Here is a 55,625-nt window from a genome sequence, read left to right on the forward strand (position 1 = left end):
GCGCGCCAGCCGCGGCCACAGCCACACCGTGAGAGCGAACAGCACCACGGCCAGCAGGGCGGCCAGCGCCAGGACTTTGTTGCTGGTGAGACCCATGAGGAGTTCAAGCCTTCTTCGTCGGGATTTTCCGGGCGTCGAGATTTTCCGGGGAGGGAATGAACCCGCCCCCCGCGGGCCCCGTCCTAGAGAGCGCAAATCGTCCGGGCCGGATCGTTCCGGCCGAAGGGACACCACGAATCTTTGCGGAGCCTTGGGAAGCGATGTCTGTCACGGTAGATGGGGATAAGTCGGGATCGGTTCCGAGCCGGATACGCCGCGTCCTGCGCGGTCCACGCGCCGAGAAGGTGCCCGCCCTGGTCGGCACGGCGTGCACGGCCATCGGCCTGATCGACATCGCCGCGGGGGTCTTCCCGCGCTTCCGCACCAGCCGGATGCACGCCATCGCCGAGGTGCTGCCGGGCACCCTGGGCCCGCTGTCCGCCGCGCTCTCCCTGAGCGCCGGCGTCCTGCTGCTGCTCCTCGCCCACGGGCTCAAGCGCCACAAGCGCCGCGCCTGGCGGGCCGCCGTGGTCCTCCTGCCGGCCGGTGCCGTGGCGCAGTTCGTCTACCGCCACTCCGTGATCGGCGTGCTGTTCTCGCTGCTGCTGCTCGCGCTGCTGCTGCGCCACCGCAGCGAGTTCGCGGCCCTGCCCGACCCGCGCAGCCGCTGGAAGGCGCTGACGAACTTCGTCCTCATGGGCGCCGGTTCCATCGCGCTCGGCCTGCTCGTCGTCAGCGCCCACCCCGGCAAGGTCGTCGGCAGCCCGAGCCTGAGCGACCGCCTGGAGCACGTGCTGTACGGCCTGTTCGGCGTGGAGGGCCCCGTCGCCTACCACGGCGGCGTCGACTGGACCGTCGGCTACTCGCTCGGCGCCCTCGGCCTGCTGACCGCCATCACCACCATCTACCTGGCCTTCCGCCCCGAACACCCGGTCGCCCGGCTCACCGAGGACGACGAGGCCAAGCTGCGCGCCCTCCTGGACAAGCACGGCGGCCGCGACTCGCTCGGCCACTTCGCGCTCCGCCGCGACAAGGGCGTCGTCTTCTCCCCCAGCGGCAAGGCGGCCGTCTGCTACCGGGTCGTCTCCGGCGTGATGCTGGCCAGCGGCGACCCCATCGGCGACGTCGAGGCATGGCCCGGCGCCATCGAACGGTTCATGGACGAGGCCAAGGCCCACTCCTGGACGCCCGCCGTGATGGGCTGCTCCGAGACCGGCGGCGAGGTCTGGACCCGCGAGACCGGCCTGGACGCCCTGGAGCTGGGCGACGAGGCGGTGGTGGACGTCGCGGATTTCTCGCTGACCGGGCGCGCCATGCGCAACGTGCGCCAGATGGTCAAGCGCATCGAGCGCAATGGGTACACGACCCGCGTCCGGCGCGCCCGTGACCTGTCGGACGGCGAGCTGGAGCGCATCCGGCGCGCCGCCGCCGACTGGCGCGGCACCGACACCGAGCGCGGCTTCTCCATGGCGCTGGGCCGGATCGGTGACCCGGCCGACGGGGACGCGGTGATCGCCACCGCCCACAAAGAGGACCCCGACTCCCCGTACGGCGACCTGAAGGCGATCATCCACTTCGTGCCCTGGGGCACGGACGGGATGTCGCTGGAACTGATGCGCCGCGACCGCTCCGCCGACCCGGGCATGAACGAACTGCTGATCGTCGCCGCCCTCCAGGCCTCGCCCAGGCTCGGCATCGCACGGGTCTCGCTGAACTTCGCGATGTTCCGCTCCGCCCTGGCCCGCGGCGAGAAGCTCGGCGCCGGCCCGGTCCTGCGGGTCTGGCGCGGCCTGCTGGTGTTCCTCTCCCGCTGGTTCCAGATCGAGTCGCTGTACAAGTTCAACGCCAAGTTCCAGCCGCGCTGGGAACCCCGCTTCGTGGTCTACCGCAACGCCCGCGACCTGCCGCGCATCGGCTTCGCCGCCATGCAGGCGGAGGGCTTCGTGAACATGGAGCTGCCCCGGCCGCTGCGCCGCCGCCGTACGGCCGCCACGGCCCGCCCCTGCGCGCACATCACCCCGGCCCGCGGCGAGCACGAGGTCCGCGCCGCCTGAACGGGCCCCCACTAGGCTGGACGCATGAGTACCTTGCGCGGACGGGGCACGGCCCGGGGCCTGCCCACGTTCGACCGCTGCGCGGTCATGGGGGTCGTCAATGTGACGCCCGACTCCTTCTCCGACGGCGGCCGCTGGTTCGACACCACGGCCGCCATCAAGCACGGCCTGGACCTGGTGGCCCGGGGCGCCGACCTGGTGGACGTCGGCGGCGAGTCGACCCGTCCGGGCGCCACCCGGGTGGACGAGGACGAGGAGCTGCGCCGTGTCGTCCCCGTCGTACGGGGCCTGACGGCCGAAGGGGTCACCGTCTCGGTCGACACCATGCGCGCCTCGGTCGCCCGCCGGGCCGTCGAGGCCGGCGCGGTCCTGGTCAACGACGTGAGCGGCGGCCTCGCCGACCCGCAGATGGTCCCCTCCGTCGCCGCCGCCGAGGTGCCGTTCGTGGTCATGCACTGGCGCGGCTTCAGCAAGGACATGAACAGCCTGGCCGTCTACGACGACGTGGTCGGCGAGGTCGTGGCCGAGCTCCGCGCCCGGATGGAGGCCGTCGTCGAGGGCGGCGTCGACCCGGAGCGGATCGTCCTCGACCCGGGCCTGGGCTTCGCCAAGATGGCCCCGCACGACCTGGCCCTGGTGGCGCACCTGGCCGACCTGCGGGAGCTGGGCCGCCCGCTGCTGGTCGCCGCCTCCCGCAAGCGGTTCCTGGGCCACGTCCTGGCCGGGGAGGGCGCCGCCCCGCCGCCCGCGCGGGAGCGGGACGCGGCCACGGCCGCCGTCTCGGCCATCGCGGCCCACGAGGGCGCCTGGGCCGTACGGGTCCACGAGGTGCGCGCGACGGCGGACGCGGTCCGCGTGGCCCGCGCCGTCGAGGGAGCCCGGTGAACGACGCCACGCGTGCCGACGCCGAGGCGGTCGAGCTCGCCAACACCGCCTTCTACGAGGCCATGGAGCGCGGTGACTTCGAGGAGATCTCCGAGCTGTGGCTGGACGACTCGCACGGCGAGATCTCCTGCGTCCACCCCGGCTGGCCGGTGCTCACCGGGCGCGGCGAGGTGCTCCGCTCGTACGCGCTGATCATGGCGAACACCGACTACATCCAGTTCTTCCTGACCGACGTGAAGGTCTCCGTGGCCGGCGACACGGCCCTGGTGACCTGCACGGAGAACATCCTCAGCGGCGGCCCGGCCGAGGACGGCGCCGACCTGGGGCCGCTCGTGGGGCAGCTCGTCGTCGCCACGAATGTGTTCCGCCGCACACCCGACGGATGGCGGATCTGGTCCCACCACGGTTCACCCGTTCTGGCCGAAACCGGCGAGGAGGACGGCGACGAGAACCCCTCCTGAGGGGGTAGGCGAGCCGTAGGAGGAGCCCGTGGGCAGGGCCTGTCAGTGCTCGCAGGTAGATTCGACTGGTGGCATCGCGCCGTCCGCACCCGGTCGCATGCCCGCCAGACCAACGACAGCAGGAGTGATTCGCGTGGATCGTGTCGCGCTGCGCGGCCTGAAGGCCCGCGGGCACCATGGCGTCTTCCCCCGGGAGCGCGAGGAGGGCCAGACCTTCATCGTGGACCTGGTGCTGGGCCTCGACACCCGCCCCGCGGCGGCCGACGACGACCTGGCGAAGACCGTGCACTACGGCGTCGTGGCGGAAGAGGTCGTGGACGTGGTGCAGGGCGAGCCGGTCGACCTGATCGAGACGCTCGCCGAGCGCATCGCCGAGCAGTGCCTCAAGCACGCAGGCGTCCAGGAGGTGGAGGTGGTCGTCCACAAGCCGGACGCCCCGATCACCGTTCCCTTCGACGACGTGACCATCACCATCACCCGGAGCCGCGCATGAACAAGACGCACAGCGACCCGACGGTACAGCCGGTGCCCGCCTCCGTGACGGAGCAGGTCGACGCCGCCGACATCACCCTGTCCAACCCCAAACGGGCCGTGATCTCCCTCGGGTCGAACCTGGGCAACCGCCTGGAGACCCTCCAGGGCGCCATCGACGCGCTGGAGGACACCCCCGGCGTCCGGGTCAAGGCCGTCTCCCCCGTGTACGAGACGGAGCCCTGGGGCGTGGAGCCCGGCTCCCAGCCGTCGTACTTCAACGCGGTCGTCCTCCTGAAGACCACCCTGCCCCCGGCGTCCCTGCTGGAGCGGGCGCACGCCGTGGAGGAGGCCTTCCACCGGGTCCGCGACGAGCGCTGGGGCGCACGGACGATCGACGTCGACATCGTGGCGTACGCGGACGTCGTCTCCGACGACCCCGTCCTCACCCTGCCGCACCCCCGCGCCCACCAGCGGGCCTTCGTGCTGGCGCCGTGGCACGACGTGGAGCCGGAGGCACAGCTCCCCGGCGTGGGCGCGATCGCCGACCTGCTCGGCGGCGTCGGCCGGGACGGCGTCCTGCCCCGGGCGGACCTGGAACTGCGCCTGCCCGAGTAGCGTTGACTGATCGGTGACGCACCGACCGCACGGCGACGAGATGAAAGGCCCCCGGTGAAGCAACTGCGGCTCAAGGTACTGGCCGGACTGTTCGCCGTCGCCGGCGTCCTCTCCTGGGGCGGCGCCCGGCTGTGGGAGGCGTTCGGCACCCTGCCGAGCGTGCCCCTGGCCGCGCCCATCGTCCTGGCGGTCATCGCGGTGGTCCTCACGGCCACGGCGCTGTCGCTCCGCTCCCGCCTGCGCGCCCAGCGCGAGCGCCGCCCCGACGCCAAGGGTGTCGAGCCGCTGATGGCCGCCCGCGCGGTCGTCTTCGGTCAGGCGAGCGCCCTGGTCGCGGCGCTGGTCAGCGGCATGTACGGCGGCACCGGCGTCTTCCTGCTCGGCTCCCTGGACATCCCGGCCCGCCGCGACCAGGCGATCTACGCGGGCTTCTCAGTCCTGGCGGGCTTCGCGGTCATCGCCGCGGCGATCTTCCTGGAGCGGGTCTGCAAGCTCCCCGAGGACGACGACGAGGCCCCGACCCGGGCGTGAGCCCGACAGGGCCGGGCGGGGCCGCGCCGCCGGTTCCGGCTACAGCAGTGTGCCGCCCGCGACCTCCGTCTCGGCGAGCACGGCCGCCAGACGGTCGCGGACGTCGCCGGAGAGCCGTACCCGCGCGGCGGCCAGGTTCTCCCGGATGTGGGCGGGCGTGCGGCTGCCCGGGATGGGGACGACGTGGTCGTCCTGGTCCAGCAGCCAGGCCAGGGCGAGCTGCGCCGGGGTGATGCCGAGCTCCTCGGCGATCCCCCGCACGGGTGCGAAGCGGTCGTTGTTGGCCCGGTGGTTCGCGGCGTCGAACCGGGGCATGTGCTGCCGGAAGTCCCCGTCCTCCACCCCGGCGACCTTGCCGGTCAGGAAGCCGGCGCCCAGCGGTGACCAGGCGACGACACCCACGCCCAGCTCGCGCGCGACGGCCAGCAGCTCCTCGTCGACGTGCCGCCACATGGACCACTCGGTCTGGACCGCCGCCACCGGGTGCACGGCGTGCGCGGCGCGGAGCTGCGCGGCGGTGACGTTGGACAGCCCGAGATGGCGGACGAGGCCCGCCTCGATCAGTTCGGCGACCGCCCCCACCGTGTCCTCCAGCGGGACCTGGGGGTCGGGGAAGTGCGGGTAGTACAGGTCGATCCGGTCGGTGCCCAGCTCCCGCAGGCTGGCCTCGGCGTACCCGCGCACATGCTTGGGGTCGGCGTTGACGGCCAGCTCGCCGAAGGCGTACCCGACCGGGAAGGAGTGCGGCTCGACGCCCTCGGGGAGCCGGAAGCCGAACTTGGTGGCGATGACCACCTCGTCCCGCCGCCCGCCGAGCGCGGTGCCGATCAGCCGCTCGTTGTGGCCGTCGGCGCCGTAGCCGTCCGAGGTGTCGATGAGCGTGGCCCCGGCGTCCACCGCTGCGAGCAGCGCCCGCTCGGCGCGCGCGTCGTCGATCTCTCCGTACACCCCGGGCGACAGCACCATCGCGCCGAAGCCGAGAGCCGACACCTCGAGGTCACCGAGCAGGCGGGTGGGCAGGGCATTGTCGCTCATGCGCGGCATCTCCATCCTCGGGTCCAGCGGGACCGTTGAGACTTCCTGACGTACGGGCACGAGTCTTCACCCCGAGCGCCCGCACGTCCAATGCCGAGAGCGACAACTCCCTTACCGGGGAGGGATTTTCAGTCGGCCATGATGAGGCTCATCGCCTCGGCGCGGGTCGCGGGGTCCCTGAGCTGGCCACGGACCGCCGAGGTGATCGTCTTCGCGCCGGGCTTGCGGATGCCGCGCATCGACATGCACATGTGTTCGCACTCGATGACCACGATGACCCCGCGCGGCTCCAGGATCTTCATCAGCGAGTCGGCGACCTGGGTGGTCAGACGCTCCTGGACCTGGGGGCGGCGCGCGTACACGTCCACCAGCCGCGCCAGCTTCGACAGGCCGGTGATCTTGCCGGTGGTGGAGGGAATGTAACCAACGTGAGCAACCCCCCTGAATGGGACAAGATGGTGTTCACAGGTACTAAATACTTCGATGTCCTTGACCAGGACCATCTCGTCGTGTCCCAGGTCGAACGTCGTCGTCAGGACGTCCTCGGGCTCCTGCCACAGACCCGCGAATATCTCCTTGTAGGCCCGCGCCACACGGGCCGGGGTCTCCCGCAGCCCCTCGCGGTCAGGGTCCTCACCGACCGCGAGCAGCAGTTCCCGTACGGCGTTCTCGGCTCGCTTCTCGTCGAACTCGCCGATCCTGCCCTCGACGTCCAGCGTCACCGGGTCGGTCATGTGTGCCTCGTTCCGTGTTGCCTTGAGTGCGCGCCCAACCGCGCGCGCGAAAGCCGCGCCCCCCAGGCTAGAACCTGGGGGGCGCGGCTTTCATTCCGGGGCTTTCGGCCGGGGCCTCAGCTCTCGGGGCGCTCCTCGGGGACCGCCTCCGCCGAGGGGGAGGCCGGCGTGCCCGGGGTCGCCTTGGTGACGTCCGTCGGCGTGGCGCCATTGGTACCCGCCGCGCCGTTGGTCAGCGCCAGCTCCTTGGGCGAGAGCACCGGCGGCCGCGTCGACGGCGTACGCCGCGAGGAGCCGGTCCACGCCGGGCGGGCCGGGCGCTTGACGATCGGGGCGAAGATCTCGGCGATCTCCTCCTTGTTGAGCGTCTCCTTCTCCAGAAGCTGGAGGACCAGGTTGTCGAGGACGTCGCGGTTCTCGACGAGGATCTCCCAGGCCTCGTTGTGCGCGGCCTCGATGAGCTTCTTGACCTCTTCGTCGACGAGCGCCGCGACCTCTTCCGAGTAGTCGCGCTGGTGCGCCATCTCCCGGCCCAGGAAGGGCTCGGTGTTGTCGCCGCCGAACTTGATCGCGCCGAGCCGCTCGGTCATGCCGTACTGGGTGACCATGGCCCGCGCGGTCGCGGTCGCCTTCTCGATGTCGTTGGCCGCGCCCGTGGTCGGGTCGTGGAAGACCAGCTCCTCGGCCGCGCGCCCGCCCAGCATGTAAGCGAGCTGGTCGAGCATCTCGTTGCGCGTGGTGGAGTACTTGTCCTCGTCCGGCAGGACCATGGTGTAGCCGAGGGCCCGGCCACGGGACAGGATGGTGATCTTGTGGACCGGGTCGGAGTTCGGCGAGGCCGCCGCGACCAGGGCGTGACCGCCCTCGTGGTACGCGGTGATCTTCTTCTCCTTGTCCGACATGATCCGGGTCCGCTTCTGCGGGCCCGCGACCACCCGGTCGATCGCCTCGTCCAGCATCTGGTTGTCGATGAGCTTCTTGTCGCTGCGCGCGGTGAGCAGCGCGGCTTCGTTGAGCACGTTCGACAGGTCGGCGCCGGTGAAGCCGGGCGTACGGCGCGCCACGGCGGACAGGTCGACGTCCGGGGCGACCGGCTTGCCCTTCTGGTGGACCTTGAGGATCTCCAGGCGGCCCTGCATGTCGGGGCGGTCGACCGCGATCTGCCGGTCGAAGCGGCCCGGGCGCAGCAGCGCCGGGTCGAGGATGTCCGGCCGGTTGGTGGCGGCGATCAGGATGACGCCGCCCTTCACGTCGAAGCCGTCCATCTCGACGAGGAGCTGGTTCAGGGTCTGCTCGCGCTCGTCGTGGCCGCCGCCGAGGCCCGCACCGCGGTGCCGGCCGACGGCGTCGATCTCGTCGACGAAGACGATCGCCGGGGCGTTCGCCTTGGCCTGCTCGAACAGGTCACGGACACGGGAGGCACCGACACCGACGAACATCTCGACGAAGTCGGAGCCGGAGATCGAGTAGAACGGCACGCCCGCCTCGCCGGCGACGGCGCGCGCGAGCAGCGTCTTGCCCGTGCCGGGCGGGCCGTAGAGCAGCACACCCTTGGGGATCTTGGCGCCGACGGCCTGGAACTTCGCCGGCTCCTGGAGGAACTCCTTGATCTCCTGGAGCTCCTCGACGGCCTCGTCGGACCCCGCCACGTCGGCGAAGGTCGTCTTCGGGGTGTCCTTGGTGATCAGCTTGGCCTTGGACTTCCCGAAGTTCATCACCCGGGAGCCGCCGCCCTGCATCTGATTCATCAGGAACAGGAAGACCACGACGATCAGCACGAAGGGAAGGAGCGAGAGCAGCACCGAGACGATGGCGCTCTGCTTCGTCGGCGAGACCGTGTAGCTCTTGTCGATGTCGCCGGCTTCGTACTTCTTCTGCAGCGTGGTGGCCAGGTCGGAGCCCTGCGTGCCGATGTAGCTCGCCTGGACCTTGTCGGCACCGTCGACCTTGAAGCCGTCCTTCAGGTCGATTTTGATCATCTGTTCGTCGCCGGTGGTCAGCTTGGCCTGCTCGACCTGGTTCTTGTCGATCGCCTGGACCACCTTGCCGGTGTCCACCGTCTTGTAGCCGCCCGACGAGCCGACGACCTGCATCAACACGACCACGGCGAGGACGGCCAGCACGATCCACATGACCGGCCCACGGAAGTATCGCTTCACGTCCATCCATACGGAGCGATGACGCCCCGTCCCTCCTGCCCGTAGGTAAATGCTGCTATTTGAAAAAGCTGTTCTTCGGACGGTACCCCAGCATTGTCACCCGCGACCGCCTTCCCATGCTCCAACGGCGGGAGGGCGGTCTGGGTTCCCGGGGCCCGGCGGGTGCCGCGGGGCGGTTCAGCCGCCGTAGACGTGCGGGGCGAGCGTGCCGACGAACGGGAGGTTGCGGTACTTCTCCGCGTAGTCCAGGCCGTAGCCGACGACGAACTCGTTGGGAATGTCGAAACCGATCCACTTCACGTCGATCGCGACCTTCGCCGCCTCGGGCTTGCGCAGCAGCGTGCAGACCTCCAGGGAGGCCGGCTCGCGCGAGCCGAGGTTCGACAGCAGCCACGACAGCGTCAGGCCGGAGTCGATGATGTCCTCGACGATCAGGACGTGCTTGCCCTTGATGTCGGTGTCCAGGTCCTTGAGGATGCGGACCACGCCGGAGGACTGGGTGCCCGCGCCGTACGACGAGACGGCCATCCAGTCCATGGTGACGGGGGTGGACAGCGCACGCGCCAGGTCCGCCATCACCATGACGGCGCCCTTGAGGACACCCACGATGAGGAGGTCCTTGCCCGCGTACTCAGCGTCGATCTTCGCGGCGAGCTCCGCCAGCTTCGCGTCGATCTCTTCCTTGGTGATGAGCACCGACTTGAGGTCGGTGCCCATGTCTTTCTCGTTCACCCGGGTCACTTTCGTTGCAGCCTGCGTCAGCCTTGCCGAATGACCAGTCTGCCACCCTGGCGGCGTGCGACGACGCGGCCGGGCAGATTGATGGCTCCCTGGCCGCGCCAGGCGGTGATCAGGCGGTCCAGTTCTTCCACGTGCCGGGCGAAGAGGGAGCCGGCGGGGGCGCCCTCGGCGATGGCCGCGCGGCGCAGCACGCGGCGGCGGACGGCGGGCGGCAGTGCGTACAGCTTGGCGCACTCCAGCAGGCCCGCCTCGTCCCGGACGGCCGGGTCGGCGTCGGCGGCCCATGCGTCGAGGGCGTCGGCGTCGTCGCGGCACAGCCGGGCGGTCCGGGCGAGGGCCTCCACGACGCCCTTGCCGAGCGACTTCTCCAGGGCGGGCAGGCCCTCGTGGCGCAGCCGGGAGCGGGTGTAGGCGGGGTCGGCGTTCATCGGGTCGTCCCAGACGGGCAGGGACTGGACCATGCAGGCCTTGCGGGCGGTCTGCCGGTCGAGCTGGAGGAACGGGCGCCGGTAGCGGTCGCCGGCGCCGGAGACGGCGGCCATGCCGGACAGCGAGCGGATGCCGGAGCCGCGGGCGAGGCCGAGGAGCACGGTCTCGGCCTGGTCGTCGCGGGTGTGGCCGAGCAGGACGGCGGCGGCGCCGAGGCGCTCGGCGGCCTCGTCCAGCGCGGCGTACCGGGCGTCGCGGGCGGCGGCTTCCGGGCCGCCGTCGCGGCCGACGGTCACGGCGATGGCCTCCACGGGGTCGAGGCGCATCGCGGTGAGGCGGGCCGCGACCTCGGCGGCGCGGAGGTCGGAGCCGGGCTGGAGGCCGTGGTCGACGGTGATGCCGCCGGCGCGGACGGCGAGCTTGCGGGCCTCGAAGGCGAGGGCGGAGGCGAGCGCCATGGAGTCGGCGCCTCCGGAGCAGGCCACCAGGACGAGCGGGGGCTGCGGGACCCGGTCGGCGGCGGCGTCTTCGGTTGTTCCGGCAGGGGGCTGCGCGGGGGTGTGCTCGGTGAGTACGTCGTGGAGTACGCGGCGGACCGCCAGGCGTATCGCCGCGACCGCAGGATGGGGACCCATGTCCGGTGCCCTTCGTGTGAAGTTGGGGGGTGCCTCGGTCGGAGTCTTAACGGCCGGACCGGGGGGTTCGGTCACTCAGAGTGCGTCGATGGTGACAGAACTCGGCCGTTACCCGAGCATCGCACGCCTACCCACCGCCCACGGTCCCTCGGATGGGTGATTGGAGGGGCGTTCTTCTGCCGTCGGCCGGAATGGGCTCCTCAGTCTGCTTTACGGTGCACCCTCGCGACCCAGTCCGCCGGTTTGGCGATCTCCGCCTTGGTGGGCAGCGTGTTCGGAGAGGTCCACACCCGGTTGAAGCCGGCCATGCCGACCTCGTCGACCACCGCGCGCACGAACCGCTCGCCGTCCCGGTACTGGCGCAGTTTGGCGTCCAGGCCCAGGAGCTTGCGCAGCGCCTGGTCCAGGCGGGAGGCGCCGCGGGCCCTGCGCTGCTGGAACTTCTCCCGGATCTCCGCCACCGAGGGCACGACCTGCGGGCCGACGCCGTCCATGACGTAGTCCGCGTGCCCCTCGAGCAGGGACATCACGGCGGTGAGGCGGCCGAGGACCTCCCGCTGCTCGGGGGTCTGCACCAGCTCGACCAGTGAGCGGCCGCCCTCCTCGTCCTCGCCCTCGGGGCGGGCCCCCGTCAGGGCCTGGGCGGCTTCGCGCAGCCGCTCCAGGACGGTCATGGGGTCCATGTCGGTCGCGGCGAGGAATGACTGGATCTCGCCCTGGAGGTGGTCGCGCAGCCACGGTACGGCCGTGAACTGGGTGCGGTGGGTCTCCTCGTGGAGGCTGACCCAGAGGCGGAAGTCGTGCGGGGCGACGTCCAGCTCCCGCTCGACGTGCACGATGTTCGGCGCGACCAGCAGGAGCCGGCCGCCGCCGTTCTCACCGGCGGGGAGGTCGCGGCTGGCGGGGGCGAACGTCTCGTACTGCCCGAGGACCCGGGAGGCCAGGAACGACAGCAGCATGCCCAGCTCCACGCCGGTCACCTTGCCGCCGACCGCGCCGAGGACGGCGCCGCCCGGGGAGCCGGAGCGGCGCTCCTGCATCTTCTCCAGCAGCGGCTTGAGCAGCTCCCGGAAGCCGGCGACGTTCGCCTTGATCCAGCCGGCCCGGTCGACGACCAGGACGGGGGTGTCCTCCGGTTCGTGGCCTTCGGGGATCATCCGGGTGAAGGCCCGGACGTGCTCCTCGGACGCCTTGGCGTGCCGCCGCAGCTCCGCGACGACCGCGCGGGCCTCGTCACGGGTCACCTCGGGCCCGGGGCGTACCAGTCGGGTCGCGGTCGCGACCGCGAGGTTCCAGTCGACCATCTCGGCACCACCGATGCTCGTCATGCGTCAACGGTACGTGCTCGGCGCCGGATGGGGTCAGGGTGCGGCTCCGGTCGGCTCAGCGCAGCAGGGCGGTGGCGAGGCGGTCCAGGGCGGGCTGGGCGGCGTACGGGGAGGGGGTCCGGCCGGCCAGGAAGGCGAAGGCGAGCAGCCGGCCGTCCCGGGTGACCACGGTGCCGGCCAGGGCGTTGACGCCGCTGAGGGTGCCGGTCTTGGCCCGGACCAGTCCGGCGCCGGCCGCGCCCGGGGAGCCGTCGCCGAAGCGGTCCTCCAGGGTGCCGCTGAAGCCGCCGACGGGCAGGCCGGTGAGGACGGGGCGCAGTTCGGGGCGGGCGGGATCGGCCGCGCGGGCGAGGAGCGCGGTGAGCACGGCGGCGGTGACCCGGTCGGCGCGGTCCAGGCCGCTGCCGTCGGCGAACCGGGTCCCGGCGAGCGGTACGCCCAGTGTGCGGAGCTGCTCGCGGACGGCCCGCTCGGCTCCGGCGAAGCTCGCGGGGTGGCCGGTGGCGATGGCGGTCTGGCGGGCGAGCGCCTCGGCCAGGTCGTTGTCGCTGTGGGTCAGGGTGCGCTCGACGAGGGCGGACAGCGGTTCGGACCACGTCCTGGCGAGGGTGGTGGCCCGCTGCGGGGCACGCGCGCGTGCGGGGGGTTTTCCGGCGGTGACCCCGTGCTCGGCGAGCAGGGAGGCGAAGGCGCGGGCGGTGTCGCCGGCCGGGTCGGCGGAGCGCGGGGCGGGGCCGCTGGTGGGGCCGCCGAGCCGGCCCTCGTCGGTCATCAGGGCGGTGACGGGGGCGATGTTGTCGTTGACGCCGATCGGGTGGCGCTCGGGGCCGGCGTACCGGGAGGTGTCGTAGGTGAGCGTGACGGTGGTGACGCGGCGGGTCCGCAGGGCGCGGGCGGTGTCGGCCGCCAGGGCGCGCAGCCGGGCGGGGTCGAGGGTGGGGTCGCCGCCGCCGACGAGCGTGACGCGGCGGGCGTCGGGGGTGGCGACGGCCGTGGTGGGGATGCGGTGGTCGGGGCCGAGGGCCGCGAGGGCGGCGGCCGTGGTGGCGATCTTGATGGTGGAGGCGGGGGTCATGGGTACGCCGGCCCCGTTCCCGTACAGCGGTTTGCCCGTGGTCAGGTCGACGACGGACGCGGTGCGCAGCGGGCCCAGCCCGGGGTCGGCGAGCAGCGGCCCCAGCGTGGGCGCGAGGGGTGCGGGCGGCGGGGCGGCGGGCGCGGTTCCGGGGGCGGCCTGCGGGCGGGGGGCGGCGAGCGCGGTGAGGACGCCGGGGGCGCTGGGGGCGGGGGCGGGCGGGCGGGGGGCGGCGCGCCCGGGGCCCGTGGCACCGTGATGTGCGCCACCTGTGGGGCCCTGGGCGGCGGCTCTGGCCCGCTCGGCCGTACGCTGACCCGAGTCCCAGGGCCCGGCCAGGGTCACCACCCCGGCCGCCAGGACGAGGCCGAGTACGGCGGAGCCCGCGGTGAGCTGCACCACCTTCGGCTCCAGCACGGCTGACCAGCCCCTTTCGCGAGCACACAGTTGCGTGAGGGACACTTAACCACTGAGCTGTGCCGTGAGCACGGCACCCCCGGTGAGCACGGCGGTCCGGTCCTGCCGGGGGGGCAGTTTCACCTGACGTTATGTGTTGATCTTGGAGGAGCCACCCGTGGAGTTCGACGTCACCATCGAGATCCCGAAGGGGTCGCGGAACAAGTACGAGGTGGACCACGAGACCGGTCGTATCCGACTGGACCGCCACCTCTTCACGTCGACCGTCTACCCGGCCGACTACGGGTTCGTCGAGGGCACCCTGGGCGAGGACGGCGACCCGCTGGACGCGCTGGTCATCCTGGACGAGCCGACCTTCCCGGGCGTCCTGGTCAAGTGCCGCGCCATCGGCATGTTCCGGATGACGGACGAGGCGGGCGGCGACGACAAGCTGCTGTGCGTCCCGGCCTCGGACCCGCGCATGGAGCACCTGCGCGACATCCACCACGTGTCGGAGTTCGACCGCCTGGAGATCCAGCACTTCTTCGAGGTGTACAAGGACCTGGAGCCCGGCAAGTCCGTCGAGGGCGCCAACTGGGTCGGCCGCGCCGAGGCCGAGGCCGAGATCGAGGCCTCCATCAAGCGTCTGGAGGCGCAGGGCGGCGCTCACTGAGCCCCCTTCCTTCCCCACGACGGGCGGTGCACCCCTGGGTGTGCCGCCCGTCGTCGTGTCCGGGCCCTTGGCCGTGTTCATACTGGGCAGGCGGATCGGATGGGTCGGACGGGAGCGAGGACGAGCACAGTGGCGCCGGAGACGGACGGTCCCGAGGACCGTAAGCCTCAGTCGGACGAGGCACACAGCGCCTTCGCGCCGCCGCCGGGCGTGGAGCAGCCCTCCGGTACCGAGGAGGACCAGCAGACGACGTCGGAGTTCGCCCTTCCGCGGGGACTGGCTCCGGAGCCGCCCGCCGAGCCGGAGGGGTCGGCGTTCGCCCCGCCCTCGACGTACTCGGCGAAGGAGTCCCCGCCGGCCTTCACGCCCGCCCAGGGGTTCCCGGCGATACGGCTCTCCAAGGACGCCCCGTGGCAGGACCGGATGCGCACCATGCTCCGGATGCCGGTGAGCGAGCGGCCGGTGCCGGAACCGGTGCAGAGGCAGGGCGATTCCGGCCCCGCCGTGCCGCGCGTGCTGGACCTGACGCTGCGTATCGGGGAGCTGCTGCTGGCGGGCGGCGAGGGCGCGGAGGACGTCGAGGCGGCGATGTTCGCGATCTGCCGCTCGTACGGGCTCGACCGCTGCGAGCCGACCGTCACCTTCACGCTGCTGTCGATCACGTACCAGCCGTCGCTGGTGGACGACCCGGTGACGGCGAACCGGACCGTGCGGCGGCGGGGCACCGACTACACCCGGCTGTCGGCGGTCTACGTGCTGGTCGCCGACATCAACGCCGAGGACTACGACGTCTCGCTGGAGGAGGCGTACCGGCGCCTCGCGGAGATCCGGCGCAACCGGCACCCCTACCCCGGCTGGGTCCTGACGGTGGCGGCCGGCGGGCTCGCGGGCGCCGCGTCGATGCTGCTCGGCGGCGACATGGCGGTGTTCCTGGTGGCGGCGGCGGGCGCGATGCTCGGCGACCGGCTGGCGTGGTTCTGCGCGGGGCGCGGGCTGCCGGAGTTCTACCAGTTCGCGGTGGCGGCGGTGCCGCCGGCGGCGCTGGGGGTGCTGGTGAGCCTGCTGCACGCGGGGCTCCAGCCGAACGCGGTGATCACCGGTGGGCTGTTCGCGCTGATCCCGGGGCGGGCGCTGGTGGCCGCCGTACAGGACGGGCTGACCGGCTTCTACATCACCGCGTCGGCCCGGCTGCTGGAGGTCGCGTACTTCTTCGTCGCCATCGTGGTGGGCGTGCTCTCCGTGCTGTACGGGGGTGTGCAACTGGGCGCCAAGCTCAACCCGGAGGGCGTCCTGAACACGGTGGAACGGCCGGTGATCCAGATCCTGGCCGCGGTGCTGCTGTCGGTGACGTTCGCGGTGCTGCTCCAGCAGGACCGTTCCACGGTGCTGTTCGTGGCGCTCAACGGCGCGGCGGCGTGGGTGATCTACGCCTCGATAGCGGTGACGGCGGACGGCTCGACCGTGATGGCGACGGCGGTGGCGGCCGGGCTGGTGGGCCTGTTCGGGCAGTTGCGCGCGCGGTACGAGCACACCTCGTCGCTGCCGTACGTGACGGCGGCGATCGGGCCGCTGCTGCCCGGTAGCGCCACGTATCTCGGGGTGCTGAACATCGCCCAGAACAACATGGACGCGGGCTTCACGTCGCTGGCACGGGCGGCGGCGCTGGCGCTGGCGATCGCGATCGGCGTGAACCTCGGCGGTGAGATGGCGCGCATGTTCATCCGCGCGCCCGGCTCGGCCGCGGCACGCCGGGCGGCCAAGCGCACCCGGGGCTTCTGACGCGGCGCTTTGTCCGGCGGGGCGCCGTGGGGCGTCCTCGGGGCGCCCGGGGCGTCCTGGGCGGGTGCCCGGCGTCCTCGGCCGGGCGCCGGACGGGGGCGTCCGGCGCGTCGGAGGTCAGGCGGTGGCGGTGGCGCGGGGGCGGGCACCGGACATGACGCCACCGCGGCGGAGTACCGCGTAGCCCACGCCGATGCCGATGGCGACCGGCCACTCGATGACGTCCGCGACGCCCAGGGCCCCCAGGCCGAGGTACAGCGGCAGGCCGCCCTTCGCGGGCAGCACCTGGCGGGCCGCCGCCACGGGCAGCAGCGCCGCGTTGGCCGCGCCGCTCGCGACCCGGTCCAGGGAGGGGACGGTGAAGCTGACCGTGTGCTGCCCGGGCGCGGAGGTGGTCCGGACCGGCTCGCCGGCGGACTCCTTGGCCGGCGGGGCCGACGCCCTGCTGGTACGGGACGGCTGCTTGGTGCTCGGCGCCCTGGTACCGGATGCCTTGGTGCTGGAGGCCTTGGTGGCGGACGCCTTCGTGCTCGACGCCTTGGTACCGGATGCCTTGCCGGCGGACGCCTTGGTGCTCGACGCCTGCTTCGTGGTCCTGGTCGTGCGCTTGCGCGGGGTTGAGGAGGTGGCCACAGTTCTCACATCCAAGGATGTGGTTACGGGCGGTTTGTCTACATTTCAGGGTATCCATTCCGGGACGGCTGAAGCGGACCTTCCGACGGACCGGAGGCACCCACTCATGTCACCGCTGCATCTGATCGGGCCGATGGCGTCCGGTGTGACGTACGGAGTCGCGGCCGGCGTACGCGGGGCCGCCGACGTGGCCGCGACCCTCATGGGACTGCCGCGACGCGGCGTGTGGTGGCGCCCGGGGCGCTGCTACATCGAGGTGCACGGCGTGCACGGCGCGGGCGCCGAGCGGGTCGTCCGGCGCATCGAGCGCACCCTGGAGAGCCACCCCGGCGTGCTCTGGGCCCGGGTGAACGCGCCGTCCGAGCGTGTCGTCGTGGCCGTGGCCGCGCCCGCGCCCTCCGACCGCGAGCTGGTCGCCCTGGTGGACCGCGCGGAGGGGCGGCTCGGCCCGCACGCCGACGAGTTCGACGAGTGGCTCCCCGAACCGCACCACCCCAGCGAGGGCCCCAGGACCCGCCAGGCCGTGCCCGCGCTCGCCGCCGACACGGTGGGGCTCACCCTCGCCTCCGTACGGCAGCTCGCCCCCTGGTTCCGCCTGCCGCCCGAGGTGGCGGCGCTCGCCGGCGCGCTCCAGGCGCATCCGCGCCTGCGCCACCTGGTCGCCGAGCTGAGCAGCACCGAGCAGGCCGAGTCCGTGCTGCCGGTGGTCAGCGCCCTCGCCCAGGGCGTCGCCACCCGTGGCGGGGGCATCGCCCTGGACGTCCTCGAACGGCTCTCCCAGTGGCGCGAGGCCACCGCGGAACGCGCCGCCTGGGACGCGGCCGAGCCCCGGCTCGTCACCGGCCCCGACGACGCCTCCGCCGAGCCCGTCGTCGTCGGCCGGGCCGGTCCGCCGCCCAAGGACGCCACCGACCGCTACGCCGAGCGCGCCATGGCGGCGGGCGCGGCCCTCGGCGCCCTCACCGTCCCGTTCGCGGGCCCGCGCAAGGGTCTGGCCGTCGCCATCTCCGCCGTACCGAAGGCCCCCGACGCCGGCCGGGAGGGCTTCGCCACCCGCCTGGGCCGGGCCCTGGCGCTGCGGGGCGTCGTCACCATGGACCGGGGCGCGCTGCGGCGGCTCGGGCAGGTGGACACCGTGGTGCTGGAGGAGGACGCGCTGCGCAGCGACCGCTACGAGCCCGTGGACCTGGAGCTGCTCGCCGGCGCGGACCCGGAACGGACCGCGGAGCGGCTCTTCACGCTGTTCGACGCGGACACGCCCCTGCGGACCGCCCATGACGACGACGGCTGGGTCCTCGGGCCGCTGGACGAGCTGGAACTCACCGGCCGCACCGGGCGGCAGGCCGAGGGGCGGCTGCGGCGCCGGGGCGCCGAGCGGACACTCGGGCTGGCGCGCGGACGGAGGCTGCAGGCCGTGGCCGGGCTCGCCACGCAGACCGCGCCGGGTGCCGAGGCCGTCGCGGCGGCGGCCCGCCGGGCGGGGGCGCGGGTGGTGCTGGCCACCGACCGGGAGACCCCGGCGTTCACGTTCGCCGACGCGGTCGTGCCGGCGGGCGGGCGCCTGGTCGCCTCCGTACGCGGGCTCCAGGCCGAGGGCGCGGTGATCCTGCTGGTGTCCGGCAACCGGCGGGCGCTGGGCGTGGCCGACTGCGGCGTCGGCGTGCACCGCGAGGGCGAGCCGCCGGCCTGGGGCGCCCACCTGATCGTCGGGGCGGACCTGGAGTCGGCCGGCATCGTCGTGGACGCCGTCGGCATGGCCGCGCGCGTGGACCGGGACAGCGCCGTGCTCGCGGCCGCCGGCAGCGGCATCGGGGCGGTCGCCGCCCTGCGGGCCCGCTCCCCGCAGGCCACGGCACGGGGCTTGGCGGCCGGGACCACCGCCGGGGCGTTCGCCTTCTGCCTCGGCACCTGGCGCGCCCGCCAGCTCCTGGCCCGCCCCCTCGCCCCGCCCGTGACGACCGTGCCCTGGCACCTGATGCCCACCGACCGGGTCCTGGAGCGGCTGCGCACCACCGCCGACGGCCTGACCGGCGACGAGGCGACCGCCCGCGGCGGCGGCCGCGGGGGCGGCAACGAACCCGCCCGCCTCACCCTGCCCGCCGCCTTCGTGGAGGAGCTGGCCAACCCCCTGACCCCCGTGCTCGCCGGCGGCGCGGCCCTCGCCACCGCCGTGGGGTCGCGCACCGACGCCGGTCTGGTGGCCGCCATCACCGGCACGTCCGCCCTGATCGGCGGCTTCCAGCGGGTGCGCACCGAGCGTGCCCTGGAGGAGCTGTTCCGCCGCTCCGCCATCGGCGCGCGGGTCCGCCGGGGCGGTCGGGAGCGGCTGGTCACGGCCGGTGACCTGGTGGAGGGCGACATCGTGCTGCTACGGCCGGAGGACGTCGTACCGGCGGACTGCCGGCTGCTGGAGGCCGAGGGGCTGGAGGTCGACGAGTCGTCGCTGACCGGCGAGTCCCTCGCGGTCCACAAGGACCCGGCGCCGGTGGTCGCGACCGGCATCACCGGCCGCCGCTCGATGCTGTACGAGGGAACCACCGTCTCCGCGGGCCGGGCCGTGGCCGTCGTCGTCGCCACCGGTTCGAGCACCGAGGTCGGGCGGAGCCTCGCCACCGCCCGGCAGGCCGCGCCGGAGACCGGCGTCGAGGCGCGCCTGGCCTCGCTCACCCGCTCCAGCCTGCCCATCGCGATCGGCTCGGCCAGTGCGGTCGCCGCCTCCGGCCTGCTGCACGGGCGTCCCCTGGCGGACAACCTCGCCTCGGCCGTGAACCTCGCCGTCGCCTCCGTACCGGAAGGGCTGCCCTTCCTGGTCAACGCCGCCCAGCTCGCCGCCGCCCGGCGGCTGGCCGACGTGGGCGCGCTGGTCCGCAACCCGCGCACCATCGAGGCACTCGGCCGCGCCGACGTGCTGTGCTTCGACAAGACGGGAACCCTCACGGAGGGCAGGCTCCAGCTCGCGGCGGTCAGCGACGGGGAGCAGGCGCTGCCCCTGGACCGACTGGACGGCGTACGCAAGGACGTCCTCGCCGCCGCGCTGCGGGCCACGCCGCCCGCCCGGCAGGCCGAGCCGATGGCCCACCAGACCGACCGCGCGGTGACGTCCGGGGCACGGGGCGCGAAGGTGTCCGTCCGGCACGGGGCGGCGCGCTGGCGGCGGCAGGACACGCTGCCGTTCGAGCCGTCCCGCGCCTACCACGCCACGTCCGGGCAGACCTCGTACGGCGTGCTGCTCAGCGTGAAGGGCGCGCCGGAGAACGTCCTGGACCGCTGCACCCGGCGCCGCGCGCCGGACGGCAGGCCCGCCGCGCTCGACGAGGCGGGGCTCGCACGGCTCAACGCCGAGGCGGAGGAGCTCGCGGGCGCCGGGCGGCGGGTGCTGGCGGTGGCGGAACGGCGGATGGACCCCGGCGAGGAGCTCACCGACGACAGCGTGCGGGAGCTGGCCTTCCTCGGGTTCATCACGCTGGCCGACCCGGTGCGGGCGGGTGCCGCGCCCGCGACGGCGCGGCTGCGGGAGGCGGGCGTGCACACCGTGATGCTGACCGGCGACCATCCGGCCACCGCCGACGCCATCGCGTCCACCATCAGCGACGTCACCGACCCGAAGGTCCGCACGGGCGCCGAGCTGGACGAACTGGACGACGACGCGCTGGACGAGCTGCTGCCGACCGTGGACGTCATCGCCCGGTGCAGCCCGCACCACAAGGTCCGCATCGTCCAGGCGTACCAGCGCATCGGCCGGGTCGTCGCGATGACCGGCGACGGCGCCAACGACGCTCCCGCCATCCGGCTGGCCGACATCGGCATCGCCCTCGGGCGGCGCGGCACCCCGTCGGCGACGGCCGCCGCGGACCTGGTGGTGGGTGACGACCGGCTGGAGACGATCGTCTCCGCGCTGATGGAGGGCCGCTCCATGTGGGCCTCGGTGCGGGCCGCGCTGGGCATCCTCATCGGCGGCAACCTCGGCGAGGTCACCTTCAGCGTGCTGGTCTCCACGCTCACCGGCGCCACACCGCTGAACGCCCGCCAGATCATGCTGGTCAACCTGCTCACCGACCTGGCGCCGTCGCTCGCCATCGCGGTGCGCGAGCCCGCCGGCCACGCCGCGAAGCGGCTCCTCGCGGAGGGGCCGAGCCGCTCGCTCGGCAGCGCGCTCACCCACGAGATGCTGCTGCGCGGCGCCATCACGGCGACCGGTGCCGGGCTGGCGTGGACCGGGGCGCGCCTGACCGGGCGCGGGAGGCGGGCGAGCACGGTGGCGCTCGCCGCCGTCGTCGGTACGCAGCTCGCGCAGACCCTGGCGACCGGGGGCCTGGACCGCAACGTGCTGGCGGCGAGCCTGGGCTCGGCGGCGGTGCTGGCGGCCGTGATCCAGACCCCGGGCGTGAGCCAGTTCTTCGGGTGTACGCCCCTGGGGCCGGTCGGCTGGGGCATCGCGCTGGGCTCGATCGCCACGGCCACTGTGGTGGGTACGGCCCTGTCCCCGCTGGTCCGCTCGGTGACGGCCGGGGCGGCGGAGGAGGAGCCGGAGCCGGATGGGGCGGCGGAGGAGGAGCCGGAGCCGGATGGGGCGCCGGAAGCGGCGCCGCGGGGCCCGGGGGCGGGGCGGGGCCGGGCGGGGCGTCAGGAGCGGACGGCTCCCTGACCGCCCGCGCCGGCCCCGGACGTACTCAGCGCTTGGCGTGCCGCCCGCGCTGGGCCGGCGGCAGTCCTTCCTCGGTGGCCGCCGCCGCCTTCTTGCTCTGCGAGCGGGCCCGGAGGTACTCGATCACGATCGGGACGACCGAGATGAGCACGATGAGGATGAGGATCGCCTCGATGTGCTCGTGCACGAAGTCGATCTTGCCCAGCGACGCGCCGAGCAGCGTCACACCGGCGCCCCACAGGACACCGCCGATGATGTTGAACGTGATGAACGAGCGGTAGTTCATCCGGCTCACGCCCGCGATGATCGGCGTGAACGTCCGCACGATCGGAACGAACCGGGCGAGGATCAGCGACTTGGGCCCGTGCTTCTCGAAGAACTCATGGGCCTTCTCCACGTTCTCCTGCTTGAAGAGCCGGGAGTCCGGGCGCTTGAAGAGGGCCGGTCCGACCTTGCGGCCGAACAGGTAACCCACCTGGTCGCCGATGATCGCCGACAGCACCACCAGGGTGCACACCAGCCACAGCGGAGTGTCGAGCACGCCGGTGGTGACCAGCAGCCCCGTGGTGAACAGCAGCGAGTCACCGGGGAGGAAGAATCCGATCAGCAGTCCGGACTCGGCGAAGACGATGACCAGGACGCCGATGAGGCCGAAGGTCTCGATGAGATAGTCCGGGTCCAGCCAGCTCGGTCCGAGCGCAAGCGTATTCACGGGTTCCGGGGCTCCTGGGTCGGTGGGCGGGGACGGCTGCCCAAAGCTATCAACGCTTCCGTCCCCCTCCCGGTTCCACGCCCCTCTCCGGGCCCCGCCCGCGCCCGCCCGCCCCGCCCGCACGCCCACCGGCAGGGCCCGGGACGGCTGCCCGCCGGCCTGGGGCCGGGCCGGCGGGCCGAGGCCCGGCACCGCCCCCGGGCCGGTCAGGCGTGGCGGGCCGCGTTGGCGTGGATGGCGGCGTGGAGATGCTCCGCCAGGCCCGGGCGCATGGCGTCGTAGTGCGCCTTGAACCGTTCGTCCGCCACGTACATGTCCCCGAGGCACCGGTGGATCTCGTAGGTGCAGTCGTAGAACCACTCGCCGATCTGCCGGCGGTGCTCCTCCGCGAGGTCCATCGCCCGCTCGCTCGTCGGGGGCTCACCGTCCGCCATCAGCGCCTGGTACCGGGCGCTCCAGTCGGCGTTCTGGTCCTGCATGCGCTGCCAGTCGGCCTTGGTGTAGCGCGCCGTCCGGCGCTGTGACTCCCGGTAGGCGTCGGTGTCCCCCCAGCGCTGCTCGGTCTCCGCCGCGTACTGCTCGGGGTCGTGGTCACCGAAGACCTCGAACCTCTCCTCCGGCGTGAGGTTGAGTCCCATCTTCTTCGCCTCCATGGCGTGCTCGACGGCCTCGGCCATCTTCTGCAGCTCGGCGATCCGCGTGGTCAGCAGTTCGTGCTGGCGCCGCAGGTGCTCCCGCGGGTCCGCGTCGGGATCGTCGAGCAGGGCCGCGACCTGCTCGAGCGGGAAGCCCAGCTCCCGGTAGAACAGGATCTGCTGCAGCCGGTCGAGGTCGGCGTTCTCGTAACGCCGGTGACCCGCGTGGCTGCGGCCGCTCGGGCTGAGCAGCCCGATCTCGTCGTAGTGGTGCAGGGTCCGCACCGTGACGTGGGCGAAAGCGGCGACCTGTCCCACGGAGTAGCTCATGGCTCTCCGCTCCCTTCTTCTCGGTACGCGTCTCACCCTGAGGCCTCACGCGACGTGAGGTGCAAGCCCGTTCACCGGACGGCCGCGTCCGCGCACGCCAGCCGGAACGTCGTCCAGCGCACCCCGTCCGGCGATATCCCGTACGCGCAGCCCGCGCCGGCCGACCGGAGGTACCCCAGGCGCCCGCGCGTGACGTAGTGCGTGCCGGGGCCGGCCTCCCGGAAGGTGCGGCCGCCGTCGGTGGTGGCGTACGTGGCACGCTCACCGTGCAGCACCAGCCGGCCGCCCGGTCCCGCGACGGCCACCCCCACCAGTGTGCGGGGCTCACCGCTCGCCGGGCCGCTCGTCCACACACGGGTCCAGGTGCGGCCGCCGTCCAGGGAGCGGTGCAGTGCCCGCAGCGGGTTCTTGGTCTGCTCCACGCCCCGCACCTCGCCGGTCTCGGCGGCGTACACCGCGTCCGGGGCGACCGAGACCGCGACCCGCCACGCGGCGTCGGCGGACGGGCCGGGCAGCCGGCTCACCGTCCACGTCCGGCCCGCGTCCCGCGAGACGGCGACCGCGGTGCGGCCCGAGCCGGGGTCGACGCCCGACACCCACCAGGACCCGTCCGGCTCAGGATGGGCCGCGGGCGCCGGATGCCCGCCCAGCCGCGGCTCCCGCGCCAGGAACCGGGCCTTGCCGTCCCGGGGCGAGACCACCACCAGCCGTGGCCGGTCGCACTCCTGGGCCCGCGGGCCGGCCGGGCCCGGACACTGCGCCGAGAGCGCCGCGCCCTCCGGTATGACGCCGACCGTGCCGGCAGCCCGGAGGTCGCCCGCCTTCCAGGACCGGCCGCCGTCGGCGGTGAACCATGTGCGCGACGGGTGCCGCTCGCTCGCCTCCCGTATCAGCGCCCGGCCCCGGCCCAGCACCACGAGCTCCGCGCTCACGCCCACGGTGCCGTGCACCTCCGGCAGCGGGGAGGCGCGCAAAGCCCAGCGGGGCGCGCCCCTGTCGAGGACCGCGACGTGCTGGCGGCAGAAGCCGTTCTCGGGTGTCACCTCGTCCTCCACGCACTGCGCGAGCAGGGCGAAGCCGCTGCCGTCGGCGGCGAAGCCGAGGTCGTACGCCTGGCCCGGCAGCCCGGGGGAGGACGGTATGCGCGGCAGGGGGGCCGGGGACCCGGGCGCCGACGGCGCGGACGACCGGGGCGCCGCCGGAGACGGCCGGCCCGGCCCCTGATCCGTACAGCCTGCTGCCGGCAGTAACGTGGCGAGCGCCACCACCGTCCCGATCACGCGTGCACACCAGCGCATGGAGCTCCCCCTGCCCTCGGGCCGGTTCGCGGCGAACCGTGCTGCTTCGGATACACCGCGAACCGCCGTCAGGTTCCCACTCCGCGCGCCCGATTCAGCGGCTCAGCCGCCCGAACCTCCGTACCGCCAGCGGGAAGAACACCGCGAGCAGCGCCAGCGGCCACGCCACCGCCAGCAGTTCCGCGTGCTCGGCCGCCCACGACGACCCCGCGGCCTGGGCGATCCCCGGCGGGCCGACCAGGTCGCGCACCGCCGTCGCGGTCGCCGACAGCGGGTTCCACTCGACCACCGAGCCCAGCCAGCCCGGCATCGCGCCGGGTGCGGCGAACGCGTTGGAGAGGAACCCGACCGGCCAGACGAGGATCTGCACCGCCTGCACCAGCTCCGGCCGGCCCGCCACCATCGCGAGGTGGATGCCGATCCACAGCATCGCGAACCGCAGCAGCAACAGCAGTCCCACCGCCGTCAGGAACGCCCCGAACCCGCCGTGCGCCCGCCAGCCGATGGCGTACCCGACACCGATCATCACGGTGAGGGAGAGCACCGACTGGAGCATGTCGGCGACCGACCGCCCCACCAGGACCGCGCCGTTGGTCATGGGCATCGACCGGAAGCGGTCGATGACCCCCTTGTTGAGGTCCTGCGTGACCGCCAGCAGGGTCGCCTCCAGCCCGAAGGCCATGGTCAGCGCGAACATGCCGGGGATGAGGTAGTCGATGTACTCGCCCTCGACGCCGCGCCCGCCGCCGATGAGGTACCCGAACATCAGCAGCATCATCACCGGGAAGGCCAGGCCGACGACGACCTGCACCGGTTCCCGGGCCCAGTGGGCCAGTTCGCGCCGGGTGATGGTCCAGGAGTCGGCGACCGCCCACCCGATCCGGCCCATGCCCACCGCCGTACCCGTGTCCGCGCTCATACCGCCACCGCCTCCTTCGGCTCGCCCGTCAGGTGCAGGAAGACCTCGTCCAGCGTCGGCCGCCGCACCGCGATGTCCTCCGCCTCGATCCCGGCCGACTCCAGGTCCCGTACGACCCGGGTCAGCGCGGCCATCCGGTCCGCGACCGGGGCGCTGACGAGCCGCCGGTCCTCGTCCACGTCGGCGCCCGGCACGAGCGCGGCCGCGGCGGCCAGGTGCCGTGCGTCGCGTACGACGATGTCGATCCGGTCGCCGCCGACCTTGCCCTTCAGCTCGTCCGCCGTTCCGTCGGCGATGACCCGGCCCCGGTCGACCACCGAGATCCGGTCAGCGAGCTGGTCGGCCTCCTCCAGGTACTGCGTGGTGAGCAGGACGGTCGTACCGCCGCCCACCAGCGTCCGGACGGACGCCCACACCTCGGCGCGGCCCCGCGGGTCGAGCCCGGTCGTCGGCTCGTCCAGGAACAGCACCTCGGGATCGGTGATCAGCGAGGCGGCCAGGTCCAGCCGCCGCCGCATGCCTCCGCTGAACTGCTTGACCGCCTTGCGGCCGGTGTCGGTGAGCCCGAACCGCTCCAGCAGCTCGTCCGCCCGCGCGCCCGCCCGCCGTGCGCCCAGGTGGTGGAGGCGGCCGAACATCTCCAGGTTCTGCCGCCCGCTGAGTCCCTCGTCCAGCGCCGCGTGCTGGCCGAGCAGCCCGATCCGCCGCCGCACCTCGTCCGCGTGGGTCCGTACGTCGAACCCGGCCACCCGCACCGAGCCCTCGTCGTGCCGCAGCAGCGTGGCCAGGACCCGCACCGTGGTGGTCTTGCCGGCGCCGTTCGGCCCCAGCACGCCGTGCACCGTGCCCCGGCCGACCACCAGGTCCAGCCCGTCCAGGGCCTGCTTCTCGCCGTACCGCTTCCGCGCGCCCTCGACGACGATCGCGTCCGTCATGCACCCTCCCAACCCGGTAGTCAAACTTGACTACGCTTTCACATTACGACGTCCGAGCGGATTAGTCAAACTTGATTAGCCCGTGGGCCCGAAAGGCCTTCCGGAACCGTGCCTACCGCGGGCGCCTACTCCGGCGCACCCGTCGCGTACGGGTTCTCCTGGCCCTCCGCCAGCACACCCACGAAGGGCTCGCCCTCGCCCGCGAACGTGTACGCCCCGCGCTCGATGCGCTCGATCAGTCCGCGCGTCCACGCGGCCCCGGCGTCGGCCGAGTGCACCCACATGTTCATGATCTCGCCGATGTGGCCGAGCGACTCCGGTCCCGCCTCGGGCGTGTAGTAGTCGGTGACGCCCGCGCGCCACCGCTCCAGCCCCTCGATCCGCCGCTTCAGCAGCGCGACGGCCTCCTCGCGCGGCAGGTCGACGATGAAGCCGACCCCCGCCGACAGGACGTCCATCCTCTGGTCGTGGGCCGTCAGCGCCTCGCGCAGCAGCGCGAAGTACTCCTCGTTGCCCTTGTCGGTGATCTCGTACTCGGTGCGCGGCGGCCCGCCGGCCGTGCTGGGCGCGATCTCGTAGGCGTGCAGCAGCCCCTGCTTGGCCATCTGCTTGAGCGCGTGGTAGATCGAACCCGGTTTGGCGTTGGACCACTCGTGCGCGCCCCAGAACTCCAGGTCGTTGCGGACCTGGTAGCCGTGCGCCCGCCCGTGCTGGCGCACCGCACCCAGAACCAGCAGCCGGATCGCTGACATCACCTCACGCACCCTTCTGGTCAATTTTGACCAGGGTACGCACGGGACGCTCGGCTCCCGACGGAGCGGGCCGGACGGCCGGACGGCCGCCGGCTCCACCCGCCGGCTCCACCCCTCCGGCGGCGGCGTGCGGGAGCCGGCCGCCGGCCGCTCAGTCCTGGCCGCCCGGCCCTTCCTGTCCGGCCTGCTCCAGGGCGATCAGCTCGAAGGAGGTCTTCCCGTCCAGGGACTCCCGGATGACGTCGGCGTGGCCGGCGTGCCGGGCCATCTCCTGCACCAGGTGCATCCCCATCCAGCGCACGGAGACCCGGCCGCCCTTCGGGAACCACGGCGCCTCGGGCAGCGGGAAGGTGTCGTCCAGGCTGGGCGCGGAGCGGAAGAACTCCTCGGTCTCCTTGACCACCCCCTCCCAGAACGCCAGCACCTCCTGGAGGGACTCCCCCTCCACCAGCCGGAAGCCCTCTTCCCAGGTGTCCCGGCTGCGCTGCCGCTCGTTCGGCCGCTGCTGCGCCAGCCGCAGCCAGTTCAGCTCCACCTCGGCGACGTGCTTGACCAGTCCGGACAGCGACAGCCCGCTGGCGCTGGGCCGCGACGCCGCCTGCTCCGCGGTCAGCCCCACAAGGGCCCGGCGCAGCGCGCCGCGCTGGGCCTCGATGAAGGACAGCAGCGCGCCGCGCTCGTCGCCGTGCGCCTCCGCGGGAACAAGGGTGACCATGACCGTCCGCCTTTCGCCGGTTTTCCGGGCTCTTTCGACACCGCACACGCTACGGAGGCTTGCGGTCAGATGCTGTCCTCAATCGGCCGGATTCCGCGAACGGGTCTCCGACCGGACGCGGGGACGCGGCCTGCGTGGCCTAGAAAGGGAAGCGGCTGCGGCCGTGCTGGATGGAGATCCACTTGTAGGTGGTGAAGGCGTCCACCGTCGACTCCCCGTTCAGCCGCCCGACGCCCGAGTGCTTCTCGCCGCCGAACGGCACGATCGGCTCGTCGTGGACGGTGCCGTCATTGATGTGGATCATCCCGGTGTGGATGCGCTGGGCGATCCGTACGCCGCGCTCCACGTCACCCGTGTGCACGGCGCCGCTGAGCCCGTACGGGGTGTCGTTGGCGATCCGTACCGCCTCGTCCTCACCGTCGAAGGGGATGAGCATGACGACGGGGCCGAAGATCTCCTGGCCCAGGACCGGGGAGTCGGCCGGCACGTCGGCCAGCACGGTCGGGGACACGACGTTGCCCTCGGCGGCGCCCCGCACCAGGGCCGTCGCGCCCGAGCCGACCGTCTGCTCGACGAGCGTGGTGACGGCCTCGGCCTGGGAGGCGTTGATGAGCGGGCCGATGTGCGTGGCGGGGTCGGCGGGGTCACCGGCCCTGAGGGTGCGCACCTTGGCGACGAACTTCTCGGTGAACTCCCGCTCCACGGCACGGTCCACGAGCACCCGGTTGGCGGCCATGCACACCTGCCCCTGGTGCACGAACCGGCTGAAGACGGCCGCGTCGACCGCGTAGTCGACGTCCGCGTCGTCCAGCACGATGAGGGCGCTGTTGCCGCCCAGCTCCAGGACGGACCGCTTGAAGTTCGCGGCGCAGACGGTGGCGACATGCTTGCCGACCCGGTCGGAGCCGGTGAACGAGATGACCTTGGGCACCGGGTGCTCGATCAGCGCGTCGCCGATCTCGGCGATGTCGGTGATCACGACGTTCAGCAGACCGGCCGGCAGACCGGCGTCCTCGAAGATCTTCGCGACCAGGCTGCCGCCGAGGATCGGCGTGTTCTGGTGGGGCTTCAGCACGACGGCGTTGCCCAGCGCCAGTGCCGGGGCGACCGACTTGATCGACAGCAGGAAGGGGAAGTTGAACGGGCTGATCACGCCCACGACACCGACCGGCACCCGGTAGAGGCGGTTCTCCTTGCCGTCGACCGGGGAGGGGAGGATGCGGCCCTCGGGCCGGAGGGCGAGGTTGACCGCCTCGCGCATGAACTCCTTGGCCAGGTGCAGCTCGAAGGCCGCCTTGGTGCGCGTACCGCCGAGCTCGGCGATGATCGCCTCGGTGATCTCGGCCTCGCGCTCCTCGATGAGCCGCAGCGCCCGCTCGAAAACAGCGCGGCGCGTGTACGGATTGGTGTCCGCCCACGCGCGCTGTGCCCGCTCCGCCGCCCGGTACGCCTGGTCTATCTCCTCGACCGTGGCCACGGTTATGGAGGCGAGCTTCTCCTCGTTGTACGGGTTGAAGTCGATGATGTCCCACGAGCCGCCGCCGGCCCGCCACTCACCGTCTATGTACTGCTGGGCCAGGTCTGTGAAGTAGGACATGCCTTCCCTTCCCGAGGGTCTTCCCGAGGGTCAGCTCGAGGGCGCGCACCGCGATCATGACTCGTGACATGACGTTTGATGGAACGTCATCCTACTGATGAGTCAGGTGAGTTGGAGGAGACCTCGGAGAAGGTCGCGGCTTTCCTCGGGGCCCGGGCTGTCCTGGTGCAGCCGCCCCATCACACGCTCGTACTGCGCCACGTCCTCGCGCTTGTCGAGGTAGAGGGCGCTCGTGAGCTGCTCGAGGTAGACGATGTCGGAGAGATCGGACTCGGGGAAGCTGAGCATGGTGAAGGCCCCGCTCTCGCCCGCGTGGCCGCCGAAGCTGAAGGGCATGACCTGGAGCGTGACGTTGGGCTGCTCGGAGACCTCGATGAGGTGCTTGAGCTGGTCGCGCATCACCGCGCGGTCGCCGTACGGGCGGCGCAGGGCGGCCTCGTCGAGGACGGCGTGGAAGTGCGGCGCCCGCTCGGAGACGAGCACCTTCTGGCGCTCCAGGCGCAGCGCCACCCGCCGGTCGATCTCGGCACGCGGAGCGTCCGGCATGCCCCGGGCGACGACGGCGTGCGCGTACGCCTCGGTCTGCAACAGGCCGTGCACGAACTGCACTTCATAGATACGGATCAGGGAGGCCGCGCCCTCCAGGCCGATGTACGTCTGGAACCAGCCCGGCAGGACGTCTCCGAAACTGTGCCACCACCCGGCCACGTTGGCCTCCCGGGCCAGGCCCAGGAGGGATGCGCGCTCGGTCTCGTCGGTGACTCCGTACAGCGTGAGCAGGTCCTCGATGTCCCTGGCCTTGAAGCTCACCCTGCCCAACTCCATGCGGCTGATCTTGGATTCGGACGCCCGGATCGAATAGCCGGCGGCTTCGCGCGTGATGCCGCGCGACTCGCGCAGCCGCCGCAACTGCGAACCCAGCAGGATGCGCCGCACCACGGAACCGCTCGATTCACTTGCGGTCACGTCTCCAACCCTCCCCATCGCTGATGTGTACGACGGAGCACCCCCGAGCTCCGAGACGGCGGATTCTGCCACCAAAACGCTTCATGGCGTACTCGACCGGTTACGGAAAGACGAAGGCTTGACCGAGCCGTGCCGCCGTGACCAGCCCATGAGGCAAAGTCATGGGCGGAAGATATGGCCAGTAATCGGCACGGGGAGGGACAGGCCGGGCGCGTGCACGTGCATCTGCCCTTGCATCAGATGGTCCCATTCGGAACCATGGTGCCCGCGCACCTGCGTAGTCGTTCGTGTTGTAGCACCACAGCCGCGAATCCCGGGAGTGCCTCGCATGGGGACGAATGGATCGACCATGCTCGAGCCTTTAAGGCAGGGGCTTCCGCCGATCGATGCCGCTTCCGTCTCCAGTTCCGCCTCGTGCGCACTGCCCGCCCGCTATGAAGCGGTGCGCGGCGCGCGGAAGTTCACCAGCACGACGCTCGCCCAGTGGGACCTCACCGACCGGTTCGACGATGTCGCGCTGGTGGTGTCCGAACTCGTCACGAACGCGCTCCGGCACGCCCTGCCCGCCGACACGCCCCGCGAGTGCCCGCACGACCCGCCCGTACGGCTGCACCTGATGCGCTGGGCGAGCCGGCTGGTGTGCGCGGTCCGCGACCCGAGTCCGGACAGCCCCGCGACGCGCGAGTCGGAGGAGGACTTCTCGGCGGAGTCGGGACGCGGGCTGTTCCTGGTCGAGTCCTTCAGCGACAGTTGGGGATGGCACCCGCTGGCCGGCACGCTGCACGGCAAGGTGGTCTGGGCGCTGTTCCGCCTGTCGGACACGCCCCAGGAGCCGTGAGCCGGTAACGCCGGCGGTCCGGCCGGACGCCACGGGGACGGCCGGAGGCCACGGGGACGGCTCGGGCCGCCTGCCCCGCCGCACCACACGTCGCAGGGCGCCACCGCTCGGGTGGCGCCCGCGCGCGTGTACGGGGGTGACGCGCCTCAGCCGGCGATCAGGTGGTCGAACTCGCCGTCCTTCACGCCCAGCAGCAGGGCCTCTATCTCGGCCGGCGTGTACACCAGGGCCGGTCCGTCGGGATGCCGGGAGTTGCGTACGGCCACATGACCGCCGGGCAGCTTGGCGAACTCCACGCACGACCCCTGCGAGTTGCTGTGCCTGCTCTTCTGCCATACGACGCCGCGAAGCTCCGTGGCCGCCATGCCGTTGTACACGTGGTGCACAGGACGCTCCCCGAGATACATGATGCAGGTGTCAACTATCGGGATCATAGCGTCGATTCGCGTGCAGACGCGCGTGCAAATGCACGTGCACGCGGGGTGCTCCTCTGGTTACAGCCCCGTTGCTACTCCCCCGTACACCATGAGAGACGAACGAGCGGCCCCGATGGCTCCCTCCTTTCTCCATGACATGCGAAAAGGCCCTCCCGTAAGGAGGGCCTTCTACCGAACGTGCGTACGTCCGGCGCGTCAGCGCGCCGACGAGGAGTACGGCAGCAGGGCCATTTCCCGTGCGTTCTTGATGGCACGGGCCAGTTGGCGCTGCTGCTGCGCCGACACCCGGGTCACACGCCGGCTGCGGATCTTGCCGCGGTCCGAGATGAACCTCCGCAGCAGGTCGGTGTCCTTGTAGTCGATGTACGTGATGCCGTCGCGCTCCAGGGGATTGGGGCGGGACCTGGCGGGCTTGCGGTCGGCGGAACGGCGGGGGGACATCGGGTCAGACCTCCAGGAGGGCGTCGAAGGCGGGCGGGAGCCGCTTCCAGGCCTCGCGGCCGGCGGCGTACTCCGCGTCGGTGAGCAGGCAGGAGTCGAGGAGCTCGGCCAGCCCCTCCCGGTCCAGCCCGGGCGAGGTGAAGACCAGGTGCTGGCAGCGGTCCCCGTGCTCGGGGTCCCAGTCCAGCGCGGCGGCCGCGCGGCGCACGGGCGGGACCATCTCCCACGCGGCGTCCGGCAGCGACGCCAGCCACGGACCGGTGGGCTCGACGCACAGGGCGCCGCCCGCCGCGTCCCAGGCCAGCAGCGTGTCCGGCCGGTCGGCCAGCCAGAACCGCCCCCGGCTGCGGGCGGCCGCGCAGCACAGGTCCTCCAGCGCCGCGTACAGCCGCTCCGGGTGGAAGGGGCGCCGCCGGTGCCACACGTACGTGCCCACGCCGTGCGCGTCCGCCTCCTGCGGCAGCAGCGCGCAGGCGGGGTGCTGGGCGGCGGCGGCCGCCTCGACGTCGAACCCGGCCAGCGCGGCGGCGGCCAGGTCGCCGTCCGGCAACGGCACGCGGCGGGCCGTGGGGTGGAGCTGGGCGAGCAGGGCCCGGTCCTCGTCGTCGGCGTCGGGGCCGTCCAGGACGGCCAGCACGGGGGCGTACTCGAGCTGGCGCGCCCAGGTGTCGGCGACCGTGCGCTGGTCGGTGGCGGCCGCGGCGAGGCCCGCCTCCTTCAGGTCGTCGCCGTTGCCCAGGTACGGCAGCAGCAGCGCCGGGTCGACGGCCGTGATCACCGAGCCGACCGTCAGCCCGGCCGCCGCGACGACCTCGGCCATGGCCTTGGGCTCCACGGAGTCCCACAGCTCGACGACCGCGAGCCGGGTCAGCCCGGCGTCGGCGAGCCGCTCCAGCTCCGGCACCAGGTCCTCGCGCAGCGCGCAGCACGCGCAGTCGTTGACCAGGGGCGTCTCGTCCGTGGACAGGACGCCGGTCGCGTCGCGGACGGTACGGGTGACCGTGCCGCGCTCGGCGGCGGCCGTCAGGTCGTGGTGGAGCGCCACGCAGCCCGGGACGGTGGTGAGCAGCCGCTCGACGGCGGCCGTACGGGCCTCGGAGTGCAGCCCGCCGACGATCGCGACGGACAGCATCAGCGGGCCCCGTGACGGCGGCCGTAGCGCTGCTCGAACCGCTCCACGCGACCCGCCGTGTCCAGCACGCGCGCGTGGCCCGTGTAGAAGGGGTGGCTCGCGGAGGAGATCTCGACGTCGATGACGGGATAGGTGTTGCCGTCCTCCCACTCGACCGTCTTGTCGCTGGTCGCGGTGGACCTGGTCAGGAAGGCGAAGCCGCCGGCCTTGTCACGGAAGACGACGGGCTCGTACGGGGGGTGGATACCGGGCTTCATGAAGTGCCTCAGCGCTCCTCTCGGAAGTCGACGTGGCGTCCGACGACCGGGTCGTACTTGCGCAGCGTCAGGCGGTCGGGGTCATTACGGCGGTTCTTGCGGGTCACGTAGGTGTAACCGGTGCCGGCGGTGGACCGGAGCTTGATGACCGGTCGGAGTTCGTTGCGGGCCATGGGGGTAGAGTAAATGGAAATGGTTTCCATTACCAAGACAGTCCTCCGAGAGGTAGGTCACCTTGTCCGCCCACTGCCAGCTCACCGGCGCCCAGCCAGGCTTCGGCAATCGCATCTCGCACTCGCACCGGCGTACGCCCCGGCGCTTCGACCCCAACATCCAGCGCAAGCGCTACTGGCTGCCGAGCGAGGGCCGGTACGTCCGGCTCACCCTGTCCGCCAAGGGCATCAAGACCGTCGACACCATCGGGATCGAGGCCGCCGTGGCCCGCGTCCGCGCCCGGGGGGTGAAGGTCTGATGGCCAAGAAGAGCAAGATCGCGCGCAATGAGCGCCGCAAGGAGGTCGTCGAGCGGTACGCGGCCCGCCGCGCCGAACTGAAGGCGGTCATCCGGCGGCCCGGCACCCCCGAGGCCGAGCGGCTCGCCGCCCAGGCCGAGCTGCGCCGGCAGCCGCGCGACGCCAGTGCCACGCGCGTGCGCAACCGCGACAGCGTGGACGGCCGCCCGCGCGGTCACCTGCGGAAGTTCGGGCTCTCCCGGGTGAACGTGCGTCAGCAGGCGCACGCGGGCTTCCTCCCCGGCGTCACCAAGTCGTCCTGGTAGCCGCCCTCCTGGCAGCCGTCGGCCGGTAGCCGTCAGTCGGCGGCCGCCGGCCTGGCAACCGGGAACTACTGGCTGGTAGCTTGGCGCGCGTTTCCGGCACCGACGTTGGGGAGACGTGGCGTGGACGCGCGCAGGCTCGTACGTACCGGGGTCGTCACGGCGGCGGGTGTGGCCGCCGCACTCGCGCTGGCCGGCTGCGGCGGCGGCCGCGACCGGCACGCCGGCGACGACCACGGCTTCGAAGGGAAGCCCGCCGAAAGCCCCGCCCCCGCCCCGAGCACCTCGCCCTCCCCCACGGCGGAGCCGGCGCCCGAGGGGTCGTGGGTGGGGCTCACGGGCGGCAAGCCCGTCAGCCTGACCGTCGGCAAGGGGCACGCCCTGGTGCTGGCCGAGGGCCACTTCTGCAAGGGCACGGCCCGGGGCAGCGACCCCATGACGCTGACGCTCGCGTGCGACGGCGGCTACACGGCACGTACGGAGGGCTCGGCGCGGGCGGAAGGCGAGGCGCGGGCGGAAGGCTCCGCGCGGGCCGGCGAGGCGAAGCTGGTCGTGACCTGGAGCGGTGGGGCGAAGGACACGCTCACCGCGGCCGACGCCCCCTAGCCGCCCGGCGTTCCTCCGGCCGCCCTTCCTCGCCCGGCCGTTCGTCCAGCGCCTCCGACAGCGCGTCCAGGGCCTCCAGCAGGAGCCGCCCCCCGTTGCGCACGACCGGATCGGGCACCGTCCCGGCGTCCCACCGTGCGAGGGCCTCCCGCACCCCGCCCCACGCCGGGACCCGGCGCTCCCGGACGGCCCTCGCGCCCTGTTCCGTGGCGAGCCGCAGCGCCTCCGCGAGTGCGGCGGCGGCCGGCACGGGGGCCGCGTCCCGGTCCGGGAGGTGAGCCTCCATCAGCATGGCGACCCGGCCCAACTGGGCCAGGGCGTCCCCCGCACCGGCGGCCGCCGCGTGCGACAGGCCCCGGTGCCGTACCGGTTCGTGGGCCGCCCGTTCGACGGCCTCCTGCCACGCCACGCGCGCGTCCCGGGTGGCCAGCAGCGTCCGGCGCACCGCTTCCTGGCCGCGCGCCGGGTCCGCGTAGTGCGCGACCACACAGGCTGCGTACCGCCCGTCCGCGGCCAGCCAGTCGGCGAGCCGGGTGCGCAGCCGCGGGGTCTCCCAGGCGGGGTAGACCGCGTACGCCACCATCGCGAGGACCCCGCCCAGCAGCGTCAGCACGACCCGTTCAGGCACCGTCTGGGTCCACTCCGCGCCGCCCATGCCGAGCAGGAAGACGACGTACGCCGACACGCAGACCTGCGCGACCGCGTACCCGGTGCGCATCAGCAGGTACATCCCGAAGGCGCACGCGACCGCCAGCGCGGCGGAGGTGTACCTGCCCGGGTGGGCCGCCTGCACCACCCCCGTGGCGAGCGCGACGCCCAGCAGCGTGCCGCAGAAGCGGGCGACGGACCGGGAGTACGTCTGGGTGAAGTCCGGGCGCATCGCCATGACGGCGGCCATCGGCGCCCAGTAGCCGTGGCCGAGCGGCAGGGCGGCGCCGATCGCGTACCCGCCCGTGACGACCGCGGTGACACGGACGGCGTGCCGGAAGACGGGTGAGGCGGGGCGCAGTTCGCCCCGGACGGTGCGGGCGGCGACCGGCAGGAGGCTCAGCAGGGACGGGCGCTCGCGCGGCTCGCCCACGCCGGTGCGGTCGGTGGGCGTCGCTGTTTCGACGACGTCCTCCAGAAGGGCCGCGAGCCGGGTGGCCGCGCGACGGGCGGGTCCGGACAGCACGGTGCCCGTGTCGGGCGTGCGCAGTACGGCCAGGGCGGCGGGCGGGATGGTGGCGGGGCGCCCGTGGCGGACGGCGTGGGCGGCGGTGTCCAGGACGGCGCCGGCGGCGGCGAGCAACTCCCGTACCCGGTCGCGCTGCGGGCCCTGGTCCGGGACGCCGACGGCCGGGTCGGCGAGCGAGGCGAGGACGGGGCGGATGCGTTCGGCGAGCCCGCGGGCGCCGTGCAGTTCGGCGGGGCGGCGGCGGGCCTGGCGGGGCGAGACGGCCGCGGCGCTGCGCGCGGTCATCAGCGGTACGGGGTCGAACGGGGCGTACGGGTCATGGCGCAGGCGGCGGGCGTAGTCGGCCTCGGCGGCCAGCGCGTCGGCGAGCGCGTCGCGCTGGGCGCCCCAGCGGCGGATGGGGACCAGGACGATGAGCGCGGCCTGGACGAGCCCGCCGGCGGCGATCATCGCGGCGTGCCCGGCGGCGTCCGCGACGGAGGTGGGCAGGGTGACGGTCACCAGCATGATGGCCACGTTGGAGGAGGCGATGATGCCGGTGGTCGGGCCGGTGGCCCAGGCGAGTCCGGTCAGGAAGGTCCACAGGGCGAGCAGGGCGAGGAAGAGCGCGACGTGCGCCCCCGTCAGATAGCCCAGGAACGTCGAGACCGCGAGGCTGGTCCCGGAGGCGAGCGCGAGGGTGGGGCGCGGGCGCCAGCTCCGCTGGAAGGTGGCGATGGCCGCCTGGAAGGCGCCGAACGCCGAGCTCACCGCGACGCCCACCCCGAACAGGGCGAGGCTCGCCCCGACCACGAGAGCGAGCCCGACGGCCGCGCGCAGGGCGGCGAGCGGTTCCAGGCGGCGCCGCTCGACCGTCAGTCCCGAACGGGCGGTGGCCTTCAGCGCACGGAGCCAGCTCATGGGGACGAGGGTAATGGGGCGATTTGTCCCGCTCGGGATGTGCCGGGCGCGACCGCCCCGGCCCGGCGGCCGCCCGTGTCCGCGCGCCCTACCGGCGGCGGCCGCCCCACACCCGTGTCCGCGCGCCCTCTTGGCGGCGGCCGCCCCGCCCGCGCCCTACCGGGGCAGCCGCCCGCGGCCGGGCGGGTGCCCGTGGTCGGTGCGGGCGCGGTCCGCCGCCGCCGTGCCGTGGTGCCAGCCCGCCTCGTCGGTGGCGCCGCGCACCCGGGTGGTGGTCGTCTCGGGGAACATGCGGTCCGCCCGGGCCGTGACCGCCACGTCCCGCGCGGCCAGGACCGGCAGGAGCGTCGGTTCCTCGGCGGTGACCCGCCGGGAGGTGGACGCGAGCCGGTCGCCGAGCCGGTGGGCGTACGCCAGCAGGAAGGACTGACGGAACGTTTTCGTACGCTTCCGTCCCCCCTTCCTCTGCTCCGCCTCCGCCTTGGTCATCGCGCCCGTCCCCTGGACGAGCAGCGAGGTGTACAGCAGCTCGACGACCTCCAGGTCCGGCTCGAAGCCCACGACGGTCGAGAAGCCGAACGCCTCGTTCCACACCGCCCGGCAGCGGTTGGCCGAGGCGACCGCGTCCAGCAGGATCGCCTTGGCCGTCTCGTACGGCGCGTCCACGCCGATCCGTACCGCGCCCGGCTCGTCCGGGCTGTGGGTACGGGCCGCGAGGGCGGCCTCGTCCAGGCTGTGGCGGGCCATCAGTTCCTGCGCCTTGGCGGTGAGCGCCTCGGCCTCCTCCGGATACCCGGTCGCCTCCGCCTTGGCCAGCAGCGCCCGGATGCGGGCGAGCATGCGCGGTTCGCCGTGCACGGGCACGGCGTGCGGCGGCGCCGCGCCGGGCGGGGGGCCGACCGGCTCGATCGCGGGGAGGCGGGCGAGCAGCCGGTACAGCTCCAGCACGGCCGTGGCGTACGAGAAGCGGTCCGCCCGCCATCCGCCGCCCGGCAGCTCGGCGAGCTGCGCGGCCCACCGGGGCGGCAGCCGCTCGTACCCGCGGGTCTCGGCGGCGATCAGCGCCGACGCCAGCCGTACGTGGTGCTCCTCCAGGTCTCGGCGGACGAGCCGGACCACGTCGGCGGGCTGCCAGCCGCGCTGCCACGCCCGGCGTACGAACTCCTCGCCGCGCCGGTCCAGCTCCGCGTCCGCGGCCGGGTCGGCGGCCAGGAGCGAGGCGCCGGTGTCGAGGGCGGCGTCGTCCCCGGCGTACAGCGCGGCGGCGAACGCCCGCTCGACGACGCCCCCCTCCGAGTGCCCCGCTGCCATGCTTCCCGCCTCCTCGCGCGTACGCCGTTACGGGTCCATGGTCGCAGGGGGGTAGGGCTGGCCCTACCCGGAAGACACCTGCCAGTGGTCGTGATCACGGGCCGTGGAAGCGGTTCTCTTGAGACATGACCACAACCGCCGTACGGCTCACCGCCCTTCGCCGCGTGCACCGCGACGTCACCGCGCTCGACGGGGTCGACCTCGACTTCCGCACCGGGTCCTTCACCGCCGTCATGGGCCCGTCCGGGTCGGGCAAGTCGACGCTGCTCCAGTGCGCGGCGGGGCTCGACCGCCCGACGGGCGGGCGCGTCGAGGTGGACGGCACCGACCTGGGCGGGCTGAGCGAGCGGCGGCTGACGCTGCTGCGCCGGGAGCGGATCGGGTTCGTGTTCCAGGCGTTCAACCTGCTGCCGTCGCTGACCGCCGCGCAGAACGTGGCGCTGCCGCTGCGGCTGGCCGGGCGCCGGCCCTCCCGCTCGGAGGTCCGGGCCGTGCTGGCGCGCGTGGGGCTGGCCGACCGGGCGGGGCACCGGCCGGCCGAGCTGTCGGGCGGCCAGCAGCAGCGGGTGGCGCTGGCGCGGGCGCTGATCACCCGGCCCGCCGTGCTGTTCGGCGACGAGCCGACCGGGGCGCTGGACACCACGACGAGCCGTGACGTGCTGCGGATGCTGCGGGAGCTGGTGGACCGGGAGGGTCAGACGATCATCATGGTCACGCACGACCCGGTGGCCGCCTCGTACGCGGACCGCGTGGTCTTCCTGGTCGACGGCCGGGTGACGGGCGAGCTGGCGGCGCCCACCGCCGAGCGGGTCGCGGGCCGGATGGCAGGGCTGGAGTCCCTGGAGCGTGCGGCGTGCTGACCCTCGCGCTGAGCGGCCTGCGCGGCCGCTGGACGGCCTTCGTCGGCAGCTTCGTCGCGCTGGCGCTCGGTGTCGGGCTGCTGGCGGCGATGGGCCTGGGCCTCGCGTCGACGTTCGACGCTCCGGAGCGGGCGCCGCAGCGGTTCGCGGCCTCACCGGTGGTGGTGATCGGCACGGACACGCTCACCGTCGGGCGCGTGTCGCACGAGCTGTTCCATCCACACCCTGTGGACACCGCACTGCTGCGGGAGCTGCGCGCGCTGGGCGAGGTGGCCACCGACGGGCGGCCGGACGCCGTCGGCGTGGACGCCGACCCGGAGGCCGTACGCCGGGTGGTCGGCGACCGGGGCCGCGTGCTCACCGGCGTCGAGCGGCGGCAGGCCGACCCGGAACCGGAGCGGGACGCCGAGGCCCTGGTCACGGTGAACGCCCTGCTGGGCACGGCCGGCGGGGTCACCGCCTTCGTGTCGGTCTTCGTCGTCGCGTCGACGTTCGCGTTCGCGGTGGCGCTGCGCCGGCGCGAGTTCGGGCTGCTGCGCACCGCCGGGGCGACGCCCGGTCAGGTGCGCCGGGCACTGCTCGCCGAGGCGGCCCTCGTCGGGGCCGCCGCCTCCGCCGCCGGCTGCGCCCTCGGGGCGTGGGGCGCCCCCGAGCTGGCCCGGGTCCTGGTGGACGGCGGCCTCGCACCCGAGTGGTTCACCCTCCGGGACGCCGCCTGGCCGTACCACGTCGCCTTCTGGACCGGCCTGACCGTCGCCGTCACCGGCGCCTGGGCGGCCGCCCGCCGGGCGGGGCGCACCGGTCCGGTGGAGGCGCTGCGCGAGGCCGACGTCGACAGCGGCGTCCTGCCGCTCGGCCGCCGCCTGCTGGGCACCGCGCTGCTGCTGACCGGCGCCGCCCTGCTGGGGTGGACGCTGCTCACCGACCCGTCGGACCTGCTGAAGCGCAAGACGTACACGACCCAGCCCATGCTGCTGATCACCGGAGTGGCGCTGCTGGCCCCGCTGCTCGTCCGCCCCGTGGCCCGCGCCCTGCCGCTGCCCGGCGCCACGGGCATGCTCATACGGGAGAACACGGCCGCCGGACTGCGCCGTACCGCCGCCGTCGCCGCGCCCGTGCTGGTCACCGTCGCGCTGGCCGGGTCGCTGCTCGGCTCGGCCGGGACGGTGAGTGCCGCCGGGGCGGCCGAGGCGCGGCGGCAGACCGCGGCCACCCATGTGGTGACGGGTGAGGACCTCAGGCCCGTGAGCGTCCCGGGCGCCGCGCTCTCCGCCACCGCGTCGACCGGTGTCTACGTCCGGGACGGGGAAACGGCCGTCGTCCGGTACGAGGCTCGCGCGGTCACCGACCCGGCCGCCTTCGCCGGCCTGGCGCGCCTGCCGGTCCTGGCGGGCGACATACGCGACCTGAACGACGGCTCGATCGTCATCAGCCAGGAGATCGCCCACAGCGAGTCCGGACGGCGCGCGGTCGGCGACCGCCTCGACGTGTGGCTGGGCGACGGCCGGCCGGTGACGCTGCGCATCGCCGCCGTGCTCGCGACCGGGACGGGTGACAACGGCCCGTACGTCACGGCCGCCCACGCCCGCGCGGCGACGGTCGACCGCATCGACGTACGGCTCCCGCCCGGCACCGACCCCGCCGTTTTGGGCGCCACCGGTGGCACGGTCACCACCGCCGGCGCGTGGGCGGCGCCCGCCACCGGCCCCCAGACCCGGCTCGGCCTGCTCGTCGTCCTGGGCATCGCCCTCCTCTACACCGCGATATCCCTCGCCAACACCCTGGTGATGGCCACGTCGGTACGGGGCCGGGAGCTGCGCTCGCTGCGGCTGGCCGGCGCGACACGCCCCCAGATCATGGCCGTCGTCGCGGGCGAGACGCTGCTCGCGGTCGGGGTCGGGGCGGTGCTCGGCGCGGCCGTGGCGGCGGTCGACCTGGCCGGGCTCGGCGCCGCCCTGGCCTCCCTGTCCGCCCCCGTGACGATCAGCGTCCCGTGGGCGACCGTGGGCGCCGCCCTGGGCGGCTGCGCCCTGGTGGCGGTCGTCTCGGCGCTCCTCTGCGCCGCCCGTACGGGCCGGTGAGCGTGGAGCGCACCGATTGTCAGTGCCGGGTGCCAGACTCGCATGCGTGAGCGAACGCTGGGTGGTGGACGGCACCGAGGACGGCGGGGCGCGGCTGGTCCCCCTCGGTCCGGACGGGCTGCCCGCCGGTCCGGTGCTGACCGAGCCCGACCTGGTCGGGGCGGTGCGGTCCCGGCCGGGCGTCGGCCGGTGGGTGTGGCGGTCCACCGGCGCCGTCCACCCCCGGCTCCTGGCGGCCGGGGTCCGGGTCGAGCGGTGTTACGACATGGAGGCCGCCGAGCAGTTGCTGCTCGGGCACGAGGGCCACCTGGGCGAGCCCCGCTCGGCGGCGGCCGCCTGGGCGCGGCTGCACCACCGCCCGGTGCCGCCCGATCCGCCGCTCCGGGCGGCCGAGCCGGGCGCGCAGTCACCGCTGTTCGAGCCGGCGACCGGCCAGGACCTGCCCTTCGAGGGCCTGCTGGAGGTGTACGCGGACCAGCAGCGAAGACACGCGGCCGCCGAGCACCCCGGCCGGATGCGGCTGCTGACCGCCGCCGAGTCGGCGGGGATGCTGGTGGCCGCCGAGATGACCCGGGCCGGTCTGCCGTGGCGGCCGGAGGTCCACCGGGCGGTGCTGCACGAGCTGCTGGGCGAGCGGTACGCGGGCGGGGGCGAGCCGCGCCGGCTGGCGGAGCTGGCGGACGAGGTGTCGGAGGCGTTCGGGCGCCGGGTCCGCCCCGACCTGCCGGCGGACGTGGTCAAGGCGTTCGCGCAGGCGGGGATCACCATCCGCTCGACGCGCCGCTGGGAGCTCGCGAAGATCGACCACCCGGCGGTCGAGCCGCTCATCGCGTACAAGAAGCTGTACCGGATCTGGACGGCGCACGGCTGGAGCTGGCTCCAGGACTGGGTCCGGGACGGGCGTTTCCGGCCGGAGTACCTGCCGGGCGGCACGGTCAGCGGGCGCTGGACGACCAATGGCGGCGGCGCCCTCCAGATCCCCAAGGTCATACGGCGGGCGGTGGTCGCCGACGACGGCTGGCGGCTCGTCGTCGCGGACGCCGACCAGATGGAGCCGCGGGTGCTGGCGGCGATCTCCCGGGACCCGGGGCTGATGGAGGTGGCGGGCCACGCGGACGACCTGTACACCCGCCTGTCCGACCGGGCGTTCTCCGGTGACCGGGACCACGCGAAGATCGCGCTGCTCGGCGCGATCTACGGGCAGACCAGCGGGGACGGCCTGAAGAACCTGGCGGCCCTGCGCCGCCGGTTCCCCCGGGCGGTGGCGTATGTGGACGACGCGGCGAAAGCGGGCGAGGAGGGCCGGCTGGTGCGCACCTGGCTGGGCCGCACCAGCCCCCGCGCGGCGGGCGCGGCGGAGGCGGACGAGGCGGGCATCCCCCAGGAGGGAGGGGAGGAGCCCCTGACGGACGGGGAGTTCACCCCGGGGTACGCCTCGGTGAACGCCCGCGCCCGGGGCCGCTTCACACGGAACTTCGTGGTGCAGGGCAGCGCCGCCGACTGGGCGCTGCTGATGCTGGCCGCGCTGCGGCAGGCGCTGTCCGGGATGCGGGCGGAGCTGGTGTTCTTCCAGCACGACGAGGTGATCGTGCACTGTCCCGCCGAGGAGGCCCCGGCGGTGGCCGAGGCGATCCGCACGGCCGGCGACACGGCCGGACGGATCGCGTTCGGCGACACCCCGGTGCGCTTCCCGTTCACCACGGCGACGGTGGAGTGCTACTTCGACGCGAAGTAGCCGCGCCGCGCCCCTACTTGAGCGTGAGCCAGGAGTCGTCGACGGCCACCGCCCGGAGCTGCTCCAGTGTGGCGGGCGGCGTCGTCCGGTTGGCGTCCCTGTGCGGGTACTCGGCGTTGTACGAGGTGATCGTGACGCGCAGGCCGTTCGGCCGCAGGGCGTCGACTCGCCACTCGGTGACGCCGTCGCCCTTCGCGGGCCGTTCCGAGGTGGCGATCCTCGTACCGTCCGGGAGCGTCTGGCTCCACCGCGGTTCCCCGTCGCCCGGGGCGCCCTTGGGAGTGAGCGTGGCCCGTAGGTGGCTCTTGGTCTTGTTCTTGACGTCGTACGCGATGATGTAGCCGGTCGCGCCGTCGCCCCCGCCGCCGCGGGGCGACAGCCCCTTCGGCGAGAGCCGCTGCAACCGCTCCATCACGTCCAGGCTCCGCGCGACGTGCACCTCCCGGCTGAAGAGGTCCGGGTTGGGAATGCCGTACTTCGTCATCGCCGAGTTCAGCATCCCGATCAGGCTGGACGTCTGCATCTCCGTGAAGGGGGTGTTCGTGCGGGTGGCCCGGCCCTCCTTCGGCAGACCGTTGTAGGTGATCAGCTCGACGAGGTAGCCCTCCTCGGAGAGGCTCAGCGAGCGCGCCTTGCGCAGCCCCTTGTCCTGGCTCAGCACGGTGGCCGCACCCCCGCCCCACGGCTCCGCGTGACAGCTCAGGGCGGGCGGCGTGAGCTTCGCGGGGCAGGTGACCAGCTTGCGGACGGCCGGGTCGTGACGGTCGGCCCGCTTGATGGACACCTCGACGAGGGCCTCGCCGAATCCGTCGTCGTACACCAGGGACGCGTTCGCCGGCCGCTTCGGGTCGCCGAAGTTGCTGGTGCCGCGCTGCTGGGTCAGCCTGCCCTTGGGCAGCACCCGCTCAAGGATCTGGATCATCTGGTCGGCGGAGACACGGATGTGCTGGTCGGGATCGTTCACTTCGGGGTTCGGCCTGCCGGTCGACGTCACGCCCGGGGACGGCGACAGCCGGCCGTCGGCGGCGACCTCCCGGGCGGAGGACGTGCCGAGCAGCCACCCCCCGTACACCGCCGCACCGGTGAACGTCAGCACGGCGGCCGCGGCCGCGCCGGCGCGGCGCCGCACCACCCGGGCGCGGCCCCGCCGCAGTCCGCCTTCCACGAGCGCGCGGTGGTCCGTGGTGAAGGCCGCGCCGGTGCGGCGCATCGCCTCGGAGACGTCGTCCTCAAAGGGCATGGGGAACCACCATTCGTGGGTCGTGTGACGTTCGTGGCCGAAGGGCCGGGGGGCAGCCGCTCAGCGCGCGGTGACGAGCTCGGCCATGCTGTCGCCGAGCTGCTCGCGGAGCCGGCCGAGCGCCCTGGTGCAGCGCGTGCGTACGGCGGCGGCGCTGACGTTCATGGCGGCGGCGGTCTCCTCGACGCTGCGGTCCTCCCAGTACCGCAGCACCACGACCGCCCGGTCCTTGGGGGCCAGCCGCGCCAGCGCGTCCAGCAGCGCCAGCCTCAGGTCGGGATCGTCGCCCGGACCGATGGCGGTCTCGGGAAGCTCGGCCAGCGGCCGCTCACCCGAGGAGCGCCGTCGCCGCTGGGTGAGGAAGGTGCGGACGAGGACGGTCTGGGCGTACGCCGCCGGGCTGTCGACACGCGCCATCCGGCCCCACAGGGCGTACATCCGCCCCAGCGTCTCCTGCACCAGATCCTCGGCGAGATGGGTATCACCGCTGGTCAGCAGGCAGGCGGAGCGGAAGAGATGCCCGGTGCGGCACGCCGCGAACTCCATGAACTCGTCCGCCCGGGACCTTCTCATGCCCTCCCCTTCGCCCCGCTGCCGTTGTTCTCCTCCCCTTTGACGCGGCGGCCCTCCCCGGATGTTTCACACGACTTTTCCGCTCACGAATCCCCGGCGTCCCCCGCGCCCGCGAACCCGTCCGCGCACACGAGGGCGGGCCCCGCATCCGTGGTGCCGGATGTGGGGCCCGCCCGTGCGGTGGCTGTGCGCGAAGCGTCCCGCGTCAGCCCCGGATCGCCGCGGAGGCGTTCTCGGAGATGACGTCCTCCAGGATGTGCGACAGGGCGCTGTCACCCTTGACCGCCGTGGAGTTCTCGACGCACTGCTGGTCCTGGGTGTCGTTCAGGATGTCCTGAACGCCGACGTTGACCAGGGCGATGATGTTCTGGACATCGGCCTGGATCGGCAGACCCACACACGGCTTGTTGAGCGTGCCCTGGACAAGGCCCACCTGCGGGCTCTGGTGGCCGCCCGTCACGGTGTTGCCGTAGATCTGCCGGGAGAAGTTGCCGTTCTGCGTGTCGATCCCGCGGTCGCCCACGGCGGCGGCCATCGGCGCGGACGCGCCGAGCACGGCCGCAGCGACGCCGGCGGTAGCCAGAACCTTCTTGATCATGGTTCATCCCATTCGTCGAGAGACCCGGGTGCTCGGGTCGTGCCGCGCCCGGCGTCGGGCGCGTGGGGGGTATGGCCGGGGAGTGGCCCCCGGGCGCGTGGCGGCGGACGCCACGCGATACCGCCCCGCGCGACCGAACGGCCGCGCGGGACGATGGCCTCGCGTCAGTCCCGGACGGACGCCGAGACGTTCTCCGAGAGGACGTCCTCCAGGATGTGCGACAGGGCGCTGTCACCCTTGACCGCCGTGGAGTTCTCGGCGCACTGCTGGTTCTGCGTGTCGTTGAGGATGTCCTGAACACCGACGTTGACCAGGGCCAGGATGTTCTGAACGTCGGCCTGGACCGGGAGACCGATGCAGGGCTTGTTCAGCGACCCCTGGATCAGCCCGATCTGCGGGCTCATGTAGCCACCGGTGGTCGTGTTGCCGTACGACTGGGTGGCGAAGTTGCCGTTCTGCGTGTCGATTCCGCGGTCGCCCACGGCGGCGGCCATCGGCGCGGAGGCGCCAAGGACGGCCGCGGCGACGCCGGCGGTGGCCAGAACCTTCTTGATCATGGTCCATCCTTCTCGTCGAGAGACCCGGTGCTCGGGGTCGCTCTGATCAACAGCACGGCACCGTTTAAGTTGCGCCAGGTCACCCGAAGAGATCAATCACCTAAAGCCGGATGAATGGCTTGAATGATGATCGGCCCGTCCTACTCGCATCGATGTCTGATCGGGGCAGGACCGGGGTACACGCCCCATATGGACTCTCTCACTACGTTCACCACGGAATTCGCCGCTAAGGACCATGTCGTGGGGATTGGTCCGCTGGTCGCCGGCATCCTCCTCGTCGGCTTCCTGATCGGCGCGTTCTGGCTCGGGCGGCGCATCCGGAACCGGGAGCCCGAACCTCCCAGGCCGGAGGAGCAGCCGCACCGGCCGCCGGACGCCGGGCTGCCCGGCGAGGCCGAGGGCCACCGCCGGCCCGCCGAGCTGGACGAGCGCGAGGACCGGGTGATGCCGTACGAGCTGAGGCACCAGAACACCGACCCGGACCCCTCGCCGCGCACCGAGAAGGACGCCAAGTGGGGCGGCGCCCCCAGCGGCGGCTTCGGCAGCGGCGGCCCGACCACGGGCGGCTGACCGCACCGCCCGCGTACCCCGCGCCCGGGCACCCACGCGCCACGCGCCCGGGGCGCGGCGGCATGTGCGCCATGGCTTGTCCGGGGCCCACGCCCGACCGGGCCCGCCACGCCGCCGCCGGCCGCCCGGCGGCGCCGTTTCGTGCCGGGGGCGCCTGGGCACCCGGGGGCCATGACCAGTACGGACACGGCCACGCACACCCCTGCCCGGGCGTCCGCACGGGACACCGCGCGGCTGGCGGCCCAGGTGATCGCGCCGACCCTCGCGGCCGGCGTCATCGCGCGCCGCCGCGCCGGGATGGCCCTCGCCGAGCGGTACGCCGTCGACCGGCGCGCCACCGGGCTGCTCACCGAGCTGCGCGGCGCCTACGGTCCCGGGCCGCTCCGGCTCGACATGGCCGGGCGGCACTTCGCGGTCGTCCTGCACGCCGGCGACGCCGTCCGTGTCCTCGGGGGCACCCCGGACCCGTACTCCCCCGCCACCCGCGAGAAGCGGGCCTCGCTGGAGCAGTTCCAGCCGCACGGCGTGCTGATCTCGCGCGGGACGGAACGTGACCAGCGGCGCGCCTTCAACGAGGCCGTCCTCGAGTACGGCCACCGGATGCACAGCCTGGCCCCCCGGATCGTGCGCACGGTGCGGGAGGAGACCGGCAAGCTCCTGGGCGCGACGACCGCCGGTGACGGCGAGATCGGCTGGGCGGAGTTCAGCCGGGCCTGGGACCGCACCGCCCGCCGCCTCGTGCTCGGCGACCTGGGGCGGGACGACACCGGCCTGACCGCCATGCTCGGCCGCCTGCGCTCCGCAGCCAACTGGTCCGTCGCCGCCCCGCGCCGCACCGCCCTGCGCGCCCGCTTCGAACGCCGCCTGCGCGCCCACCTCGACCGCGCCGAGCCCGGCAGTCTCGCCGCCGCCCTCGCGGCCACGCCCGCCGAACCGGGCACGGACCCGGCGGGTCAGGTGCCGCACTGGCTGTTCGCCTTCGACGCGGCGGGCATCGCGACCTTCCGGGCCCTGGCCCTGCTGTCCACGCACACCGCGCAGGAGACCCAGGTCCGCAACGAGCTGGCCGTCACCGACCTGAGCGAGCCCCGCCTGCTGCCGTACACCCGCGCGTGCGTACTGGAGTCGGTGCGCCTGTGGCCGACCACGCCCTTCGTGCTGCGCGAGTCGGTGCGCGAGACCGACTGGGGCGACGACGCGCTGCCCGCCGGCACCGAGTTCCTGATCTACACGCCCTTGTTCCACCGGGACGAGTCCCTGCCGTACGCCGACCACTGCACGCCCGAGATCTGGCTGGACGGGACCGCCCAGGGCACCGAGGCGCTGCTGCCGTTCAGCGCGGGCCCCGGCCGGTGCCCGGGCGAGGACCTGGTGCTGCTGGCCACCTCCACCATGCTGGCGGCCCTGCTCGAACGCCACACCTACCTGCCGGAACGGCCCGGCCGGCTGCGGCCCGACCGCCCGCTGCCGCGCACCCTCGACCACTTCGGCCTGCGCTTCGCGGCCCTGCCCCACCGGCCGTGAACGGTGAGGGCGCGCACACGGGCTGTGACATGATGCGAGAGCCTCGCCAAGGCTGCTGTGAACGGAAAGGTTCGGCATGGCTCCTCGCGCCGGTAAATGGCAGCGTGTGCCCCTCATCCCACAGAGCAGGCAAGCGACGGAGGCCGACACGGTCCCCGTCTATTCGTCGTTGACGCGCGAATGGAGAGCGCTGGGCCGGACGGTCCCGGGGCTGCCGGACCACGAATGGGACGTTCTGGTGGCACGCCCCGTGTGGCCCAGCCGTTGAGCCATCTGCTCCCGGTCGTAGCTCGGCGGTTCGAGTGAATCGGTGCGGAAAGGAGCCGCAGTGGTGTCTTTCCGCTTTCGCATTCGTTGTGATTTTCGCAGTGGAAGCCGGGCCTCCCCGGAGGCCCGTTCGTCACGAAATCCGTGGCAAGACTTCCTCCTGTGGAAAGGAAGCCGAACTATGAAGTGCAAGAAGGCTGCGGTAGCCGTCGCCGGTGTTGTCATGGCGCTGGGTGCGGCCGCGCCTGCTATGGCCGACGCGGACGCCGACGGTGCCGCCGTGGGTTCGCCGGGCGTTCTGTCCGGCAACGTCGTCCAGGTTCCGGTGCACGTGCCGATCAACGTGTGCGGCAACACCATCAACATCATCGCGCTGCTGAACCCGGCTTTCGGGAACGTCTGCATCAACAAGTGACGCGACATCAGGCCACGGCCGCGTGACAGCCGGTCCCGGAGCGCTCCGGGACCGGCTTTTCCGTGTCCGGCTGCCCCAAGCGGGCGATGAAATTCACCAACGGCCTACTGAGCGGCGGGACCGCGATCCCGATCGGCCCATTAAGAATACTTTTGCTCCCGAGTGACTGAGCGACAGGCGGCATGCCGACGCCCGGCGAAGGAGCGGACATGGGTCACCGGAGAGCGAAGACGAAGGGCACACGACGGGGGGTGCTCACCGCCGGGCTGCTGAGCCTGGTCACGGCCGGCGCGGTCCTGTCCGCCCCGGCCGGTCACGCGTCCGCACCGGCGGCCCTGCGGCCTCCCGGCGGGGACGCGGTGGCGGCTCCAACTGCGGAGGCGGCCCGCGAGACCCGGGGCCCCGGCCCGGAGGGCGACCGCGACACCGGTGCCCAGGCACCCGCCGCCGGTACGGGTACGGGGGCCACCGCGGGTACGGCCGCCCCCGCCGCGGCCGGGACCGATACGGGCACCGGGCCGGGGACGGGGGCGGGCCTGGAGCGTGCGGAGGCCGCCCCGGGCACGGGCGCGGGCGACGCCCCTTCAGACACGGGCACCGGCACCGGCACCGCGATGGGGGCCTACCTGGACTACGGGCCGCGCGGCATCCACCGCATGGCCGGGCTGCGCAAGTGGCTGGGCGGCACCGACCTCCGGGTGGGGCACACCTACCTGCCCGGCGACGTGTGGACCAACATCGAGGGCCGCCCCGGGTTCCTGGAGCACTGGGCGCGGTGGCGGCAGGAGCGGAAGGACCGGCTGTTCGTCCTGAACGTGCCCATGCTGGAGCGCAACGAGAGCCACCTGCCCGACCCCGTCGTACGGCAGTTGCTGCGGCTGGGCGCCGACGGGCGGTTCGACCGGCACTTCCGGGCCCTGGCCGAGCGCCTGGTGGGGCTCGGCGCGCCGGACACCGTCGTCGTCCTCGGCTGGGAGATGAACGGCATCACGTACTCGCACCGCTGCGGCCCCGACCCGGAGGCGTGGAAGGCGTACTGGAAGCGGATCGTCACGGCCATGCGCGCGGTGCCGGGCCAGCGGTTCCGCTTCGACTTCGCGCCCAATCGCGGGCAGGACGCCATCCCGTGGACCGCGTGCTACCCCGGTGACGACGTCGTCGACATCATCGGCATGGACTCCTACGACCAGCCTCCGGGCGAGAGCTTCGACGAGCAGGTGAACCAGCCCTACGGGCTCCGGCACCACGTGGAGTTCGCCGCCGCGCACGGCAAGCCGATCTCGTACCCGGAGTGGGGACTGTTCCGCAACGGCGACAACCCCGAGTACATGCGGGGCATGCTGAAGTGGATCGAGCGGCACAAACCGCTGTACCACACCATCACCGACTACTGCCCGCACGGTGTCTGGCAGTGCGACGAGAACCCGAAGTCCTCCGAGGTGTTCCGCACGATGCTCTCCGGCAAGGGCGGCCCCACGCAGCCGCAACCGGAGCAGCCGGAGGAGCCGGAGGAGCCCGGAGATCCCGAGCTGCCGGAAGAGCCGGAGGAGCCGCAGGAGCCCGAGCTGCCCGACGAGCCGGAGGACCCCGAGGAGGAGCCCGAGGAGCCGGGACAGGCGGGCCGGCCCGGCCAGGCCGGCTGCACGCCGCTGGACCTCGGCGACTGGGTCGAGCGGTGGCTCGGCCGCAAGCTGTGCGTCCGGTTCGAGTGGCGCCGCCACCTCGGCTCCTGAACGCCACCTCGGCTCCCGAGCCGCCCCGCCGGCTCCCGAGCCGCCCGGCTCCTGAGCGCCCCGTCAGCTCCTGAGCCGCCGCACCCACGCCCGGTCGCGCAGCCGGTCCGCCGCCCAGCGGCGGCCGGCCGCCGACCCGGCCAGGAGCAGCAGGAGCGGCGCGGTGCGGCGCCGGGCCAGCAGCAGCCGCTGGTTGACGACCGGTTCGGGGCGCCAGTGGCTCTTGTAGGGCTCCCGGCCGCGCAGCAGGCTCAGCGTGGCGCGGCCGCTGGCGCTGCTCTCCCGGGCGCCGTTGCGCAGCAGCAGGGTCGCCACGTCCACCTTGTGGGCGCGCAGCACCGGGTCGGCCCCGTACAGGTACCCGCCGGACAGCAGCGGTGACATCAGCGTCAGGTCCGCCGCGACCACGTCACCGCCCAGGCGGAACTCCGTCACCATCGCGTCGCCCGACTCCACCATCGACCGCACCGCCCGCTGCAGGTGCTCGGCGAACCGCGGCCGCAGGTGCTCGGGCGTCACCCCGCGGTCCGCCCACTGCCGGTGGTGCAGGTCCAGCAGCCGTCGCAGGGCGTGCGGCACCTCGGTGGCGGGCACCACGTGCTCCTCGATGCCCAGCTTGTCGAGCCGGCGCAGCTTGGAGCGGGCTCGCTGCGCGCGGGACGACGGCAGGCGGCCCACCAGGTCGTCGATGGGCGCGGCGGGCAGCTCCATGCAGACCGAGTCGGGCAGGCGGTGGCGCGGGCCGCGCCAGCACGCGTAGAGCCGCTGGGCGGCGGCCTCGGCCCGTACCTCCCGCAGGTCGATCACGGCGGTACGGGCCAGCCGGCCGAGCGCCCGGGCCAGCGCCAAGGCCGCCTCGCCGGCGTGCGCGTCGTCGACGAGCACGTCGGAGAAGTCCGTGATGGCGCCGCCCAGGTGGGTCAGCACCGGCACCGGGCCCCGCACCAGCCGCAGGGGCGCCGCCGCGACGAGCGCCCCGTCGCGGCGGACGAGCACCACGCGCAGGGCGCCGGGGACGCCGTACGACACCCACCAGGAGTGCAGCCAGGAGTGGGACTGGAACGGGGTGGCCGTGGCACACCGCCGGTACAGGCCCGCCCAGTCCGCCGCGAGCCGCCCGAACGCCTCGCCGTCCCGGCAGACCGTCACCTCCCACGTCATACGAGGGCCTCCGCCTGCGCGGCGGGCTGTGCGCCCGGGCCGGGGACTGAGCCGTACCGCGCCCGGCGCCGCCCGTACCGGGGCCGCACCAGCAGGGCGAGCCCGCCGAGCAGCCCGCCCGCGCAGCCGCCGACGAGCGCGGACAGCGACGCCGACGGCGAGACCGGGCCGGTCGGCGTGGCCGCCCGGGTGAACTGGAGGACCTTCACCCCGGTGCTGCCCTCGGTGTGGGAGCCCTTCTGCACGAGGGCCCTGGCGACGCTGTCGGCCATCCCCGCCGCCGCGGCGGCTTCCGGCGCGCGGGCCGTGATGGCGATCATCGGCGCGTCCGGCGAGGTCACGGCCCGGACGCTCGCGCGCAGGGTGCTCGCCGGCACGCCCGCCGCGACCGGGGCGTCGCCGACGACCGCGATGTCGGTGGCCACCCGCCCGTACGCCTGGGCCAGGCCCATCGCCCCGGCCGGGTCGGACTTCGCGGACGGGACGACGATGACGTAACTGGTCGCCGCGTACTCGGGCGTGGCCAGCAGCCCGTACGCGCCGCCGGTGAGGACGCCCAGCAGCGCGGCCGCCGGGACCAGCCACCGGCGGCGGGTGCGCCTGAGCCGGGTGAGCCAGCCGATCGCACGGCGTACGGCAAGGGACTGGGTGGTGGTCATCGACAACTCACTTCGTCGTAGAGGGACATCAACTGCCGGGCGCTGCGCGCGATGTCGTAGCGGTGGACGGCGGCGGGGACCGGGAGCCGCTCGCGGGTGTCCGGCTCCAGCGCGGCGACCACGTCCGCGACCGTCCCGCCGATCCGGCGCGCCCCGGGGGCCTCCCCGGGTGGCAGGTCGTCGAGCGCGGGGCAGGCCACGTACCGCACGGGCAGCCCGGCGGCCAGCGCCTCGACGATCGCGAGCCCGAACGCCTCGTCGGCGGAGGTGGAGACGAACAGGTCCATGGCGGACAGCAGCCCCGGCAGGCCGTGCGCCGGCACCCCGCCCGCCCACACCACCCGGTCCGCCACCCCGCACTCCCGGGCGAGCCGTTCCAGTCGCTCCCGCTCCTCCCCCTCCCCCACCAGCAGCAGCCGCGCACCGGGCACCGCCGCCACCGCCCGGATCAGCGTGCCGAACCGCTTGCCGGGCGCCAGCCGCCCCACCCCGCCGACGACGTACGCGCCGGGCGGGAGCCCCAGTCGCTCCCGCACCGCCCGCCGCGCCCGCGGGTCGTACGCGAAGCGCTCCACGTCGATGCCGTTCGGGACGACCCGGATGCGCCCCGGGCGCACGCCCCAGTCGGCCAGGCGCCGCGCCACCGTGTCGGAGACGGCCACCGTCGACGTGCCGAGCCGCTCACTGGCCAGGTACAGGGCGCGGGCGCCCCGGCTCAGGCGCCGCCCCTCGATCTGGGCGGCGCCCAGCGAGTGTTCGGTGGCGACGACCGCCCGTACGCCCGCCAGCTTGGCGGCGAGCCGCCCGTACACGCACGCCCGGTACAGGTGCGTGTGGACGACGTCGAAGGCGCCGTGCCGGATGAGCCGGGTGAGGCGGGGCAGCGCGGACAGGTCACGGTTGCCGCGCATGCCCAGGTGCGCGACCGGCACCCCGGCGGCGCGCAGCGCGTCGGCGACCGGGCCGGGGTTGGTGAGCGTGACGACACTGCTGCGGACCCCGCTCATGTGCGGGAGCAGCAGGGACAGTTGCTGCTCGGCGCCGCCGATGCCGAGCCCGGTGATGACGTGCAGGACCTTCATGAGACGCCCATCGCGACCGGGGCGCGCCGGACCGCGTGCAGCTTGCGTTTGGCGTGCAGCCGCCACGCCGTGTCGTTCTGGCCGATGTGCACCCGGGGCAGGGCGAAGACCCCGTTCACGGGTCCGGGGTCGATGGCGGCGGCGTACCCGTACCCCGCCTCCCGTACGGCCCGGACGGCGCGTCGGTCGACGTGGCCGTACGGGTAGCAGAACCCGTCCGGCGCCGTTCCCGTGATCGCGCGCAGCGCCTCCCGGCTGCCGGCCGTCTCCTCGCGCAGTACGTGGTCGGGGGCGTCCGGCAGCGAGACGTGCAGCAGTCCGTGCGAGGCGACCTCCATGCCGGCGGCGGCGCAGCGGCGGACGCCGTCCTCGGTGAGCAGCGCCTTGCGCGGGCCGAGCGCGTCCCAGGTGTTGTCGCCGCCGAGCCGCCCGGGGAGGACGAAGACGGTGGCCGTGCACTCGTGGCGGCGCAGCAGGGGCACGGCGTTGTCCAGGAAGTCGGCGTACCCGTCGTCGAAGGTGAGGCCGACCAGTCCGCGCGTGTCGCCGTGGCGGGCCGCGTACAGCAGCAACTGCCGCACGCCGACGCCGCGCAGGCCGTGGTCGCGCAGCCAGCGGAGCTGTTTGTCGAGGCGGGCGGGCGAGACGGTGACGTGGTACGGATCGTCGTCCGTGGTGTCGTCGATCGAGTGGTACATCGCCACCCAGAGGGGGATTCTCGGCTGGTTCATGAGCGGGCCTTCGCACGGCGACGGAACGGATGGGCGGAGCGGACGAGGGTGGGGACCACCGGGGCGCGCAGCAGGCAGGCGGTGGCGGTGAAGGCGGCCGTGACCGCGGCGCAGGCGAGCGGCACGGCGAGCGGCGGCGGTCCGGCCGCGCACCACCACCCGGCGCCGGTGGCGACGGCCGCGGCGGCCGTGAGGCGGGCCAGTCCCAGGGCCAGGCGCCGGGCGTCGAGCGGGACGCTCTGGCGGCGTACCCCGGCCAGGAGGAGGGCGGCGGAGAGGGTGATGCCGAGCGCGTTGGCGGCGGCGATGCCGGCGGCGCCCCACGGGCCCGCCCACGCCTGGCCGGCGGCGGCGGTCACGGCGATGCCGCCGAGCATGACGACGGCCGGGTACCACAGGGGCCGGGAGGCGGAGAAGTAGCAGCGCACGAGGGCGCCGACGAGCGTCTGGCCGAGCAGCCCGAGGGCGTACACCCGCATGACGGCGGCCGTGGCGGCGGTGTCCGCCGCGTCGAACGCGCCGCGCTGGAAGAGCAGCGCCACGATCTGGGGCGCGGCCGCCACGACGGTCGCGGCGCCCGTCAGGACGATCACGCCCGCGAGCAGCAGGTCGCGCTCGGCCCGCCGCCGCGCCGTGTCCGGGTCGCCCGCCGCCAGCGCCCGCGCGACGACCGGGAAGCTGACCGTGCAGAGCATCAGCGAGAGCACCATGGGCAGTTGGGCGACCTTCTGCGCGTAGTTGAGGTGCGAGATCGCCCCGGCGGGCAGGGGTGCGGCCAGGAAGCGCTCGACCAGGACCTGCGACTGGCGGCACACCGCGAACACGATCACCGGCGCGACCGCGGCCAGTACGAGCCGGGGCGCGGCCGCGGAGCCGGCGCGGACCACCGCGGCGGGCGTGCGCAGTCGCCGCCACAGGACCGGTGCCTGGACCAGCACCATCAGCGCGCCGCCCGCCGCGACCCCGGCCGCCGCCGCGCGCACGCCCCACTCCCCCGGGTCCAGGACGAGGACGGCGGTGATGATGCCGGTGTTGTACGCGGCGTAGATCGCGGCGGGCGCGAGGAACCGGCCGTGGGCGCGCAGCGCGGCGCTGCAGTACCCGGCCAGCGCGAAGGTGAGCAGGCAGGTGGCGGTCCACCGGGTGCAGTCGACGGCGAGCCGGTGCTCCAGCAGCCCGGGGGCGAGCACGCCGACCAGCCAGGGCGCGGTCAGCACGAGGAGCCCGGTGGCCGCGCTCATGCCGAGCACCGTCCGGGGGAGGGTGGCCCTGACCAGGGCGTGGACGGGGTCGTCGGGGCCGCCCGTCCGGCGGGCGAGGGCGGCGGCGAAGGCGGGGACGAGGACCAGGGCCATGCCGTCCTCGATCAGCAGGGTGGCCGCGAATTCCGGGACGGTCCAGGCGACGAGGAAGGCGTCCGTGCCGGTACCCGCGCCGAACGTGTGGGCCAGCAACTGGTCCCGGACCAGCCCGAGCAGGGCGCCCAGCGCCGTGAGGGCCGCCGTGAGCGCCGCCGCCCGTGCGAGGAGGCGCCCGGACGGCGCCCACGCCGGCTCCGCGGGCCGCGGGGGCGCCGCGACCGGTTGCGGGGCGTCAGCCATGCGGACCTCCGCCCCGGGCGCGGGCGGGTGCGGGGGTGCGGGCTGGGGGCTGGGCTTGGGCCGGGGCGGGTGCGGGGGTGCGGGCTGGGGCTTGGGCCGGGGCTGGGGCGGGGGCCGGGGCTTGGGCAGGGGCTGGGGCCGGGGCTTGGGCCGGGGCGGGGGCCGGGGCGGGGGCGGGGGCCGGG

The 55,625-nt window shown here is 73.8% G+C and carries 54 protein-coding genes (1 of these 54 running past the window's edge); 20 read left to right on the forward strand and 34 right to left on the reverse strand.

The window, feature by feature from the left end:
* Window positions 1-96, reverse strand: the start of a protein-coding gene (locus E2B92_RS26040) for an alpha/beta hydrolase (RefSeq protein ID WP_126885605.1). The gene continues 1,020 nt to the left of window position 1, outside the view; only the first 96 of its 1,116 coding nucleotides appear in the window; its start codon is at window positions 94-96; its stop codon lies off the left edge, out of view.
* Window positions 97-260: 164 nt separating this feature from the next.
* On the opposite strand from E2B92_RS26040, the gene E2B92_RS26045 reads away from it, so the two are divergent.
* The 6 genes from E2B92_RS26045 (at window position 261) to E2B92_RS26070 (ending at window position 5,059) form a co-directional block, all read left to right on the forward strand.
* Window positions 261-2,093 (forward strand): phosphatidylglycerol lysyltransferase domain-containing protein, encoded by a 1,833-nt coding sequence (locus E2B92_RS26045; RefSeq protein ID WP_126885606.1) that lies wholly within the window; start codon window positions 261-263, stop codon window positions 2,091-2,093.
* A 24-nt stretch (window positions 2,094-2,117) separates the two neighbouring features.
* A complete protein-coding gene (folP, locus tag E2B92_RS26050) occupies window positions 2,118-2,978 on the forward strand; it encodes a dihydropteroate synthase (RefSeq protein ID WP_126885607.1) in 861 nt (286 codons plus the stop codon).
* Window positions 2,975-3,439, forward strand: a complete 465-nt coding sequence (locus tag E2B92_RS26055; RefSeq protein ID WP_221889178.1) for a nuclear transport factor 2 family protein — start codon at window positions 2,975-2,977, stop codon at window positions 3,437-3,439. The genes folP and E2B92_RS26055 overlap by 4 nt, the downstream gene beginning before the upstream one ends.
* A 133-nt stretch (window positions 3,440-3,572) precedes the next feature.
* Complete coding sequence (gene folB, locus E2B92_RS26060; RefSeq protein ID WP_126885608.1) at window positions 3,573-3,932, forward strand: dihydroneopterin aldolase; 360 nt, start codon at window positions 3,573-3,575, stop codon at window positions 3,930-3,932.
* The gene (folK, locus tag E2B92_RS26065; RefSeq protein ID WP_126885609.1) at window positions 3,929-4,528 is read left to right on the forward strand and encodes a 2-amino-4-hydroxy-6-hydroxymethyldihydropteridine diphosphokinase; all 600 of its coding nucleotides are present in this window, start codon (window positions 3,929-3,931) and stop codon (window positions 4,526-4,528) included. Before folB ends, folK begins: the two co-directional genes overlap by 4 nt.
* A gap of 54 nt (window positions 4,529-4,582) precedes the next feature.
* On the forward strand, window positions 4,583-5,059 hold the full coding sequence (locus tag E2B92_RS26070) for a DUF3180 domain-containing protein (RefSeq protein WP_126885610.1): 477 nt from the start codon (window positions 4,583-4,585) through the stop codon (window positions 5,057-5,059).
* Between the two features lie 39 nt (window positions 5,060-5,098).
* Here the strand turns inward: E2B92_RS26070 and E2B92_RS26075 are convergent, their stop codons facing one another.
* The 7 genes from E2B92_RS26075 to dacB all read right to left on the reverse strand — a co-directional run bounded on the left by E2B92_RS26075 (window position 5,099) and on the right by dacB (window position 13,612).
* Entirely contained in the window at window positions 5,099-6,094 is a 996-nt protein-coding gene (locus E2B92_RS26075; RefSeq protein ID WP_235023984.1) for an aldo/keto reductase, read from the reverse strand.
* A gap of 128 nt (window positions 6,095-6,222) precedes the next feature.
* On the reverse strand, window positions 6,223-6,828 hold the full coding sequence (gene folE, locus E2B92_RS26080; RefSeq protein WP_126885611.1) for a GTP cyclohydrolase I FolE: 606 nt from the start codon (window positions 6,826-6,828) through the stop codon (window positions 6,223-6,225).
* A 116-nt stretch (window positions 6,829-6,944) separates the two neighbouring features.
* Window positions 6,945-8,993 carry an ATP-dependent zinc metalloprotease FtsH gene (gene ftsH / locus E2B92_RS26085; RefSeq protein WP_126885612.1) on the reverse strand — a complete coding sequence of 683 codons (2,049 nt, stop codon included), beginning with the start codon at window positions 8,991-8,993 and terminating at the stop codon, window positions 6,945-6,947.
* Window positions 8,994-9,164: 171 nt separating this feature from the next.
* On the reverse strand, window positions 9,165-9,704 hold the full coding sequence (gene hpt / locus E2B92_RS26090) for a hypoxanthine phosphoribosyltransferase (protein WP_064067358.1): 540 nt from the start codon (window positions 9,702-9,704) through the stop codon (window positions 9,165-9,167).
* Window positions 9,705-9,745: 41 nt separating this feature from the next.
* Window positions 9,746-10,792, reverse strand: coding sequence for a tRNA lysidine(34) synthetase TilS (tilS, locus tag E2B92_RS26095; RefSeq protein WP_126885613.1), 1,047 nt, complete (start codon window positions 10,790-10,792; stop codon window positions 9,746-9,748).
* Window positions 10,793-10,992: 200 nt separating this feature from the next.
* Window positions 10,993-12,120 carry a zinc-dependent metalloprotease gene (locus tag E2B92_RS26100; protein ID WP_126885614.1) on the reverse strand — a complete coding sequence of 376 codons (1,128 nt, stop codon included), beginning with the start codon at window positions 12,118-12,120 and terminating at the stop codon, window positions 10,993-10,995.
* Window positions 12,121-12,175: 55 nt separating this feature from the next.
* Window positions 12,176-13,612, reverse strand: a complete 1,437-nt coding sequence (gene dacB / locus E2B92_RS26105; RefSeq protein ID WP_133087706.1) for a D-alanyl-D-alanine carboxypeptidase/D-alanyl-D-alanine endopeptidase — start codon at window positions 13,610-13,612, stop codon at window positions 12,176-12,178.
* Window positions 13,613-13,769: 157 nt separating this feature from the next.
* On the opposite strand from dacB, the gene E2B92_RS26110 reads away from it, so the two are divergent.
* Together E2B92_RS26110 and E2B92_RS26115 are read left to right on the forward strand one after the other, a co-directional pair.
* Complete coding sequence (locus tag E2B92_RS26110; RefSeq protein WP_031077398.1) at window positions 13,770-14,264, forward strand: inorganic diphosphatase; 495 nt, start codon at window positions 13,770-13,772, stop codon at window positions 14,262-14,264.
* Between the two features lie 99 nt (window positions 14,265-14,363).
* Entirely contained in the window at window positions 14,364-16,043 is a 1,680-nt protein-coding gene (locus E2B92_RS26115; protein WP_185923778.1) for a threonine/serine ThrE exporter family protein, read from the forward strand.
* A gap of 117 nt (window positions 16,044-16,160) precedes the next feature.
* Here E2B92_RS26115 and E2B92_RS33540 read toward each other — a convergent pair whose 3' ends face one another.
* Window positions 16,161-16,676 carry a hypothetical protein gene (locus tag E2B92_RS33540; protein WP_235023985.1) on the reverse strand — a complete coding sequence of 172 codons (516 nt, stop codon included), beginning with the start codon at window positions 16,674-16,676 and terminating at the stop codon, window positions 16,161-16,163.
* 106 nt (window positions 16,677-16,782) lie between these two features.
* Between E2B92_RS33540 and E2B92_RS33860 the strand changes: the two genes are divergently transcribed.
* Window positions 16,783-21,321 carry a cation-translocating P-type ATPase gene (locus tag E2B92_RS33860; protein ID WP_133087707.1) on the forward strand — a complete coding sequence of 1,513 codons (4,539 nt, stop codon included), beginning with the start codon at window positions 16,783-16,785 and terminating at the stop codon, window positions 21,319-21,321.
* A 25-nt stretch (window positions 21,322-21,346) separates the two neighbouring features.
* Here E2B92_RS33860 and E2B92_RS26130 read toward each other — a convergent pair whose 3' ends face one another.
* The 9 genes from E2B92_RS26130 to E2B92_RS26175 form a co-directional block, all read right to left on the reverse strand.
* Complete coding sequence (locus tag E2B92_RS26130) at window positions 21,347-22,033, reverse strand: DedA family protein (protein ID WP_126889648.1); 687 nt, start codon at window positions 22,031-22,033, stop codon at window positions 21,347-21,349.
* A 206-nt stretch (window positions 22,034-22,239) separates the two neighbouring features.
* Complete coding sequence (locus E2B92_RS26140) at window positions 22,240-22,998, reverse strand: MerR family transcriptional regulator (protein WP_126888391.1); 759 nt, start codon at window positions 22,996-22,998, stop codon at window positions 22,240-22,242.
* Between the two features lie 71 nt (window positions 22,999-23,069).
* On the reverse strand, window positions 23,070-24,296 hold the full coding sequence (locus tag E2B92_RS26145) for a WD40/YVTN/BNR-like repeat-containing protein (RefSeq protein ID WP_235023986.1): 1,227 nt from the start codon (window positions 24,294-24,296) through the stop codon (window positions 23,070-23,072).
* A 94-nt stretch (window positions 24,297-24,390) separates the two neighbouring features.
* Window positions 24,391-25,215: an ABC transporter permease gene (locus E2B92_RS26150; RefSeq protein WP_126888390.1), complete on the reverse strand. Its 825-nt coding sequence runs from the start codon at window positions 25,213-25,215 to the stop codon at window positions 24,391-24,393.
* Window positions 25,212-26,150 carry an ATP-binding cassette domain-containing protein gene (locus E2B92_RS26155; protein ID WP_126888389.1) on the reverse strand — a complete coding sequence of 313 codons (939 nt, stop codon included), beginning with the start codon at window positions 26,148-26,150 and terminating at the stop codon, window positions 25,212-25,214. Before E2B92_RS26155 ends, E2B92_RS26150 begins: the two co-directional genes overlap by 4 nt.
* Before the next feature lie 125 nt (window positions 26,151-26,275).
* Complete coding sequence (locus tag E2B92_RS26160; protein ID WP_126888392.1) at window positions 26,276-26,902, reverse strand: PadR family transcriptional regulator; 627 nt, start codon at window positions 26,900-26,902, stop codon at window positions 26,276-26,278.
* A gap of 151 nt (window positions 26,903-27,053) precedes the next feature.
* Window positions 27,054-27,617, reverse strand: coding sequence for a DinB family protein (locus E2B92_RS26165; RefSeq protein WP_126888388.1), 564 nt, complete (start codon window positions 27,615-27,617; stop codon window positions 27,054-27,056).
* 139 nt (window positions 27,618-27,756) lie between these two features.
* A complete protein-coding gene (locus E2B92_RS26170; RefSeq protein ID WP_126888387.1) occupies window positions 27,757-29,214 on the reverse strand; it encodes an aldehyde dehydrogenase family protein in 1,458 nt (485 codons plus the stop codon).
* A 102-nt stretch (window positions 29,215-29,316) separates the two neighbouring features.
* Window positions 29,317-30,198, reverse strand: a complete 882-nt coding sequence (locus E2B92_RS26175; RefSeq protein WP_126888386.1) for a helix-turn-helix domain-containing protein — start codon at window positions 30,196-30,198, stop codon at window positions 29,317-29,319.
* A 310-nt stretch (window positions 30,199-30,508) separates the two neighbouring features.
* On the opposite strand from E2B92_RS26175, the gene E2B92_RS26180 reads away from it, so the two are divergent.
* A complete protein-coding gene (locus tag E2B92_RS26180; protein WP_126888385.1) occupies window positions 30,509-31,018 on the forward strand; it encodes an ATP-binding protein in 510 nt (169 codons plus the stop codon).
* A gap of 146 nt (window positions 31,019-31,164) precedes the next feature.
* On the opposite strand, the gene E2B92_RS26185 is transcribed toward E2B92_RS26180, so the two are convergent.
* From E2B92_RS26185 to rpmG, 5 genes are all read right to left on the reverse strand, one after another.
* Window positions 31,165-31,404 (reverse strand): DUF397 domain-containing protein, encoded by a 240-nt coding sequence (locus E2B92_RS26185; RefSeq protein WP_126888384.1) that lies wholly within the window; start codon window positions 31,402-31,404, stop codon window positions 31,165-31,167.
* A 246-nt stretch (window positions 31,405-31,650) separates the two neighbouring features.
* Window positions 31,651-31,896: a 30S ribosomal protein S18 gene (gene rpsR / locus E2B92_RS26190; RefSeq protein WP_126888383.1), complete on the reverse strand. Its 246-nt coding sequence runs from the start codon at window positions 31,894-31,896 to the stop codon at window positions 31,651-31,653.
* Window positions 31,897-31,900: 4 nt separating this feature from the next.
* Entirely contained in the window at window positions 31,901-33,028 is a 1,128-nt protein-coding gene (locus tag E2B92_RS26195; RefSeq protein ID WP_126888382.1) for a CobW family GTP-binding protein, read from the reverse strand.
* Window positions 33,028-33,285, reverse strand: a complete 258-nt coding sequence (locus tag E2B92_RS26200; protein WP_126888381.1) for a type B 50S ribosomal protein L31 — start codon at window positions 33,283-33,285, stop codon at window positions 33,028-33,030. Before E2B92_RS26200 ends, E2B92_RS26195 begins: the two co-directional genes overlap by 1 nt.
* Before the next feature lie 8 nt (window positions 33,286-33,293).
* Window positions 33,294-33,458: a 50S ribosomal protein L33 gene (gene rpmG, locus E2B92_RS26205; protein ID WP_009192555.1), complete on the reverse strand. Its 165-nt coding sequence runs from the start codon at window positions 33,456-33,458 to the stop codon at window positions 33,294-33,296.
* Between the two features lie 62 nt (window positions 33,459-33,520).
* Between rpmG and rpmB the strand changes: the two genes are divergently transcribed.
* The 3 genes from rpmB (at window position 33,521) to E2B92_RS26220 (ending at window position 34,665) form a co-directional block, all read left to right on the forward strand.
* On the forward strand, window positions 33,521-33,757 hold the full coding sequence (rpmB, locus tag E2B92_RS26210) for a 50S ribosomal protein L28 (protein ID WP_126888380.1): 237 nt from the start codon (window positions 33,521-33,523) through the stop codon (window positions 33,755-33,757).
* Window positions 33,757-34,062 (forward strand): 30S ribosomal protein S14, encoded by a 306-nt coding sequence (gene rpsN / locus E2B92_RS26215; RefSeq protein WP_126888379.1) that lies wholly within the window; start codon window positions 33,757-33,759, stop codon window positions 34,060-34,062. The genes rpmB and rpsN overlap by 1 nt, the downstream gene beginning before the upstream one ends.
* Window positions 34,063-34,182: 120 nt before the next feature.
* Window positions 34,183-34,665 (forward strand): hypothetical protein, encoded by a 483-nt coding sequence (locus E2B92_RS26220; protein WP_133087708.1) that lies wholly within the window; start codon window positions 34,183-34,185, stop codon window positions 34,663-34,665.
* Here the strand turns inward: E2B92_RS26220 and E2B92_RS26225 are convergent.
* Together E2B92_RS26225 and E2B92_RS26230 are read right to left on the reverse strand one after the other, a co-directional pair.
* On the reverse strand, window positions 34,643-36,742 hold the full coding sequence (locus E2B92_RS26225) for an FUSC family protein (RefSeq protein WP_126887560.1): 2,100 nt from the start codon (window positions 36,740-36,742) through the stop codon (window positions 34,643-34,645). The two genes, E2B92_RS26220 and E2B92_RS26225, sit on opposite strands and share 23 nt — an antisense overlap.
* 156 nt (window positions 36,743-36,898) lie before the next feature.
* A complete protein-coding gene (locus E2B92_RS26230) occupies window positions 36,899-38,053 on the reverse strand; it encodes a DUF2786 domain-containing protein (protein ID WP_126887561.1) in 1,155 nt (384 codons plus the stop codon).
* A 125-nt stretch (window positions 38,054-38,178) separates the two neighbouring features.
* Between E2B92_RS26230 and E2B92_RS26235 the strand changes: the two genes are divergently transcribed.
* From E2B92_RS26235 to E2B92_RS26245, 3 genes are read left to right on the forward strand one after another with little or no spacing between them, the layout of a single operon-like run.
* Window positions 38,179-38,913, forward strand: a complete 735-nt coding sequence (locus E2B92_RS26235) for an ABC transporter ATP-binding protein (protein WP_126887562.1) — start codon at window positions 38,179-38,181, stop codon at window positions 38,911-38,913.
* The gene (locus tag E2B92_RS26240) at window positions 38,907-40,994 is read left to right on the forward strand and encodes an FtsX-like permease family protein (RefSeq protein WP_185923674.1); all 2,088 of its coding nucleotides are present in this window, start codon (window positions 38,907-38,909) and stop codon (window positions 40,992-40,994) included. Before E2B92_RS26235 ends, E2B92_RS26240 begins: the two co-directional genes overlap by 7 nt.
* 46 nt (window positions 40,995-41,040) lie before the next feature.
* Window positions 41,041-42,729, forward strand: coding sequence for a bifunctional 3'-5' exonuclease/DNA polymerase (locus tag E2B92_RS26245; RefSeq protein ID WP_126887563.1), 1,689 nt, complete (start codon window positions 41,041-41,043; stop codon window positions 42,727-42,729).
* Between the two features lie 13 nt (window positions 42,730-42,742).
* On the opposite strand, the gene E2B92_RS26250 is transcribed toward E2B92_RS26245, so the two are convergent.
* The 4 genes from E2B92_RS26250 to E2B92_RS26265 all read right to left on the reverse strand — a co-directional run bounded on the left by E2B92_RS26250 (window position 42,743) and on the right by E2B92_RS26265 (window position 45,697).
* Entirely contained in the window at window positions 42,743-43,969 is a 1,227-nt protein-coding gene (locus E2B92_RS26250; protein ID WP_126887564.1) for a hypothetical protein, read from the reverse strand.
* Between the two features lie 60 nt (window positions 43,970-44,029).
* Complete coding sequence (locus tag E2B92_RS26255) at window positions 44,030-44,542, reverse strand: SigE family RNA polymerase sigma factor (RefSeq protein WP_126887565.1); 513 nt, start codon at window positions 44,540-44,542, stop codon at window positions 44,030-44,032.
* 205 nt (window positions 44,543-44,747) lie between these two features.
* On the reverse strand, window positions 44,748-45,140 hold the full coding sequence (locus E2B92_RS26260) for a rodlin (RefSeq protein WP_126887566.1): 393 nt from the start codon (window positions 45,138-45,140) through the stop codon (window positions 44,748-44,750).
* Between the two features lie 164 nt (window positions 45,141-45,304).
* Complete coding sequence (locus E2B92_RS26265) at window positions 45,305-45,697, reverse strand: rodlin (protein ID WP_126887567.1); 393 nt, start codon at window positions 45,695-45,697, stop codon at window positions 45,305-45,307.
* Between the two features lie 189 nt (window positions 45,698-45,886).
* Between E2B92_RS26265 and E2B92_RS26270 the strand changes: the two genes are divergently transcribed.
* From E2B92_RS26270 to E2B92_RS26290, 4 genes are all read left to right on the forward strand, one after another.
* Window positions 45,887-46,267: a DUF6479 family protein gene (locus tag E2B92_RS26270; RefSeq protein WP_126887568.1), complete on the forward strand. Its 381-nt coding sequence runs from the start codon at window positions 45,887-45,889 to the stop codon at window positions 46,265-46,267.
* A gap of 171 nt (window positions 46,268-46,438) precedes the next feature.
* On the forward strand, window positions 46,439-47,791 hold the full coding sequence (locus E2B92_RS26280) for a cytochrome P450 (RefSeq protein WP_126887569.1): 1,353 nt from the start codon (window positions 46,439-46,441) through the stop codon (window positions 47,789-47,791).
* Window positions 47,792-48,239: 448 nt separating this feature from the next.
* Window positions 48,240-48,473 (forward strand): chaplin, encoded by a 234-nt coding sequence (locus E2B92_RS26285; RefSeq protein WP_126887570.1) that lies wholly within the window; start codon window positions 48,240-48,242, stop codon window positions 48,471-48,473.
* Window positions 48,474-48,682: 209 nt separating this feature from the next.
* Complete coding sequence (locus E2B92_RS26290; RefSeq protein ID WP_126887571.1) at window positions 48,683-50,206, forward strand: glycoside hydrolase family 26 protein; 1,524 nt, start codon at window positions 48,683-48,685, stop codon at window positions 50,204-50,206.
* A 63-nt stretch (window positions 50,207-50,269) separates the two neighbouring features.
* Here the strand turns inward: E2B92_RS26290 and E2B92_RS26295 are convergent, their stop codons facing one another.
* Genes E2B92_RS26295 through E2B92_RS26315 form a run of 5 tightly spaced genes read right to left on the reverse strand, consistent with a single transcriptional unit; the run spans window position 50,270 to window position 55,440 of the window.
* Window positions 50,270-51,367 (reverse strand): GNAT family N-acetyltransferase, encoded by a 1,098-nt coding sequence (locus E2B92_RS26295; RefSeq protein ID WP_126887572.1) that lies wholly within the window; start codon window positions 51,365-51,367, stop codon window positions 50,270-50,272.
* Entirely contained in the window at window positions 51,364-52,026 is a 663-nt protein-coding gene (locus tag E2B92_RS26300) for a lipopolysaccharide biosynthesis protein (RefSeq protein ID WP_235023988.1), read from the reverse strand. Before E2B92_RS26300 ends, E2B92_RS26295 begins: the two co-directional genes overlap by 4 nt.
* Window positions 52,023-53,108, reverse strand: a complete 1,086-nt coding sequence (locus E2B92_RS26305) for a glycosyltransferase (RefSeq protein ID WP_133087709.1) — start codon at window positions 53,106-53,108, stop codon at window positions 52,023-52,025. Before E2B92_RS26305 ends, E2B92_RS26300 begins: the two co-directional genes overlap by 4 nt.
* Window positions 53,105-53,839 (reverse strand): polysaccharide deacetylase family protein, encoded by a 735-nt coding sequence (locus tag E2B92_RS26310; protein WP_126889540.1) that lies wholly within the window; start codon window positions 53,837-53,839, stop codon window positions 53,105-53,107. Before E2B92_RS26310 ends, E2B92_RS26305 begins: the two co-directional genes overlap by 4 nt.
* Entirely contained in the window at window positions 53,836-55,440 is a 1,605-nt protein-coding gene (locus E2B92_RS26315) for a lipid II flippase MurJ (RefSeq protein WP_133087710.1), read from the reverse strand. Before E2B92_RS26315 ends, E2B92_RS26310 begins: the two co-directional genes overlap by 4 nt.
* Between the last annotated feature and the right edge of the window lie 185 nt (window positions 55,441-55,625).

It is taken from the genome of Streptomyces sp. WAC05374 (assembly GCF_004353505.1).
Lineage (GTDB): Bacteria > Actinomycetota > Actinomycetes > Streptomycetales > Streptomycetaceae > Streptomyces.

Bases quoted from the DNA above. Each gene is read 5' to 3' on its own strand.
- E2B92_RS26290 (WP_126887571.1), top strand. From the start codon at position 48,683: ATGGGTCACCGGAGAGCGAAGACGAAGGGCACACGACGGGGGGTGCTC.
- rpmG (WP_009192555.1), bottom strand. From the start codon at position 33,458: ATGGCCCGCAACGAACTCCGACCGGTCATCAAGCTCCGGTCCACCGCC.
- E2B92_RS26280 (WP_126887569.1), top strand. From the start codon at position 46,439: ATGACCAGTACGGACACGGCCACGCACACCCCTGCCCGGGCGTCCGCA.
- E2B92_RS26175 (WP_126888386.1), bottom strand. From the start codon at position 30,198: ATGGGGAGGGTTGGAGACGTGACCGCAAGTGAATCGAGCGGTTCCGTG.
- E2B92_RS26295 (WP_126887572.1), bottom strand. From the start codon at position 51,367: ATGACGTGGGAGGTGACGGTCTGCCGGGACGGCGAGGCGTTCGGGCGG.
- E2B92_RS26255 (WP_126887565.1), bottom strand. From the start codon at position 44,542: ATGAGAAGGTCCCGGGCGGACGAGTTCATGGAGTTCGCGGCGTGCCGC.
- E2B92_RS26195 (WP_126888382.1), bottom strand. From the start codon at position 33,028: ATGCTGTCCGTCGCGATCGTCGGCGGGCTGCACTCCGAGGCCCGTACG.
- ftsH (WP_126885612.1), bottom strand. From the start codon at position 8,993: ATGGACGTGAAGCGATACTTCCGTGGGCCGGTCATGTGGATCGTGCTG.
- E2B92_RS26145 (WP_235023986.1), bottom strand. From the start codon at position 24,296: ATGCGCTGGTGTGCACGCGTGATCGGGACGGTGGTGGCGCTCGCCACG.
- E2B92_RS26310 (WP_126889540.1), bottom strand. From the start codon at position 53,839: ATGAACCAGCCGAGAATCCCCCTCTGGGTGGCGATGTACCACTCGATC.
- E2B92_RS26160 (WP_126888392.1), bottom strand. From the start codon at position 26,902: ATGTCAGCGATCCGGCTGCTGGTTCTGGGTGCGGTGCGCCAGCACGGG.
- E2B92_RS26075 (WP_235023984.1), bottom strand. From the start codon at position 6,094: ATGAGCGACAATGCCCTGCCCACCCGCCTGCTCGGTGACCTCGAGGTG.
- hpt (WP_064067358.1), bottom strand. From the start codon at position 9,704: ATGGGCACCGACCTCAAGTCGGTGCTCATCACCAAGGAAGAGATCGAC.
- tilS (WP_126885613.1), bottom strand. From the start codon at position 10,792: ATGGGTCCCCATCCTGCGGTCGCGGCGATACGCCTGGCGGTCCGCCGC.
- E2B92_RS26150 (WP_126888390.1), bottom strand. From the start codon at position 25,215: ATGAGCGCGGACACGGGTACGGCGGTGGGCATGGGCCGGATCGGGTGG.
- folP (WP_126885607.1), top strand. From the start codon at position 2,118: ATGAGTACCTTGCGCGGACGGGGCACGGCCCGGGGCCTGCCCACGTTC.
- E2B92_RS26270 (WP_126887568.1), top strand. From the start codon at position 45,887: ATGGACTCTCTCACTACGTTCACCACGGAATTCGCCGCTAAGGACCAT.
- E2B92_RS26235 (WP_126887562.1), top strand. From the start codon at position 38,179: ATGACCACAACCGCCGTACGGCTCACCGCCCTTCGCCGCGTGCACCGC.
- E2B92_RS26250 (WP_126887564.1), bottom strand. From the start codon at position 43,969: ATGCCCTTTGAGGACGACGTCTCCGAGGCGATGCGCCGCACCGGCGCG.
- E2B92_RS26285 (WP_126887570.1), top strand. From the start codon at position 48,240: ATGAAGTGCAAGAAGGCTGCGGTAGCCGTCGCCGGTGTTGTCATGGCG.
- rpsR (WP_126888383.1), bottom strand. From the start codon at position 31,896: ATGTCCCCCCGCCGTTCCGCCGACCGCAAGCCCGCCAGGTCCCGCCCC.
- folK (WP_126885609.1), top strand. From the start codon at position 3,929: ATGAACAAGACGCACAGCGACCCGACGGTACAGCCGGTGCCCGCCTCC.
- E2B92_RS26265 (WP_126887567.1), bottom strand. From the start codon at position 45,697: ATGATCAAGAAGGTTCTGGCCACCGCCGGCGTCGCCGCGGCCGTCCTT.
- E2B92_RS26180 (WP_126888385.1), top strand. From the start codon at position 30,509: ATGGGGACGAATGGATCGACCATGCTCGAGCCTTTAAGGCAGGGGCTT.
- rpsN (WP_126888379.1), top strand. From the start codon at position 33,757: ATGGCCAAGAAGAGCAAGATCGCGCGCAATGAGCGCCGCAAGGAGGTC.
- E2B92_RS26155 (WP_126888389.1), bottom strand. From the start codon at position 26,150: ATGACGGACGCGATCGTCGTCGAGGGCGCGCGGAAGCGGTACGGCGAG.
- E2B92_RS26230 (WP_126887561.1), bottom strand. From the start codon at position 38,053: ATGGCAGCGGGGCACTCGGAGGGGGGCGTCGTCGAGCGGGCGTTCGCC.
- E2B92_RS26170 (WP_126888387.1), bottom strand. From the start codon at position 29,214: ATGTCCTACTTCACAGACCTGGCCCAGCAGTACATAGACGGTGAGTGG.
- E2B92_RS26045 (WP_126885606.1), top strand. From the start codon at position 261: ATGTCTGTCACGGTAGATGGGGATAAGTCGGGATCGGTTCCGAGCCGG.
- E2B92_RS26315 (WP_133087710.1), bottom strand. From the start codon at position 55,440: ATGGCTGACGCCCCGCAACCGGTCGCGGCGCCCCCGCGGCCCGCGGAG.
- E2B92_RS26305 (WP_133087709.1), bottom strand. From the start codon at position 53,108: ATGAAGGTCCTGCACGTCATCACCGGGCTCGGCATCGGCGGCGCCGAG.
- E2B92_RS26260 (WP_126887566.1), bottom strand. From the start codon at position 45,140: ATGATCAAGAAGGTTCTGGCTACCGCCGGCGTCGCTGCGGCCGTGCTC.
- folE (WP_126885611.1), bottom strand. From the start codon at position 6,828: ATGACCGACCCGGTGACGCTGGACGTCGAGGGCAGGATCGGCGAGTTC.
- E2B92_RS33860 (WP_133087707.1), top strand. From the start codon at position 16,783: ATGTCACCGCTGCATCTGATCGGGCCGATGGCGTCCGGTGTGACGTAC.
- E2B92_RS26225 (WP_126887560.1), bottom strand. From the start codon at position 36,742: ATGAGCTGGCTCCGTGCGCTGAAGGCCACCGCCCGTTCGGGACTGACG.
- E2B92_RS26165 (WP_126888388.1), bottom strand. From the start codon at position 27,617: ATGGTCACCCTTGTTCCCGCGGAGGCGCACGGCGACGAGCGCGGCGCG.
- E2B92_RS26200 (WP_126888381.1), bottom strand. From the start codon at position 33,285: ATGAAGCCCGGTATCCACCCCCCGTACGAGCCCGTCGTCTTCCGTGAC.
- E2B92_RS26140 (WP_126888391.1), bottom strand. From the start codon at position 22,998: ATGAGCTACTCCGTGGGACAGGTCGCCGCTTTCGCCCACGTCACGGTG.
- E2B92_RS26100 (WP_126885614.1), bottom strand. From the start codon at position 12,120: ATGACGAGCATCGGTGGTGCCGAGATGGTCGACTGGAACCTCGCGGTC.
- E2B92_RS26300 (WP_235023988.1), bottom strand. From the start codon at position 52,026: ATGACCACCACCCAGTCCCTTGCCGTACGCCGTGCGATCGGCTGGCTC.
- E2B92_RS26115 (WP_185923778.1), top strand. From the start codon at position 14,364: ATGGGTCGGACGGGAGCGAGGACGAGCACAGTGGCGCCGGAGACGGAC.